Source organism: Bacteroides sp. MSB163, from assembly GCF_036416795.1.
Classification (GTDB): Bacteria; Bacteroidota; Bacteroidia; order Bacteroidales; family Bacteroidaceae; genus Bacteroides; species Bacteroides maternus.
Genome location: NZ_CP143867.1, coordinates 4,888,654 through 4,946,324, shown reverse-complemented (window position 1 = coordinate 4,946,324; position 57,671 = coordinate 4,888,654). Strand labels below are relative to the sequence as shown.

The window sequence follows — 57,671 nt, the reverse complement described above, 5'->3', positions numbered from 1 at the left end:
ACAATTGATGATAAGTTCTTCTTCACCATCAGTAACTTCCAACGTGTGTGCTACGTAAGGAATATCCAGAAAATTTATCCCATTGTTCAGCATGGCGTTGTCTTTTTCGTCTGTCTGAGCGCTGACAGTAGCTACACAAAGCGCACTGAGCAGGAGTGTAATCATTGGTTTCATTGTTCTTTTGTTTTTTAATATAAATAAAAAAGGATGTCGCAAAAGTACGACATCCTTTTCATAAATCCTTAATTTGTACAGATTAAATTTAATATTGATAGATTAAATTTTTGTAATCCGCCTTTTTGTCAAATGGCACGATGGAGAAGCCGTATTCAATGGCATTTTCTACACCCGGACGAATCAGATACGGTTCGTGTGCTATAGCTCCCCAACTGTTATCACCACCTACACCCATCATGCGATAGTCAATGAACATATCTACTTGCTTCACTGGCTGCGGATCGGTGAGATGACGATGATTCGTTTGATTTGTACGTGGAGCACCATTGTCGATGGTTTCGCCGCTATCCAGACTTCCAAGCAGATAGTTGGAAGCATTCAGTTCAAACGTACGGTCGGCAATGAAGAGTAAACCGGCTTTTTGTTTAGTGGTGAGTGCACACCAGTAAATATCCGTACGATGCTCATTTTCTTGCGGACGGATGTACGGTTCGTACAAGTTCTTTATCGGAGTAGTATATTCTCCGATAAACTGGGAAGTGCGACGATCACGATAGTTCTCTTCCGGACCACGGCCGTAGTAAGTAAGATCATTGAATGTTTCCGATAATTGCATATGCAAACCTACACGTGGTATCATCGGGGTTTCTGTTCCTGCGGCTACAAAGCGATTATCTACTTTGATAATGCCATTGGCAAATACCTTATAGGTAATTTCCCACTGCGCATCTACCTGCGGAAAACGATAGGTAACCTTTACAATGGACTTGCCGCCATCTTTAGAAACATTGAACGATTCTGCCTTAGGTGTCTGGTAACTGGCCTCGCGCCATGCTTTCAGGCGAGTAGGAAGCTTTGCTCCGTAATCATTATCGGTAGGTGCACGCCAGAAGAAAGGTTGCGGACCTTGACCGTTATGGATATACTCTTGTTTCTTATAGATATAAGAGGTCAGCAAGCCGCTTTGTTTATCAAATGTAGCTTTGAAATCATCACCGCTGAAAACAACCTGTGAAAAGACTTCATCTACTTTAGCGGGATCCATGCGTACCACTTCTTTCTTAAAGAACGGGTGAACATAAGTTTGTTCACGTGCGATTACCGTACCAACCGGTAAGAAAGGTTCTGCATTACGTATGGTTGCATAGAACTCGATGCGTACATCTCCCGTAGTATTCTTTTCTTTAGGAATACCTTGCAGGAATGCACTGGTAGCTGTCTTGCCCGGAGCAGCATTGATATTGTCCATCTGACCTTTATAAATCTCTTTTCCATGATCGCGAACGACATAATGGAAATCATATTTATTTAGATCAGTAAATGAGAAGTCATTGCGTATCTGCACCGTGCAGGTTTGCGGATCGAACTTAATGAATTTAATGTTCTGATAAACCTTACCCATTTCAATAGTCTGGGGCTTTATACTGCGGTCGGGATAAACTACACCATTGATGCAGAAGTTGCCATCGGAAGGAGTTCCGGTATCGCCGTAGTCACCACCATAATTCCAGTATTTGCGTCCGTCGCTGGTCTTGGCGGCAAAGCCTTGATCTACCCAGTCCCAGATGCAACCACCTTGTAATATCGGATATTTCTCAATCACATCCCAATAGTCCTGGAAGTTGCCAAGACTGTTACCCATAGCATGAGCATATTCACACAGGATAAGCGGACGAGTCATTTCCTTATTCTGGGCATACTTTTCAATAGATTGGGGAGAAGAGTACATCGGACAATAAATATCCGTATTCCATTCTAATCCGGCACGTTCGTACTGGATAGGACGGCTATCGAGCATCTTCAGAGTATTATAAGTAACGTAGAAGTTCAGTCCGTTTCCAGCTTCGTTACCCAATGACCAGATGATTACAGACGGATGATTCTTATCGCGTTCGTACATATTCATGGTACGGTCGAGGTGAGCATTCATGAATAACGGATTGTTACCCAAAGTACCACCTACATTGAGGTTATAACCCATACCGTGGCTTTCAATATTTGCTTCATCAATTACGTACATACCATATTGGTCGCAAAGTTCGTAGAAGCGTTCCTGTTGCGGGTAGTGGCAAGTGCGTACGGTGTTCACATTATACTTTTTCCAGAGTTCGAAATCCTTAATCATAAGATCTTCCGGAACGTAATGCCCCGTGTATTCATTATGCTCGTGTACATTCACACCTTTTATAAGGATAGGCACGCCATTTACAAGCAGTTGCTTATCCTTAATCTCTATCGTACGGAAACCTACCTTGCAACTGGTAGCTTCTATTACTTCGCCATTGGTGCGCTTCAGGCTGATGACGAGTGTATAAAGATTAGGCGTTTCAGCTGTCCAATGCTTTACACCACGGAGGGTTTTCTTTGTGAATTCTACTTCATTCTGATCACCTTCCACACGGGTAGAGGATTGGGTTACTTGCTGATCCTGATCATCGAGTAAACGATAGGAAACTACATAAGGAGACTTAATATCACTTTCGTTCGTAAGCTTCACTTTCAGTTGCAGGATACCATCCTTGTAATAAGGATCCAGCGGAGTCTCTACCTTGAAGTCTGCAATATGGATTTTGGGCGTGGCATAGAGATAGATATCGCGCTCTATACCGCTGATGCGCCAAAAGTCCTGACATTCCAGATAATTGGCATCCGAGAAACGGTGTACTTGAATGGCAATCATATTCTTGCCTTTTTTTACCATGGCGGTAACATTGAAGCGGGCAGGAGTTTTAGCATCCTTGCTCATACCTATAAACTTGCCATTCATGTAATAGAAAGCAGCACCGCGCACACCGTCTGCACTGAGGAAGATTTCTTTTCCATCCCAGTCATTACCTACGACGAAATCGCGGCGATACGTACCTGTCGGATTCCAGTCTTTGGGTACATAAGGCGGATTAGGCTTGTCCCAATAAGGTTCATAACCCTTAGAACAGAACTCGTAAGGCTGGTTGACGTAGATCGGAGTACCAAAGCCCTGCAATTCCCAGTTACCCGGCACATTGATGTCTGACCAACGGTTCACCTCAGTACGCACGTTCATGAAGTCTGTGGGACGGTCGGCAAAGTTTTCCACATAGTTGAACTTCCATTTCCCGTTGAGGGATAGGCGGCTGGCTCCGTTCGTCCGGTCGTTGACGATAGCATCTTCTTCGGTGGCATAAGAAGTGAATGTACTCCGGGGAGCCTCCTTGTTGATACTGGTCAACTTCGGATTGGTCAACTGGTCGTAACGGTCTTCCTGTGCCTGAAGGGCCAAGGGTAGCAATGCGAGACAGGTGATAAAAGTCAGTTTTTTCATTGAGTTACTATATTAATTATTTTTTCTCGAATTTCACTCCGTCACGCAACCACTTCTCCAGTTCTTCTGTCCACTGGCGTTTGTAAGTGAAGTTATCACGGAAGCCCCAGCCATGTCCGCCAATGGGGTAGATGTGCATGGATACGGGAACTTTCTGTTGGTTGAGAGCAAGGAAGTAGCCGATACTATTCATGGGCGGCACCGCGCCATCATCAGCAGAAAGTACGATGAAAGCTTGTGGAGAGCGGGGAGATACACGACGTTCCAGAGAATACGCATCTTCCAGTTCCTTGGTCGGGTTATCACCAAGAAGGTTCTTGCGCGAACCTCCATGAGTAATGCCCGGTACCATCGAGATTACCGGATAAAGTAATATCTGAAAGTCCGGACGCGTTTCATCACTACTGTAAAGTGTAGAGAGAGAAGCAGCCAGGTGTCCTCCTGCCGATGCACCCATAACGCCTACCTGATTCGGATTGATACCCCATTCTTTGGCGTGTTGACGAATAATGCGGATGGCCTGTTCTGCATCTGAGAGGGGCACTTCGCGGTTTCCGTTCGGCATACGATATTTCAGAACAGCATACGTGATTCCCTGTGTGTTGAACCAGGATGCCATGTCATGGCCTTCGTGATTCATTGCCAGGCGGGCATATCCGCCGCCCGGACACATCAAGATAGTCATACCGTTCGGCTTTGCCGGACGATAAACCGTGATGGTGGGATTAATAACATTGGCCACACGGCCGCCGTTCAAATCTTCCTGATCTCCTGTCAGGCCATTCGTATTAGGAGCACCGTTGGGCCACAAGGGTATCTCAACGGGCTTCTGAGCAGATAGCAGAGTTGACATAAACAACGCTGTGATAAATAAAATTGTTCTCATTGTATTTCTATTATTTGGTTTTTATCGAAGCCTTGATAAAGTAAATTATCAGCAATGCATAAGCACCCAATGCCAGTACTTCTGACCACGTATTGTTTACCCAGGCATCATTCACCAGGTTGATACCTCCGAAACGCATTGCTGCACTGACTACGCCCATAAGTGCACCACCGGCAATGAAACCGGATGCCAGCAACGTACCTTTTTCGCCACGTTCTGCATTGAGAGCAGCATTCTTGCTACGGCTGGTTACGTACCAGTTCACAGCACCACCCACAACGAGAGGAATGTTCAGTTGTAATGGAATGAACATACCCAATGCAAATGCCAGTGCGGGAATTTTGAATGCATTCAGTACGATAGCAAGTACTGCACCAATGCCGTAAAGCAACCAGGGAGCACCCACGCCATTCATTAATGGTTCAATAACTGCCGCCATCGCATTAGCTTGTGGAGCAGCCAGTTGTCCGCTGGTAAATCCGTATGTCTTATTCAGGATAATCATTACACCACCTACGGTTGCAGCTGAAACAATCGTTCCGAGGAACTTCCAGGCTTCCTGTTTGGCGGGTGTACTACCCAACCAATAACCGATTTTCAAGTCAGTAATGAACCCACCTGCCATAGATAGTGCCGTACACACAACGCCACCCATTACTAATGCGGCTACCATTCCCTCAGGCCCTTTCAAACCGACAGATACCATCACTACCGATGCCAGAATCAATGTCATCAGCGTCATGCCGGAAACCGGGTTCGTACCTACGATTGCAATAGCATTGGCAGCCACAGTCGTAAACAGGAAAGCGATACCTGCTACCAATAGAATAGCTACCACAGTATGCAGCAAACTGCCTTGCATTACATCAAAGTAGAAGAATAAAAATACCAGCAACAGTGTTATAATAGAACCGATAGCAATAATCTTCATAGAAATATCGCGCTGAGTACGCTTCATGCTGGCTTCTACATTGGATTTTCCACCCATCTCTTTAGCTGCCAGTCCTACGGCACTCTTGATGATGCCCCACGACTTGATGATACCGATGATACCTGCCATAGCGATACCTCCGATACCGATGCTCTTGGCATAATAATTAAAAATTTCTTCGGGAGCCATGCTGCCTACGGTAGTCACAATTGACGGATTCCACTGGTTCAGCACGCTGTCGCCCCAAATCATGGACATTCCCGGAATGATAATCCACCACACAGCCAGTGAACCGGCACAGATGATAGAAGCATATTTCAGACCTACAATATATCCCAAACCGAGTACGGCCGCACCTGTATTCACTTTGAATACCAGTTTTGCTTTATCAGCCAACATCTCACCAAAGCCCCATACACGTGTGGTGAAATTTTCGTTCCACCAGCCGAATGTGGCAACGATGAAGTCATATAAACCTCCAATAATACCTGCCAGCAACAACGGTTTGGCCTGGCTTCCGCCTTTCTCGCCCGATACCAGTACCTGTGTGGTAGCTGTTGCTTCGGGGAAAGGATACTTACCATGCATATCACTTACAAAATATTTACGGAACGGAATGAGGAAGAGAATACCCAACACACCTCCCAACAGAGAACTGATGAATACTTGGGTGAAAGTAACTGTGATTTCTTCCGGATAAGTTTCTTGCAGAATGTATAAGGCGGGCAGGGTAAAGATGGCACCTGCCACGATAACGCCGGAACTGGCGCCGATGGATTGGATAATAACATTTTCACCTAACGCATTCTTACGTTTGGCTGCGCCTGATACGCCCACGGCAATAATTGCAATAGGAATGGCTGCTTCGAACACTTGTCCTACTTTCAATCCCAGATAGGCTGCCGCAGCCGAAAAGAGGATAGCCATAGCGATACCCCATAATACAGACCAAAGGTTAACTTCCGGGTACTTCTTGTCAGGGCTCATCAACGGGTTGTAGACCTCGCCCGGTTTCAGTTCATGGAATGCATTTTCCGGTAGACCGGTCAATTTCTCTTCTTCTTGTTTCATAGTTTCTTAATTGCTTTTATGTTTTATAGTTATTATGTCGTCCATTAATTGATTATTTTATCCAAATCAGCTTCAAAGAAAGCAAAAAAAAAGGAGAATTGAAAAATTCTCCTTTATTCTTATATATAAAGATGCTTATTTCGCATCTTTCGGTGTCATATCTCCTTCTACAAAGAGCCGCATCATTTCCGTTTTGGCATTCGTGCGCAAAGTGATGGACTTTTTGAAGTGTCCCGGATACTTGCCTGTTCCGTTGTAAGTAATCTTAACGGTTCCGGTTTTGCCCGGCAATACGGGTTCCTGGGTATATTCGGGAACTGTACATCCGCAGGAAGCTACGGCTTGATGTATAACCAGCGGAGCATCGCCCACATTGGTGAATGTGAATACACAACTTACTACCGGATCATTTTCAGAAAACGTACCGAAGTTATGTGAGGTCTTATCAAACTTAATATCGGCTTTCCCCTGTGCCGAAACGTAACCAATGCTCAGTACGAGCATAAACATATACAATGTAAGTCTTTTCATGTCTATAAATCTTTTGTATTACACAGTGGGCAAAGGTAAGGCATTTTTGTGAAAATTAATCCAATGATGTGCGAAATAGTATTAAATGCGCCTCAGAAGGTGCTGTGGCGTATGATTAATAATGAAAAATAAGGGAAAGAGAGTGCCGAAATCAGCTCTGTATCATGCAGATATTTCTCTTTTTCCGCGCCTATATTCTCGAAATAATGATAGTTATATTCGGGATGGAGATGGATGCAACGGTGAACTTCTTCGGTACATTGAGAAAGTTTCATGATGACAATGGTAGTCTTTTCCTCCATATATTTCTCTATTTCTTCGGCGGTAATGATACCGGGAATGACGGTCAGGCGTTCCTCCTGGCTGGCAATATGAAGTCCTGCACAGGCACCTGCTGCAATGAAGGCGGGGATGCCGGCGATATGTTGCACCGGGATGTTGTCGGCTTGCAGTTTCTCGAAGATATAATGGATTGAAGAGTAGAAACCGGCATCTCCTTCGGCAACGATGCAAACTTTTTTATTCTCTTTATAAAGCCGACAAGCTTCGTTGTACACTTTATCATAGGCGGCAAAAGCCTGTTCCCGGTTCTTGCTCATGGGCAATACGAAACGGGAGAGGGAGGTGTCTGGAATAGCCAATGCATGCAATATGTCGGCGGCACGTGAGAAGGTGCGTCCGTTTGCCGTGCGAGTTTCAGGACAAAAGATGCTGTCGGCATTTTGCAGGGCTTTCAAGCCTTTCAGGGTGATAAGTTCCGGTTCTCCGGGACCGAGGGAGACGAATATAACGGGGCTAGACATGTTTATTGGAAATTAGCGGTTAGTTTTTAGTGATAAATTCATAATTTGGCTTTGTTATGAAAGAGCAAAAGTCGGGATTTTCTAAATATGAAACAAGAACTGTATTCATATTTTTTAATGGTAGCTTTTTATCATTGATAAATAGATCGGAGGATATATGAATTCAACTACATTATAATAAACCCTAATTCAAGTATTATCGGTCTGTTTTTACTAAACCTGTAACAGTATCTACAAAGATGTAAGGCTGGTGTTTGTTGTCACCGAAAATGAAATAGGGATTTGTTCTTTCAGGTCCGAGCGGATTTCTTAATGTAACACAAACATAAGGGTCTTTATAACCTGCTTGTTCCTTAAGTTGGCTGGCATGTAATAGTGTCATTTCTACTGGCCAGGCTATTACTACATCTTCCAACCAAGGTTCGGGAATGAATATAGGCTTGCCAACCTTATCAAAATCTGTGATTTTGACAATGATAGTAGCTCCATCTTCAGGGCGGGTACATACAACTCTGATCGTATCAATCTCTTCAGGACGTGTTGTTTCACCCTTTGATGCACTTCCGTCAGCTTCATAAAGGACTGCTGTCGGGTATTCTTCCTTGATAACTCTTAACGCGATATTTACGCGACCAATAAAATCTAGTACCATAATCAGATAAGTTTAAATTAATACTATACTTAACTCATTGCTTTTATATTTGATATAGGCAAAAGTAGAAAAAACAAAAGGAATATAATTTCACAAAATGGTATTTTTATTTTTTTTTGATATTTTATTGATTATCAGATTCTTAACTGTTGTGTAAAAGCTTTGTTTTGACGAATTAGTATATTCTTTGACGATTTGATTAAGGTTATCTCTAATTTAGTAAGAAAATGAGGCCTAAATAATAGTTGTGTAATGGAATGATAACCGATATTTTTTGCTTTTTGTTTGTATCCGCTTGTGAAATGATGTATTTTTGTATCTCAATGTATGATAGGGAGCACTAACTTTTAATATATGATAGATTATCAATTAAATACCCGCCTGAACGGGAACCTGGCAATGACATCTTGCTTCCACGAAAACAAGGTGCTGCAACAAGACGCCACTCTGTATAAGTTCATTTGGGTGCGCAGCGGCATCCTCATTGTCGAGATAGACCACATTCCCGTGCGGATGGAACAAGACGAAATCGCATGCCTTACGCCCCTGCATCATATTGAAGTGAAAGCCGTGGAAGGAGAGTACCTCACTTTCCTGTTCAACAGCAACTTCTACTGCATATTCGGTCATGATGACGAAGTATCCTGTAACGGTTTTCTTTTTCATGGTTCTTCCCAAGTGATGAAACTGAAACTTTCGCCGGAACAATCCGCCAATCTGAATGATATCATTCGTATCTTCCGGCAGGAGTCCGCTGTTTGCGATAATCTGCAAGAAGAAATGCTGCGCATCATTCTCAAACGTTTCATCATCACCTGTACTCGCATTGCACGTGAAAAGTGTGGCGTTACGCCGGAACAGGAAAAAGCTTTTGATATCGTCCGCCGCTTCTATATATTGGTTGACCAGAATTTCCGTGAAAAGAAACAAGTACAGGATTATGCCAACCTTTTATTCCGTTCTCCCAAGACTCTTTCCAATCTGTTTTCTTCCTGCGGAGTCCCTTCTCCTTTGCGCATCATTCACGAACGAGTAGAAGCGGAAGCCAAACGTTTACTGCTCTACACTCCCAAAAGCGCCAAGGAAATCAGTGAACTCCTTGGCTTCGAAGATTTGTCCACTTTCAGCCGCTTTTTCAAGAAAATGACAGGCGAAAGTGTGTCGGATTTCCGTAAATCGAACACAACGGGAAATATTGCCAACTGATACGGTGGAATTGCCATTTCACACCCCGACATAAACCCCGATTTTTGCATCAGAAAAACAAAACAATTCATTAATGCAATAATCGTATGGAAACAAAATTAAAATCTATGTTCGTAGCAGCCCTGACACTGGCTGCATCTACTCAAAAGTTAGGTATCAATCTTATCCGTGTGGCGATTCTGGTTATTTTCGTTTGGATCGGCGGGTTGAAGTTCTGGAATTATGAAGCGGAAGGCATCGTACCTTTTGTGGCAAACAGCCCTTTTATGAGCTTCTTCTATACACATGATACTCCCGACTATAAAGAGTATAAGCTGAAAGAAGGAGAATTTGATGCCGCGAAGCATGAGTGGCACAAGGAGAATAATACGTATGGTTTTTCTCACGGATTGGGTATCCTTATTATGAGCATCGGTATCCTTACATTCCTCGGCATCTTTTGGCCGAAAGTAGGCTTGGTAGGGGCGGGGCTTGCAATTATCATGACTCTCGGAACGCTTTCTTTCCTTGTCACCACACCCGAAGTGTGGGTGCCTAATCTGGGCAGTGGAGAGTTCGGTTTCCCTTTATTGACCGGTGCAGGAAGATTAGTTATAAAAGATACAGCCATTTTGGCCGGCGCAATTGTTATATTAGCAGACAGTGCGAAGAGCGTACTGGAACAATTAAAAAAATAGAGATATGAAAAAGTATGATGCTATCATTATCGGCTTCGGAAAGGGAGGAAAGACCTTGGCTGCCGAATTTGCAAAACGCCGGAAAACGGTTGCCATAGTAGAACGTTCAGATCGTATGTACGGAGGCACTTGTATCAACATCGGGTGTATTCCTACAAAGACGTTGGTACATCTGGCTAAGGAAACTCCGGTAAAGGCTACATGGGAAGAGAAGAAGGATTATTATCGTCAGGCCATTGGGCGTAAAGAAGAGGTGACTTCCTTCCTGCGGAGTAAGAACTATCATAATCTGGCTGATAATCCTAATGTGACGGTGTATACAGGTATTGGATCATTTGCCGGTCCTGATGTGGTAGAAGTGCGGACGGAGACGGAAGTAATAGAATTACAGTCTCCTCAGATCTTTATAAATACCGGTGCGGAAACCATCATACCACCTATTGATGGAATAAAAGAGAATCCTTGCGTATACACCAGCACTTCCATCATGGAACTGGAAGAACTTCCCGAACGGCTGGTAATCGTGGGTGGAGGTTATATCGGCCTGGAATTTGCTTCCATGTATGCCTCTTTCGGTTCGAAGGTAACAGTACTCGAAGGGTATCCCGAACTGATTGGTCGCGAAGACAGGGATATTGCCGCTAGCGTACAGACCGTATTGGAAAAGAAAGGTATTGTTTTCCATCTCAACGCGAAAGTACAATCCGTGGATGGTGCAACAGTGATTTATGAGGATGCTGTAACTCATGAAATCCATCACCTGGAAGGAGATGCTATCTTATTGGCAACAGGGCGTCGTCCGAATACTTCGGGGTTGAACCTGGAAGTTGCCGGTGTGAAAGTGAATGAACGGGGAGCCATAATTGTAGATGAGTGGCTGCGTACTACTAATCCGGCCATCCGTGCCATTGGCGACGTAAAAGGCGGGTTACAATTCACCTATATCTCATTGGACGATTACCGCATTATCCGTGAGGATTTGTTTGGTGCAGGAGAACGGCGTACAGACGACCGTGAGCCTGTGAGTTATTCGGTATTTATGGATCCTCCTTTGGCACGTGTGGGGCTGAGTGAGATGGAGGCCCGTAAGAAAGGACTGAACATAAAGGTGAATACATTTCCCGTAGCAGCCATTCCGCGGGCACGTACTTTAGGTGAGACTGACGGATTGTTTAAGGTAGTAGTGGATGCCGATACAAATAAGATTCTGGGCTGTTCCCTGTTCGGACCGGAAACAAGTGAGATCATTAATATCGTATCTATTGTAATGAAAACGGGACAGGAATATACTTTCTTGCGTGATTATATATTTACACATCCCAGCATGAGCGAAGCATTGAATGATCTGATGAGTTTTTAATGAGGAAGTTTTTTTTAATGAAGAATGAGGAATGAAGAATTTGGCTACGCAGTGAGAGCATACCGAAAGGCAATTCTTCATTCTTCATTCCTCATTCTTCATTCTTCATTAAATTGTGCCTGTATTTGCGTATCTCCCCAAAAATGACGAATATTGTGCTCGAATTCTATACCTTTTTATTATCATGAAACGAACTACTGCGATAACTGTCTCCCTTTTAAGTATTTTATGTGTGGCTTGTGGCCCGAAAAACAAACAAAACTCTATTGATTTACAGGCTACCACAGCCTCCGTATCAGCCACAGACTCTATTTATCCGGTTTATGCCCAAGGGTTTGAAGTGAAATATCTCCCCAATCATGTCCGATTGGTAGATTTGCGCGATCCTCAAAATGAAAGCAGTAATACTTTCCATTATGCATTGGTGCCCCGGGGGACGAAACCCGAAGGGATTCCTTCTGATTATACGGTGATCGAAACACCGGTACGCAGTGTCATTTGCATGACTTCTTTACAATTATCCAATTTCATCAAACTGGAAGCCTGCGATAAGGTGGTGGGTATAACCAGTACACGCCACTTGTTCAACAAAGAAATGAATGAGCGCCTGAAGTCGGGTAAGACTGCCAAAATAGGAATTGAAGGTAATTTTGATAATGAAGTGATCATGAGTGTGAATCCGGATGTCATTTTTATCTCCCCTTTCAAGCGTGGCGGATATGATACGATGCGTGAAATCGGAATACCTTTGGTTCCGCACCTGGGATATAAGGAAATGACTCCGCTGGGACAGGCGGAATGGATTAAATTCATCGGCTTGTTTATTGGACAGGAAGAGGAGGCAAATGAAAAATTTGCTGCAATAGAAAAGCATTATAACGATCTGAAACAACTGGCTGCTGATGTAAAGAAGCGTCCGGTAGTATTCAGCGGTGAGATACGTGGAGGAAACTGGTATGCAGTAGGCGGTAAGAGCTTCCTGGCCGAACTGTTCCGTGATGCGGGAGCCGATTATTTCTTGAAAGACGATCCCCGTTCCGGTGGCGTTACACTAGATTTTGAAACAGTATACAGCCAGGCGGAGAGTGCCGATTACTGGCGTATTGTGAATAGTTACGACGGCACATTCTCTTATGACGCTTTGAAATCCCTTGATCCCCGTTATGCCGACTTCCGTGCATTCCGTGACAAAGGCGTTATTTATTGCAATATGCGCGAGCAACCTTTCTACGAAAGTATGCCGATGGAACCGGAAATAGTGCTGGAAGATCTGATCCATGCGTTCCACCCCGATTTATTACCTGATTACCAACCGAAATACTACGCACGTTTGCAATGAAAAGGCCGACACTGCTCCTGATGTTGGTGATACTGGCATCTATATTCCTGTTTTTCTTACTGAACCTGCTGTTAGGCTCTGTCCATATTCCTTTTCGTTCCGTCTGGAACATCTTATGGGGGAATACAGATGAGTCCATTATCTGGCAGAATATCATTTGGAAATCCCGTGTGCCGCAGGCATTGACGGCATTGGTGGCGGGAGCGGGGCTATCGGTGAGTGGTTTGCAGATGCAGACGGTTTTCCGGAATCCGCTGGCAGGACCGTCAGTGTTGGGTATCAGTTCGGGTGCCAGCCTGGGAGTAGCCTGTGTGGTATTGTTATCGGGAGCGATGGGCGGTGTGGCATTGAGTAAGCTCGGATATATGGGAGAAGTGGCGTTGTCCATTGCAGCGATTATCGGAGCACTGTCCGTGATGGCGCTTATCGTATACGTTTCACAGAAAGTAAAGGGAAATGTGACGCTGCTGATTATCGGTGTGATGATCGGTTATGTGGCAAGTGCTATTATCGGCGTATTGAAATATTTCAGTGTGGAGGAAGATATTCGTGCATACGTCATTTGGGGACTGGGTAGTTTTGCCCGTGTGTCGGGGGATCAGATGATACTGTTTGTCTGTATCATGGCGGTCTTGTTGCCACTCTCGTTTTTGCTGATAAAGACAATGAATCTGTTGCTGCTGGGCGATGGGTATGCACGGAACCTGGGGCTGAACATCAAGCGGGCACGCCTGTTGGTGATCTCCTGTTCAGGTGTGCTGGTAGCGATTGTGACGGCATATTGCGGTCCGATTATGTTTATCGGTCTGGCTGTTCCCCATCTTTGCCGGGCTATATTCCATACATCCGACCATCGGATACTGATGCCTGCCACATTGTTGGTAGGGGCTTCGTTAGCGTTGGTGTGTAACCTCATAGCCCGCATGCCGGGATTTGAAGGAGCTTTGCCGGTGAACTCGGTGACAGCTTTGGTAGGTGCTCCGGTGGTGGCATCCGTGCTCTTCAGGAAGCGTAAAGGGGAACTGGAAGAATAATTGAGAATTGAAAATAAAGAGGTCTTGAAACAGGAAACTATACATATTGAGAAACTATCCATTGGCTATCCCGGTAAAGGAGATGTGAAAGTCGTGGCAAGCGATATTTGTGCCGGAATCAATAGCGGGGAGTTGACTTGTCTGCTGGGTGCCAACGGGGTGGGGAAGTCTACATTGTTGCGTACACTTTCTGCATTTCAACTGAAGTTATCCGGTGAAATACGTATACAGGGAAAAGAGATTGGCTCTTATACGGACAAACAGCTTTCAAAAGTGATCAGTGTAGTCCTGACTGAAAAGTGCGACATCCGCAATATGACTTCTGTGGAACTTATCGGTCTGGGACGCAGTCCATATACCGGTTTCTGGGGAACACTCTCCAAAGAAGATAAAGAGGTAGTGGATCATGCTATCAACCTGGTCGGAATATCTCACCTGGCACATCGCATGGTGCATACACTGAGTGATGGTGAACGACAAAAAGTAATGATTGCCAAGGCACTGGCACAGGAAACTCCGGTGATTTTCCTGGATGAGCCCACTGCCTTTCTTGATTTCCCGAGTAAAGTGGAAATGATGCAATTGCTCCATCAGCTGAGCCGGCAGACGGATAAGACTATTTTCCTGTCTACACATGACCTGGAACTTGCCTTGCAGATTGCGGATAAAGTCTGGTTGATGGATAAGATGAACGGAGTGACTATCGGAACTCCCGAAGATCTTTCACTGGATGGAACTCTCAGTAGTTTTTTTGCCCGTAAAGGAATTGTGTTTGATCTGGAGACTGGCTTGTTTCGCGTAAATAATGAATACACTTCCCAAGTCCGACTCGTAGGGCATGGACAAAAATACGCTATGGTGCGGAAAGCTTTGCAAAGAAATGGTATTCTGGCAAACCGAAACGTGGAGTCGGACGTTTATATTGAAACGGGAGATTTGAAAGGGGACGGTACTTTTGTACTGCATCCGGTAAACGGTGAAGCGGTGACTGTGCGAACCATTGATGAACTGCTTGCAGAGATTGTGAAAATTCTATGAGACATTCGACAAAAGATAATTATCTCTATCTGACTACCACCCCGGTGCCCCGTCTGATAGTATCATTGGCTGTACCTACGATTATCAGTATGTTGGTTACGTCATTCTATAATATGGCGGATACGTACTTTGTGGGGAAGATCAATACCCAGTCGACGGCGGCTGTAGGTATCGTGTTCTCGGTCATGTCCATAATTCAGGCGGTGGGCTTTTTCTTCGGACACGGTTCGGGAAACTATATTTCGCGGAAACTCGGTGCGCAGGAGACTGGGAATGCAGAGAAGATGGCGGCTACCGGTTTCTTCTGGGCGTTGTTTATGGGTATATTTCTGGCAGTAGTGGGACTTATCTCCCTTACCCCGTTGTCGCTGGCATTGGGTTCTACACCTACTATCCTGCCTTATACGGAGAAATATCTGGGCATCATATTGCTGGGTGCCCCTTTCATGACGGCCTCGTTAGTACTGAACAATCAGATTCGTTTCCAGGGAAATGCAGCGTATGCGATGGTAGGAATCGTATCGGGTGCGGTGATTAATGTGATACTTGATCCTATTCTGATATTTGTTTTTGATATGGGGATATCGGGTGCTGCGTTGGCTACGGTTATCAGTCAGATATGTAGTTTCTCACTGTTGTTGTATATGGGTAGAAAGGGTGGCAATATCCGTGTCCGTTTCAGGAACTTCACACCTTCACTGGCTTTCATAAAGGAAATTATTGGTGGTGGTACCCCTTCGCTTGCCCGTCAGGGGCTGGCGAGTGTAGCTACTATTTTGCTGAATGTGGCTGCCGGGGCTTATGGAGATGCAGCTATTGCAGGCATGTCTATTGTTACCCGTATCGCAATGTTCATTAATGCTTTCCTGATAGGTTTTGGACAAGGTTTCCAGCCGGTATGCGGTTTTAATTACGGTGCGGGATTGTATGCGCGTGTTCGTCAGGGATTCTGGTTTTGTGTAAAGGTGGGATTCATTTTCTTACTGGTGTGTGCGCTGGCAGGCATGGGATTTGCGGAAGAGATTGTTTCTTTGTTCCGTAAGGGAGACCCGAATGTAATTGCAGTAGGTGTTGCCGCCTTGCGTTGGCAGTTCATTACTTTTCCGTTGGGTTCATGGATTGTGATGAGTAATATGATGTTGCAGACGATTCGTAAGCCGGTAAAGGCTACCATTATTTCTTCTGCCCGCCAAGGATTGTTCTTTATTCCGCTGATTTTTATCCTGCCTCATTATCTGGGTTTACAGGGTGTGGAAATGTGCCAGGCCGTTGCTGATCTTCTGACTTTCATTCTTGCCATGCCGTTGACATGCAGTGTACTGAATGAAATGAAACGAAAGCAGGCGGAGCAGTTGTAAATCAGAACCGGTATCCTACGGTGAAGAACGAAGCGAGATTCTTGGGAGAGAATTTCTCAATGCCGGATGATTGCAATAGATTATCCAGCTGGTCGTTTACTTTGATCATTCCCAATTGAAGCTCTGCTCCGAATATGAATTTGTAATATTCGATGTTGAGCCTGAACATAAGGCCGGCATCAAAGCGTTTGTTTCCCATTTTGTCATCTATCCGGTTACCGAAAGTATCTATACGGAATCTGTAGCTTCTGTTAGGATTGTATTCACTACTGTAATCATATTCCTCCATCTCGCCGGATGTCTTTCCGCCTACGCCATAGGCAATATACGGGCCGGCACTCAAGGAAGCACTGTAATTCTTTCCAAGGTTGAGGCGGGCGGCCATCATGATGGGGAGCTGGATATACAACTCGTTCATATTCACTTTGCCTACGTATTCCACTTCTTCACGGGCACCTATTGATACGAAGTTCAGTGATGGTTGAAACACCCATGTGCGGTTGAGCTCATAGTTCATGCCGACACCTATTTTGTAGGCGATGCGTGTATCACTTTCTACATTTTCTCCATAGAAGTTGGAGGTACCGACTCCGGCTTTTACTTGGAAGGAGATAGGGGATTGGGCATTTACTCCCAATGCTATGATTGCAAAGAAAATAGAGAGAATAGTCTGTTTCATTACTTGAACCTTGTAAGGGGGTGATGTTTATTTGCTCGCAAAGATATAAATTATATGATTACATACAATTCCTGTTGGGGGAATATTATAAGTTACGAGCTACGAGCTACAAGCTACGAGTGGCTGCGCTATATCCGAAAGGCACTTGTAGCATGTAGCTCTGTAGCTAACTAATAGAATTTCCTGATCAACCAATCTACCAGACTAAACGGCAGCATAGGTTTGATGCGGGCAAAGAATACTTGCTCCCATGGACCGACCTTTGTGCGGAAAGCAGGGCGGCGGCTATTTACCAGTTTGCAGATTGCTTTGCCTAACTTTTCCGGTCGGCAACCATTGTTTTCAGACTGCTCTACATTTCGCATGGCTTTTGCAAAACTCTCTTCGTATTGCGGATGGGAGAGAGTGGTTTGGCTCACTTGCCGTTGCGCTGTGAAACCAGTCTGGAAATCTCCCGGTTCGACTACGCAAACTTGTATACCCAGTGGCTTAACTTCTTGATAAAGCGCTTCACTATACCCTTCAATCGCAAACTTTGATGCACTGTAGAAAGCCTGAAAGGGAACGGCAAGGACGCCTGCGATGGAACCGATATTAATGATTCGTCCGTGTCCGGCTTCGCGCATGAAAGGCAGTACTGCTGCACACATACGGACGGCACCCGTGAAATTCGTATTCATCTGGCGCTGTATCTCTTCCTCGGTAGTGAGTTCGATAGCTCCGCTGATGCCCATCCCGGCATTGTTGACAAGTACATCGATGCTGCCTTGCTCTTCTAGAATTGTAGATATGGCGCTGGATACCGATACAGGATCAGTAATATCCAATTGCAACATTTTGAAGCCGGGATTATCGGATAATGCTTTCCGACTGGAGCCATAAACGATATGTCCTTGTGCAGCCAACTGCGTAGCAATGACTCTTCCAAAACCGGAAGAAGCACCAGTGACGAGGATTATTTGAGAGTGTTTCATATTATTCTCCCTTCTTCGCTAATGAGCAGAATCGTCAGTTCTCCATCGGGCAGAAGCGGGTCGCAATGCTGGTGGCACAACTCAAGCAAATGGGTGCAAAATGCCTGCAGATCGTCTGCCGGGAGCAATGTCCACAACTCTCGCGCCAGTGTTATCTTTTTAATAATGGCAGGTACTTCATCTCCACAACCCGCATTGAAGGCCAGATCCAGAAGGAAGTCTTTATTCATCGTCACCTGTTTGCTGTGCGTATCCAGATTGCCTTCTGCCAGCTTCACGGCTTTTCCTATCATGATACCCAAAGTCACCGCTTTGATTTCCAAATCTGCGGCAATCTTTATCGTATCTCCAATGAAGTTTCCGTAATGAATAAATGCCTGTGCAGGCAGTTCGGGATAGTATCCCCGGACATACTTTTCACTCTTTGCACCCGAATTAAGGACGATGCGCGGACTTCCTGTTGCCCGACCTACTTCCATGGATTTGCGGATGGAATCTACAAATGCTTCGGAAGAGAAAGGCTTCACAATGCCCGAAGTTCCGATGATAGAAATACCGCCCTCTATACCCAAACGGGGATTAAAAGTCCGCCGGGCTATCTCTTCGCCACCCGGTACGGAAATAGTGACGGCAAAAGGATTGGGTTGTTTGGAAATGCCAAGTCGTTGAAGGCATGCCTTTACATTGTTTTCAATCATTTTGCGGGGAGTAACGTTGATGGCAGGTCCTCCCACTTCCAGCCCTAAACCCGATAGGGTGACAATGCCTACGCCTTCGCCTCCACAGACAATAACGGTATAATCATCAGCTCTAAGTTCTGCGGGTGTTGGATCGTCAAAGCGGAAAGGTACGGCAACATTGGCCTTGATTTGCATGCCATTGGTTACATCGGGGTCATCACCTGCATCTTTGATGACAGTGGCATCTGCTTCCAGCATCCAGTCATCGTTCACACAGCTGGTATGCGGGTAGAGTTCTTGCTCTTCGACGGGAACATAAATGGTTTCTCCGTTAGGGAGAATAACAGGAAATTCTTCGGGTCGGGGCTGGCGTTGAATGTTGAAAATATCCCAGGTTGCAGCTACAGCGGCCGCGGCTGCACAAGTACCCGTAGTCAGACCACTACGCAAAGGATAAAAATCAGGCAGATGCTTTTCAATCATCCGGCGTAGGCCATGCTCACCGTTCACTATCATAAAACTTCCGGGCATTGGCGGACGGCGGATTGCAAAAATGCGGATACCTTCCTGAAGGGCCGCTTCCACTTTTTCATTGAATCCTCCGGAAAGTCCGCTTTCCTTTATCAATATGGCTTCGGGGTGAAGTCGCTGTAACAGGATGCGTTCGTCTTCGCCTGCATGGTGGTAATGCAGATATTTCTCGGGAAAGCCTTCGAGTTCGGCCAGGCGGCGGGAGCTCTCACGGTTAAGGATACGGAAGTAGCAGCAGGCACTTTCCTGCCAGAGAGGCTTTAGCTTGGCAATGCTTTGTACGCCTGTCAGAGCGAGGAGGGTGAAGATATCTTCTTTCCTGATTTGCCGGATGGCATCTTCAAAATCTTCGCACCAGATGATGTGTTCTTCGTCACGTGGCGGATAAATACGTTCGAATCGGATGACAAGCAGATTCAGGGTATGGGCTACTTTCTCTACGGTCTGGTGCAGTTGTATGGCAAAGGGGTGGGCGGCGTCTACCAGTAATTGAATGTTATGTTCCCGGCAACAGCGCTCCAAGTCCAGTTCGTCCATGGCACCTTGCAGGCGGATACCGTGGTGCATAGTTACTTCCTGCTCGTCTCCTTTGGTAGAGTAGTAGAATGGTTTTCCGGCTTCTTCAAGGGTACGGGCGGCGATGCGTCCTTCGGTGGTTCCACCTAATATTAATATCATTGTCTTTAGTTGTTTGTCGATTATCAGTTATCTGCGGAAGAGATGTTTGAACTCATGGGCGTAGAGGCGGGAAAGGCCTTCGCGGTTGTCGATGGCTTCACCTACGACAATCATGGTGGTGAGCGTCAGGTTGTTCTCTTTCACAATCTTTGCAAGGTCCTTCAACTCTCCGCGATAGATGCGTTCGTCCTTCCAGGTGAGGTGGTAGCAAACGGCAACGGGAGTGGTTTTGGGATATTCCTGTAAGAGTTCTTCCTGCACCTGTTCGGCAATGCCGGCACTGAGGAAGATACACATGGTGCTTTGCGAGCGTGCCAGCAGGTGGAGTTGTTCGCGTTCCGGCATGGGGGTGCGTCCTTCGCCGCGGGTAAGGATGATGCTCTGCACTTTCTCAGGAATGGTAAATTGAGACTTCAGCGCAGCGGCAGCAGCCTGGAAGGAAGAAATGCCCGGGATAATGTGATAACTCATGTGATGTTGGTCGAAATAGTTCATCTGTTCCTGAATGGCGCCGTAGATGCAGGGATCGCCCGTATGCAGGCGAACTATGAATTTGCCTGCATCATAGAATTTCTTCATCAGTGCAAACTGTTCTTCCAAGTCCATAGAAGCCGAACTACGTATCGTAGCACCCGGTTTGGCACAGAATGTAAGTTCACGGGGGACGAGACTGCCGGCGTAGAGGATAAGATCTGCCTTCTCCAGCATTTGCCTTCCACGCACGGAGATAAGGTCAGGATCACCCGGACCTGCGCCGACGATTTCGATATGTCCGTGGTAGCGGAGTACTCCCTTTTCGATGGCTATGGCCATGGTGTAGTTTCCGCCTTTTTGTTTGTCCAGCAGCAGCTCACCACCGTTGGCGGAAAGAAAAGCGGCGGCTTCGGAAACGCTGGGTGTACCCATGTGTTTCTCTACTACCGGACTGGGGTTGGGGACGGAGATTTCTTTCAGTTCTTCCGCACTGTAATAGCGTATCTGATAGGCACGTTCCAGTTCTTTAATGACCGGTTCGTCGCATTTCTCGTTAATGGTAGCGATGTACTTTACGGCACGGGGCATGAAGGTACTGTTAATCATCGTACCAAGGATGTTTTCAACGATGTCATGCACGGGACCTGCCTGATGTGCCAGACCTACGCCGACATGCAATACCTTGGGCACATAAAAGAGCGCAGGGGTGTCATGCGTATTGTGCAGGAAAGGAGTGACGAGTATAACCAGCTGGTAACGGCTGAGGTCTATATCCCGGAATAAGCCGTAATGTATATCCACGTGTGGTGGGCAGGTCTTTTCCAGATATTCCGTTCCCTGATCGCGCACTTCGAGGAAGAGGGCGGTGGGAACTTTCTTCACGAAAAGGCTGATGATGTTATTCATCATGCCGTATTCCGTCTCACCGGGAATGGCGGCCCAGTCAAATTTATCACCCAGGGTGTCCAGTGCCCAGAGTCCGGTGCGGTCGCTTTGTGTGGTGATGACAGGTTCGGCGCCGAGAATGTGGGCGATGTTTTCCGTCATTTCGTTGGCCTTTCCGATGTGTCCCGAGAGGACGGAAACGGCATAGCGGCCGGTGCTGTCTACACAGATCACGGCGGGATCTGTATGTTTATCTTTCACATGCGGGGCGATGGTGCGGACGCAGATGCCCATGGCACCTATGAAAATAAAGGCATCGTAGCGATGGAAAGACAGAGCCATAAATTCTTCGTAAAAAGAAACGTATGTGCAGTCGGGTGCAGGAGTCGTGGTGATTATTTCGGAATCGGGAAATTCGTTACTCAGCGTTCGCGCAATGGGCAGACTGCTTTCGGAAATCAGTATAATGGCTACCTTCATAGGATGGTTCTCGTTATTTTTATTCATAAGGTTACTTTCATTATTTCTATCGGGTTATAATCATTGAGTGTGATATGCAGGGAGGGTTGCAGGGACATTCCTGCGTTTTCTGCCCCTTTGCGGAACAATTCCCCGCTATTGGGGGATACGGAGTTGAAGACGATACAACCGCCGGGCTGCAATACTTCTTTCAGGCGTACCAGTATATCTTTTAATTTTCCGCCGTGCCCGCCGATAAAGACGGCGTCGGGGCGGGAGAGAGGTTCCAGATCGGTTTGCAGGAAATCTCCGATTAAGGCTGTGATTCCCGGTGCACCGAAACGGCGGGAGTTGACGCGCATAAGTTCTTCTCCTTCGGGACGTATCTCGAACGAAACGACCGTAAGATGCGGGAATTGCAGGCGGGCTTCGATGGAGACAGAGCCTGTGCAGAAACCTATGTCCCAAAAGACACGGCGGCGATTCAGTTCTAATGCCTGCAAGGTAAGGAGGCGGATCGGAGCTTTGGTAATCATGCGGGCACGTCCGTCCAGATGAGCAAATTGTTCGTCAGGAAGACCGAAGGAACGGGGCTGTTCAGTTATAGGGAGGAGGGCTTCCTTGCTATGGGTGTCGTAGCTTACCGTATACGGGTGCCGTATATGACCGTCTACGGGTGTCGTATGTGGCCGTCTACGGGTATCGTAGCAGAGCAGCAAGTTATTTGGATGCTCAAATGTCTCTTTTTCAGCTTCTTCAAGACTCATCCGACGAATGCGCTCGCGTTCGGGATTGCCGAGGTGCTCACCGATGTACATCGTGTAATCGGTATATCCATATTCCAACATCCGCGCGGCGATAGTGGCAGGGGTATGCTCCCGATCTGTCAGTACACCTATTTTGTGGGCATGTTCTATGAGTGCTTTGTCCAGTTCCTGCCACGGGCGTCCTGTCAGAGAGACGGTACGCATATCATCGTAAGGCATCACCAGTCTGTGCGCTAATGTTTGCAGGGAATTGAAAGCCGGGTAGAGGCGTATCTTTGCATCGGGCAGTTTTCGTTTTACCGTATTGGCGAAGCCGAAAAACAGGGGATCTCCGGATGCAAATACGACAATAGATGCATCGGAAGCCTTCTGCTCAAAGTCTGCAAAAATGTTTTCGTATTGGGCAAAGACGTTATCCAGTGGAACTGTTATAGAAATCCATTCCGCACCTTCCGGAAGTAACTTCTCTACAATCTCCCGATGCCGCAAGCCGCCGGAGAAAACTTTTCCTTCCCGGATGTGCCGCAGCACTTCGGGCGGGAAGAAAAGTTCTCGGTTGTCGTCCATGCCTATGATGATAAAGTTTCGTTTCATAGTGTTGAATTTATACATCCCGTCCCGGCCTTAACTGTTCCGCATCATTGTAGCACAAGATTGCATTCACCAGCGTTGCAGCCAAATTACTTCCTCCTTTTCGTCCCTCCACTATCAGTTTGGGTATTTCCATGAACGGCTTCACCATGTGCTTGGATTCCTGTACATGTACAAAACCCACAGGCGCGGCAATAATACCGCTTGGTGCAGCCTTTCCTTTACGTACCAGATCACAAAGTTCCATCAAAGCCGTCGGCGCATTACCGAATACGAACAAGGCATCCGGATGTTCCTCCACCGCCAGACGTATACCGGCTTGTGTACGGGTGATCCCTTTTTCCGCTGCCATTGTCGCTACCCGTTCATCGGAAAGATAACATTTCACTTCTACCCCCAGCCGTTGTAAAGCTCCTTTGCGGATACCACTGGCAGCCATCGTCACATCCGTAACAATCGTTTTCAACCGACCGTCCGCTATTTTCTGATAAAGTTTTTCCACAGCACCTTTATCCGTATACAGCAGCTTTTCCATTTCAAAATCAGCCGTGGTATGGATGGCGTGCAGCAAAGCCCATTTATGATCCAGAGGAATATTCTTATTCTTTAGTTCCGACTCAATGGTCCGGAAACTTTGTATCATAATGTCCTGACCCTTTTTCAATTGACAATTGACAGTTGACGATTGACAATTGGCTGCGCTATCATGCCGCAAGGAATTGTGAATTGTCAATTGTGAATTGTCAATTGCATAGTATCCCCGGGGAGTAATGAACTTGCCGTTCCACGCATAAGACTGCGAGTTACCGATCAGGATGACCGTAAACATATCCACTTCTTCGGGATTGAAATCAGCGAGTGTCGTCAGATGCACTTCCTGTTCTTCCCGTCCGGCCTGGCGTACATAACCTACCGGAGTTTCCGGAGCGCGTCCTTCTGCGAGAAACAGCTCTTTCAGTCGATAGAGTTGCCAATACCGCCCTTCGCTTTTCGGATTATATACAGCCGTTACGAAATCAGCCATGGCTGCCGCACGGATGCGACGCTCGATCCGTTCCCACGGTGTCATCAGGTCGGAAAGGGAAATCACACAGAAATCATGTCCCACAGGAGCACCCAACAGTGAAGCCGCTTTCTGAAAAGCACTGATGCCCGGCAAGGCAATAACTTCGACGTTGCTGTTCCGTTCCCGCTTCATCTCGTAAATCAGCGGAGTCATTCCATAAATCCCCGCATCGCCGGAACTGATGACGCAAACCGTTTTTCCCTGTTCCGCCAATTCAAATGCCTGTTCCGCACGAGTGCGTTCCCGCTTCATACCCGTATCTATACATTCTGTTTCAGGGTGGAGATAAGGCTGGATAAAACGGAAATAATATTTATATCCCACTACTACATCCGCTTCACGAACCGCCTCCAGAACCGCAGGCGTAATGTCTTGTTCACTGCCTGGTCCGATGCCGGCAACTATTATTTGGGGCTGTTTCATATCGCTTTTATTTCTATCATGCAAAGATACATTCTATTCTCTAAACTTTGGGTATAAAAGGGTGTAAAAAGGGCTACATCCTTTGCTTGGAATGGTGTAGCCATCCACGCGGATATGGCTGCAATCATTATTCAGTGCGATGTCTGCCGCTTGTGCGGGCAGGGGATTGATGATGAGGATGCGGGTGAGTGCCCACCAATAATTGTAGGTTACAAAGTAAACGATGACTACTGCGATTATGCAGCCAAAGATTATTCCTGTTCTTTTCTTGTTCATAGTAAGCTGACATTTTGTTCCGGCTGATGAAACGTCTTGTTGTACTAAATCCCGCATACATATAGCTAAACTTTAGCTAAAACGTATGCGGGATTTAGTACAACAAATGAGGTAATTATTACTCGTCTTTTCCGGCAGCGTATGCTGTCTTTTTATCCATAATATCCAGCATTCGGTACTTCAGTGAGAAACGGATATGATCAATGAAAATTTCTTGTATTTCAGGTATTTGTCCCATACCCTCTATACGCACATTTACTGCGTATCCTTCTTTTTCGAGTGCTTCTTTCCATTCTCCGGCAATATCATTTTTAGCATGATAACCGGCTACAAACATGAATGGAACCAGAGTTACTTGCTTCGTCTTTCCGGCTTTCAACTGTGCCAGCATCGTTTCATATGAAGGATATCCTTCGATGGTGCCTACATGGAAATTCGCCAGTCCTTTGGCTTTCAGCATATAGTCCATCTGGCTATAGATTGCCGTGCTGGGGGTATAAGTTCCGTGACCTACAAGAACAAAATGTTCCGTACTCTTTTTATTGGAAGATTTCTTTCCTTGTGCAGCCGCGTCAAATCGGTTTTCCAATATGTCTACCACCTTTTCGGCATCTTCTGTAGAGTAGAGCAGGGGAGTGCCAATACGGATTTCCTTGAAGAAAGGTCGTACACTTTCCATATCGCGACGAAGTGACTCCATGTCTACACCGTCAATGATGTTCGAGCTTTGCACAATAACATGTGTATAACCTTCACTACGTAGACAGAGCATAGCATCCAGCGGAGTTAGTTTCTCGATGCCACGTGCTTTAAGACGACGGATAATGATACGGGAAGTAAAAGCTTCACGCATTTCCAGATCAGGGAATGCTTCGTGGGCTTTCACATTGATAGCGTCAATAGTCAGGGCACGGGTATCATCGTGTGTAGTACCGAAATGTACCATCAGCAAGGCGGCTTTATCGCCTGGTTTCATACTTGCCAGCATATTGCTTGCGACGAAGTTTTCCCCCTCATGCGCAGGGCAGAGGAGGGAAACTGTTAATAGTATAATCAGGGAAAGTAATCTCATAAAATGATATTGTGGGATTATTTTTTGAAACGTAATAAAAGACTTACATAGAATGTGCGTCCCGGTGTGAGAGAGGCCAGATGGGATGCATCCGGACGGTGGTCACTGTAATCGAAAATGTTGTTGATTCCTATACCTGGTTCTATGGTGAAGTATTTTAAATCGTCAAAAGTGTGTCTTGTGCTGATGTTCCATAAACCAAATCCGGGAGCGGATTCATCAATCCATTCATCACTTTCTAAAGTTTCATGAATGCGTTTGCTTTGTACGCGACCGTTTAGATTGACATTCAGTCGATAGTTCTTCCAGGCATGCGCATAGTTTGCATTCACATTACCCGAGTGACGAACACTACGCTCTATTTTGTGCCAGCCGGTTTCACTGTCTTTTGTTCTGGCGTCGGCAAAGGTATAGTTACCGCCTAAAGAGAAACCATAGCCCAGATTAGCATTCAGATTTATTTCAAATCCTTTGACTAATGCTTTATCATTGTTGACGTAGTTCTGGATATTACCCAGCTTGGCATTGCCACCGTGCAACTCGTTTGCGATTTCCTGGAAAGCAGCTTGTTCAGCCTCTGAAAATTCGGATAGTTTAACGGTACGCGCTACAATCATATCGCGTAACTCGTTGATATATCCGGTTACTCCCACTGTTAACCATTTCTTATTGAACTCTAAATTGATGGAGCCATAGTTGCTTTTCTCCGCATCTAGATTCTTGTTTCCGGCACTTAATGTTCCTGCTCTGCTTCCTCTTTGAGAATAAGAGTGTTTGTATAGCTCATCAAGTCCGGGGGCACGGAATCCTGCCGAATATTGTCCGCGGATGGTAAAATCGCCTAAACGATACATTACGGCAAGTTTGGGTGTAACGTTACTCTTGGCTGTTTCGTGATATACATAGCGCAATCCCGCTTGTATCTGTAAGTTCTTGAATAAAGTGATTTCTTCTTGTGCATAAGCAGCCCAAGTGTATGCACGCTCATCAACGTTGAATGAAGGTCTATCCAGAGTTTCCTGTATATATTCCACTCCGAATATGGTACGGGTATTTTCCGTAAAGCGGAATAATGACTTCAGGTTTCCGCTATAATAATGCTGCCGTTTCTGACGCACTTCGTCTCCCGTTTTGTAATCTCCATTATCACTGGTGTATAGATAATTGGTATCGTAATTATCGTTTTTAAGGTCGAACTGGATATAAGAACGTTTGTTGAAATTGTATTTAGCTCCTGCTCCTAAACTGTATGCATCGTAGGTCAGATTATACTTCAGATATTCGGGCTGGCGTTTAACTGTACGGTCATAATAACTGCCTTCAACATACATTGACAGTTTGTCATTCGGTGTGAATTGAAACATTTGTGTATAGTTGTCCGTATAGAAAGCGTTGGCGTCATGCTGATCTCTTGCATCGCCATTTGCATCTACACGTGTGAGGGTCCAACCATCGGCCTGACGACGTTGATAAGAAGTATAAGAAGCAAACTTCTCTGTTTTGATGTCTACGTTGGCAGTCTGGGTGAACTGCCCACGCTCTTCTACCTTTGTATTACTGGTAACTGTTATGTCATTTATCGGTTGGTTTGTAATGACATTGATTACACCACCAATAGCATCACTACCATAAAGAGCGGAACCGGCACCCTTTAGGACTTCAATACGTTTTACGTTACTCATGTCAATCCGGTTCAGGTCGATATTGTTACTGCTGTCTCCCGTTAGCTTTTTGCCATTAATAAGTATAAGTACATACTTGTTCGACAGTCCGTTTAGCATAAGGTAGTCTCCCATTGAGTTGGTAGAGAAAGACAGCGATGGAACCAAAGCAGTCATCGCCTCACGGAAATCTGTAATTCCAGCCTTTTTAATGTCGTTCGCTGTTACTACTTCTACTGGTGTTGGGGTGTCTTTTAGTCTGTGATGCGTACCTGTACCTGTTACTACAACAGGATTAAGTTCTACACTCAGATCTTGACTCTGTTTTGTCTCTTGTGCAGATGCACTCATTGCTACACATCCTCCCATGAGGATGAACAGCCAATTCTGTTTCTTCATTGATTGATAAATAAGAATTAATACTTGCCCTCTTGACCCCGAGACGGCGTTAATAATGTGATTACTCAGGCAGGTTTCCTGACTCAACCTTTACGGAAAGTAACCTTCCCATCCTTGGTTTCCCATTTGTTGGACAGTGGTTTCTAGAAGTTCCTCAATGAATACTTCCCGTTTTTTTGTTTCGTGTTATCTGAAACAAAATTAAGGCTTTACAGTAGCGGGCACTGTTCCGGTTTCTCACCGGATTCCCTTTTATGTGGAGTGTTGAACACACTTCACATCACCTAAGCAGGGGCAAAGATAAACATATCTTTAGATAAGAAAAAGTATTTTAGACTTTTATGTTTAGGAAAGTGTTTGTTCGAATGGCACTTCTTAATGATTGAGAAGCAGATGTACTTTAAAAAAACATTTGCGGCTACGAGAGCTGGCGCTTAAGTAAGTATGAAACCTCACTTATATAAGCGCCAGCTCTCGCAACCGCAAATGTTGGATTGCTTGTATGAAGGGTGATATTTAGAACGACCGTCCTTTGAATACGCTTGATTCAGACAGTGGGATGAGTTTACCATCCAGTGATAATCTGTTTGAGTTGAAATTCGGGTTGATTGTTGCAGATACATTGTTAGATCCATGAGCTAATCTGATAGAAACTTGTGCAGATATTCCGATACCTATTACATTAAAGCTGCAACTCACGTTTCCTTTTTTATCTGTAGTTGTTTTAATGTCACCAACTCTACCGTCCACAGTTACACCGCCAATGCCGTTAGGACCAGCAAAGGCACCGTTGAAAGCAACTTGTACGGATGCTTTTTCACCGTTTAAAAGTATAAAGTTTGTATTTGACGTAACGAAAACATTCCGCCCTCTCTTAAATGTCACACAGTCTACTTCCATAACAAATTTTCTATCCTTTATAGCTTGTACGGCATCAGCGTATGCTCGTTCTTGTACTATTTTCTCCCGAGCTTTTTCTGCGTCACGTTGTGCTTTGCGTTCAGCACGACGGCTTTCACTTTTACTTTCCTGTGCATAGATTGTTGTGGATGCACCTACGAAAACTAACATTAATAATACGATAATCTTTTTCATAACTTATTCTAGCTTTTTGTTAGAGTAAACAATCAGGGAATGAAAAAGATGCATGTAATCTATATTATTATTATGTGCATTAATATTTATTATATGTTATGCATTGTCATTCATCGACTATGGAACATATTACTGCATTTCCGGTTACATTCACTGCGGTGCACAGCATGTCCATCATTCTATTATTAAGTTTCGTCCTTTAGGGTATTTTACTTTATAACGTAAAGCTAAATCACGTTGTTCGCCGGGTTGTAAGGTGATTTGCCAAGTGATGATACCTTTCGCTTCATCCAGGGTGCCACCGCTGATTTCTTCTGCTGTTACGGTAATATTATTGTTGCGTGATACGGGGAGTTGGTCATAAAGCGTGAGGGTGACAGGTTCAGGACGCGTATTGCGGATAGAGAGTTTCCATGCAATGGATTGCGTCTGATTGGAACCCATAAACTTGCGTGAGGTATATTCGTTCTCTTTCGTACGTTGTATCATGATACGTTTATCACGACCTAAAGAGAAGGATAGTGTGTCGTTCTGTTGGGTGATATTCATAATGGACTTGCCAATGAAAGTATTTTCAAAGTAAACATTTGCTTCGCCTTCAAGTAAGTTCAGCTTTTCCCAATCGGTTACCTGAGCAATCAGGAAGGCATCTTTGTCTATCTTCGGAGTGCTCTGATAAGCATAGGAAGCGGGTAATTCGTAATGTCCGATTTCGGCAACTACAGGCTTGTTGTCAGAAGGAATGGTGTAGGGGACTTTTATTTCAAATTCGTAACCCATCTGTCCCTGGCTTTGTTCAACGTCAAGGGCCATGCTGGCTTCTTCTTCGTATTGAATATCTTTTTTATGGTTTACCTTAAGACCGGAGACAGCGCCTGCCATTAGAGGTTTCCTTTCAGTGCCGTAACCTACTACTACAACTTCATCCAATGCCTGTGTATCCTCCTGAAGGGTAACATTCATAATGTTTCCTTGTATATCTCTGGTCTGAGTCTGATAGCCAATATATGAAAATTGAAGTTTATTTTGCCCATTGGGAATAGTTATGGAATACTTACCGTTTATGTCGGTTATGACTCCTATCGTAGTTCCCGGAATGGTAACGGTGGCACCTATTACGGGCGTACGTTCATTATCAAGAACGACTCCTGAAACAGTGTTTCCATTGAGATTCAAATTGTAGCGTGGTGCTGCAAGTCCGTAATCCAACCAGTAAGTAGACAGAGTGGGGGCTACGCTTCCGGTGGAAGGATTAGAGGAGGAAAGGGATAATTCAACGTTTTTCCACTCTTCCTTGGTATTCTGAAAGATGTTGGCTTTGTAGATGATGGAGATAGGTTCGGCCAGGCTACCGGAGCGAACATCATAAGAGGGGAACCAACCGGCATTTTTTACATAATAGTTCAGAGTGAATGTAACTTTGCAAGCTGCGGGTGCATTTACATTGACTGTAATTTCACTCATAGGGGTTAGGGATTTACCGCTTAGTTGTGCCAGTTCAGAGTTCAATTGTCCCTGTTTGATGGCAAGTTCGGCTATCTGTTCATTGATAACCAGTTCTTTTGTTTTCAGAGTTTTCAACTGTCCGGAGTAATATTGATTCACTTCTTTGATAGTAGCCAGAGAAGTAGCGGTATTTTTATTGCTGACGGAGCAATTTGTTTTCAGCATTTCATATTCGGCATTGATGAGTCCAAGCTCGGCGTTTTGTTCTTTCTGCAGTTTCTCTATTTTTTTAAGCTCCTTTTGCAGGCTTTGTTGTTTTTCGCTGACGGCGAGGCTGTCTATATAGTTGTATTGCCGGTTGACTGCCGTAACGGTGAGTTTTCCCTTTGCGCTGACTTGCATACTTTGTGCATCCATATAGGGGGATAATCCGGTAAAGATGAGCGTTGAATTTCCTGCCGGAATATCTACTTGCTTGGTACGCGTCACTTGGGCGCCGTCAATGAACAGCATTACCTTTTCGGCAGTAGTTTTCACCTTGTTTTGTCCCGTAAGGGTGGTGGCTGCACAAAGGCAGAAACATGCCCATAGTCCTAATCTCAGTCGTTTCATAGTTAGTCTTTTTAATGTTATGTCACAAATATATGGATATTTCATTAACAATTGCTTTTATATATTGTCTTTTTTGCTTGCATTTTTACTGAAAAGGTTGTTCTTTTGTGCAATGTGTTTGTTTACTCAATCTATCTGGGCTTTATGAAAATCAATCAATGGATATTTTACTGTTTGTTTCTGGGACTCATCAGTTGTCAATCAAAAGAACAGACTTTTACCGTGTATTGCACCGGACTGGACGCTTACGAAGGAGATACGGTTTATCTGTGGCGATATGGCGCCGACCGTATGGCGGGTGACCGTGATTACGGGAAAGATCCTCTGGATTTCGCTATTATCAGAAACGGGGAAGTTTCATTTTCCGGAAAAGAAGATACGTTGCATATCTATGGAATGGAGCATTCCGGCAGTATGAATTTCTTTTATCCCGAAAGAGGGGAGTTGACGTTGGCAAACGTAGTTCCATCGGCAATGCCTGTACCGGACAAAAGTACCAATCCCCATTCACAAAACGTACGTCTTTGGAAGCTTTGGCATGAAGATCTTTTTCCGCTGAAAGCTACGCGGCAATTTGTATTCGACAATGCCCGGAACGCAATAGGATGGATGGTGTTTGATCGTTGGGCGGCGATCTATCCGGATGAACTGGAGACATTGTATCAGAAAACTCCTTCACAAATGCGCGACAGTACATCTGTGTTGATAGGACTGAAACGGATGCTGGATGCTACTCGTAGCTTGAAGCCGGGAGATCGTTTTATTGACTTCAAACAAGTGGAGTATGCAGAGAAAGACAGTTTGCTCTTTTCGGACATTGCAGGGCAGGGACATCCTGTATGTTTACTCTTCTTTCTGAAGCCCGATGAAAAAGATGCCGTTCGTGCAGAAATCAAAAATCTGCGAGAACAATATCCCGATATATGTATAATTATTCCCGCTTATAGATATCAAGATCCGGAATTCAAAGAGTTCATTCATGAATTGGAAACCGAATATCAGGCGACCATCCTGGATGATAGTCGCCGTTTTGAGAAAAGTGCCCCTTGGAAGTATCGTATTTACGGTTCCTTCAATTACGAATACTTATTTGATGCCCAAGGGCGGTTGATGAAGATGACTCCTATTTTATAAAGACGCATAATAGGCTTCCGCCTTTGCAAGTGTCTCTGGTTTGCCCACATCAAACCAGTTTTCGCTGTCTATAGGAAATCCCTGAATGCGTGCTTTCGGACAGATATCCACATAAAACGGGATAATGGAGAATTTCCCTCTCCAGCGTTCACCTTCTATATAGCGGAAAATAGAGGGAGAAAGAACATGGACGCAACCAAAGGCTTGCAACTGATAATGATCGCTGGGATAATCGAGTTCTTTGGGGAGTACTTCGCCTGTAGAAAGATTCGTCCAACCACAAAGGCGATTATCTTGATCCATCAATAGGTAACGGGATGTTTTCCGGTGATTAGTGAGCAGAGTGGCATCTGACTCACTTTCCAGATGATGGTGGTAGAAAGCATTGAGATCCAGATCCGTCAGGATATCAGCATTATGTATAAGGAAAGGCTCGTTGCTCTCCAGCAGAGGACGAGCTTTTTTGATACCACCACCGGTATCCAGCAGTTCGTCCCGTTCGTCACTGATATGAATATCTACACCGAAGTTCTGGTTTGCACGGAGGAAGTCTATAATCTGACTTCCAAAATGATGGATGTTTATGGTAATATCATGGAAACCAGCATCTTTTAGCTTTAAGATGACACGCTCCAGCATCGTTTTTCCTGCTACGGGGACAAGTGCCTTGGGCATATTGTCTGTCAGTGGGCGCAGGCGGGTGCCGAGGCCTGCGGCGAATATCATTGCTTTCATTGTTTTAAATTCTTGAGCTATTGATAAATTGAGTTAAGATTTTAAATGTAAATTTCATAAGCGGATTGAAAAAGAAGGAGATTTATGCCCCAACTCCGTACTATCTCTGCATAATCTCCGTACCATCTCCGTATCAACTCCGTACTATCTTCGTATAAAGGCTGTTCGTATAGGTACGGAGCGGTTACGGAGTTGGTACGGACCGGATACGGAGCGGGTTATTAGGAGATAGCCTTTAGTTTTTCGCCTTAAATGTCTGTTCAATGTTCTGTTCCCGATGCATCAGATTTACCTGTACTCCAAATTTCCGGTTCAGATGTTCTGCAAGGTGTTGTGCTGAATAAACCGAACGGTGTTGTCCGCCTGTGCATCCGAAACAAATGGAAAGGTTCGTAAATCCACGTTCCATATATCGTTTCACGGAAGCGTCTACCAAACCGTATACATGTTCGAGGAACGTGGTTATTTCTCCATCGTCTTCCAGAAAGCGGATAACAGGTTCATCCAGTCCGGTGAAGGGTTTATAACGGTCGTACTTACCAGGGTTGTTTACGGCACGACAGTCGAATACAAAGCCACCACCGTTGCCACTTGAATCCTCAGGGATGCCTTTTTTATATGCAAAACTGGTGACCTTTACTACAAGACGGCGCTTCTGGAGATCGTCAGTAAATTGTTTCAGCTCAGTAAGTTCTTTCAGTACATGACAGAGATATGGATATTCGGGATAGGGTTCCTGCAATAGCTGTCGAAGGTTTTCAATAGCGAAGGGGACGCTTTGGATGAAATGCGGCTTCTTCTCGAAATAACCACGGAAGCCATAAGCACCCAACACTTGCATGGTACGGAACAGTACGAAATGACGTAATTGAGCATAGAAATATTTCTCGTCCACAGGTTGGTATTTGCACAGGGAGTCCAGATATTCCTTTAAAAGCTCTTTGCGCAGACTCTCGGGATAATTGGCTTTAGCTTGCCACAGGAAGGAAGCCACGTCATAATAAACAGGTCCCTTGCGTCCGCCCTGGAAGTCGATGAGCCATGGTTCACCTTCTTTAATCATAACATTCCGGCTCTGGAAATCACGATACATGAATGTAGCCGAACTACTGCGCATCAACACGTCTGCCATTTTCTGGAAATCATCTTCCAGGCGGTCTTCCTGAAATTCCATTCCGGTAGCTTTCAGAAAACAGTATTTGAAGTAATTCAAGTCCCATAAGATACTGCGGCTGTTGAATTCCGACTGTGGGTAGCAATATGAGAAATCCATTCCGTCTGCACCGGAGAACTGTACGGCTGGCAACAGGCGCATTGTCTTACGCAGAAGCTGCTTTTCTTCTTCATCAAAGACACTGGTCTTGCGCCCTTTTTCGATGGCATTGAACAGGAGAGTGTCTCCCAGGTCTTCCTGCAGATAAAATGCATCGTTATCACTCTTTGCTACGACTTGTGGCACGGGCAGTCCTTTCTTGCGGAAGTGGTCTGCCATATAGAGGAAAGCCTGATTCTCTTCGAGGGAAGTCCCGCTGACACCGATAAGGGTAGGGGGGCCTGTAAGGCGGAAGTAACGGCGGTTGGAGCCGGATGAAGGAAGTTCTTCAATAGCTTCCGGTTCGTGTCCGGTATACGTACAATATAATTTCTTGAGTTCTTCAGTAATCATAGTAATTTACTTTTATTTGGGCAGCTAAGGTAAGAGTTTTAGGGAATATATACTACCTTTGCGGGAAATAAATCTGTGCGGTATGATAAGAAATATTCCCCAATTTCTGATAGCGGCGCCTACTTCGGGCACTGGAAAAACCACTGTCAGCCGATTGCTGATGACGTTATTGACGCAGAAAAAACTACGTGTACAGCCCTATAAGTGCGGACCGGATTATATCGACACGAAGTATCATGAAAAAGCTTGCGGAATTCCGTCTTACAATCTGGACCTTTTTATGGCTTCCGGGCATCATGTACGTAAGGTATACAATCATCACACAGTAGATGCGGATGTCTGTATTGTAGAAGGCATGATGGGGATGTTTGACGGATATGACCGTAATAAAGGCTCGTCGGCTGAGATAGCAAAGGTACTTCGTCTGCCTGTGGTGCTGGTGGTAAGTGCTAAGGCGGCGGCTTACTCATTGGCGGCAATGATAAAAGGGTATATGGATTTTGATCCGCAAGTGGAGGTGGCAGGTGTCATTTTCAACCAAGTGGGCGGTGACCGGCATGAAGAGATGCTGCGTGAAATCTGCGAAGATCTGAATATTCTTTGTTTCGGGTGTTTGCGGAAGTATGATGTGCTGAAAGAAGAAAGTCGTCATTTGGGGCTGGACTTTAGCCGGAAAGAGAAAGGAAGTATCACCCAAACAATGATGAAAGAACTGGAACATCAACTGGATATTGAGTTATTGCTGGAGGTGACAAGACGAAGTGTGAATGTTCCTGATAAACCGGAGAGAAGAAAGAGACCACTTGCCAATATGAATATATGGATTGCCCGCAATGAGGAGAGTTTTTCATTTATTTATGCAGAGCATCTGGAGTGGTTGAATGGCTTGGGGAAAGTTACTTATTTTGATCCGGAGGATAATAGCGTTGTACTACCGGATGATGTGGAGGTGCTCTACCTGCCCGGAGGTTATCCGGAGAACCGTGTCAGGCAACTGAGTGCGGCAACGAATGTGATGAACTCCATCAAAGACTATATAGAGCGAGGTGGATATACACTGGCAGAGTGTGGGGGGATGATGTATCTTACATCTGTTTTGATAACAGGTACTGATACCCGTATGGAGTACAATATGGCGGATGTACTGCCCGTCAAGGTGTCCGCATTTAAGGGTGATATGCGACTGTCACTGGGATATAGGAGCTTTGAATTGAGAGGTATGAGGATACGTGGGCATGAGTTCCATTACTCGCAAGTCGTTGAAGCGGATGAGGAACTGACTTCGGCAGCGCAGGTATATAATGCCAAGGGACAGCCGGTGAATACACCGGTCTATCACTATAAGAATCTGATTGCAAGTTATACGCATTTATATTGGGGCGAAACAGGATTCATGGGACTGTTTGAATCGGCCCCGGGAGATCCGGTTTTATTCTGAAATTTTAGTGTCATGAGAAAGATTTATACCAGAACGGGAGATAAGGGAATGACAGGCATCCATGGTGGAGAACGTGTTCCGAAGGATGATATCCGTATAGAAGCTAACGGTTGTATTGATGAATTGAACACTGTAATAGGCATTGTCAGGTCGTTGCTGCCGGTAGATGATGTTTGGCAGGAATTGTTACATGATATACAACGTGAGTTAATGGTAGTGATGAGCCACGTTGCTACTCCTTCCGCATTGCGGGATGCAGATCCTGAGCGCCCGGGGAGTGGTAATCCGAACCCACTGCATGCGGCAGAAATGACTGTGCAGTGCGAACAGGCTATGGACGTCATGATGCTCCGGTTGGAAGATAATGGCTATTTCCTCTTGCCGGGGGGGACGCAGATTTCAGCGCAATTGCAATTTGCCCGTGCCGTGGCACGTCGTGCCGAACGACGGCTTTGGACTCTGAATCGGGAAGACTCTGTACCGGAAGATATCCTGCGCTTTATCAATCGTCTTTCTGACCTTTTTTTTGTCATGGCACGCATGGAGATGCAGCGACAAGGATGGGATGAAGAACGATGGCAAGCGTTTGCTTATAAGAGAAAGAGAAAACAGACTTAATGCCTGAAATAGAATACCTTCTTTTTGAAGACCCACAGACTCAACAGGAAATATACTATAACTTGTATCCACAGCGTTATCATTTCCGGACGAATATCCGCTAGGGTTCCTCCCATTGAATTCAATTTGACGAAGGCCAACACGGCAGGGGCTGCTGGAACTACATAGTGTGCTGCCTGCCAGTACCATGGCATCAGTTCAAGCGGGTAGGAAACTCCGGACAGGAAAATATATCCTACGGAGAAGAAGGCAATCATCAGCAGGGGAGCTTCAGAGTCGGTGAAGTAGCGTGATGCCGCCAACCCAAAGAAACTTGTACCTAGCAGAAAAGGAATCATCATTGTAATAATATTCCTGCCATTTCCTATATTGGGAATACTGAAAAAGTGGGGAAGCAAGCCTAACAGGAATAAGGCAAAGATGAAGTAAAGCATAACGTAAACGAAAGTTCTTCCGGAAACATTATATAATGCTTGTCGCCAGGCGGAACTATCAGAATTCTCCTCCTTCCGAGAGGTTGTTCTCCCCCGACTAACGGGGGAGTTAAGAGGGGGTAAGTACCCGTAGGGGGAGGTGGTAGGTAAACGCTTTCGTTCCGCCTCTTCTCCTGTCACCATTCCTATCACCATCAGCAGTGTCTGAAAAATAATGATAATCATAACAGCGGGGATGAGGTATGAACCGTATCCTTCGGTATAATTATATAAGGCTGTACCCGATACGTTTACAGGTGCCGATGAGGCTACTGCCAGCAGTCCCTGAGGAGGCAGGAATACAGCGCCTTCTGCACGGTGCGCATCGTTTACGGCAAGCATCACACGGGAAGAGGCTTCTTGCAGATTCTTAAAATTCAAGAAAGCATCCGTGGAGGCATAAACGGTAAAGACTGATTGTTCACCGCGACCGACGCGGGCGTCAAAGTCGGCGGGGAGGTAGAGAATACCATCTACTTTACTCTGTTTCAGCCATTCTTTTGCTTCAAGATAGTTTGGAGTCAGTGCATAGACCGATGCTTGTGGAGTGGCATTGAGCAGACGGATATATTCGCGGCTGAGGGCGGAATGGGAATTGTCGACGATGGCAACCGGTGTTTTCCGCACAAGGTTGGGAGCATACATCAAGTTATATAAAAGTCCGTAAGCGAAGATGCCTCCCATTAGTACTAATAGTATAGCCGCATTGGTGCTGATGGAGCGCCATTCGCGGAAAATGACAGTTGCTATTGAGTTGTGAGAAGTATTGTGTATGCGGGGAAGCGGTGTTTCATTCTCACAAATACTAAGTTCTTCCTTATCCTTCAGAATCCAATGTTTCAATCTGGGTAGTATCAGTAGCGCCACCAACGGAAAAAGCCAAAGTATGGCTGCCGATTGCCAGTAATACCCGAATCCCGAATCAAAATAGAGCATGGATTGTGCTATTTCCGTGAAATGACGGACAGGAAACAGGTAGGATGCCGCATGTACAGGAGGGTACATACTCGTCACCGGGAAAGTGACTCCGGAGAGAGTGGCACCAAGTGAACCGACCATGGATACAATACTGATGATATAAGCTATCCGTGGAAAAATAGAGAAGATGAACACGGCAAGTGCCTGTGTGGCAATAATAAAGAGTATTGTCATAAGGTTCATCATCAGCAGACTTCCATGGAAGGGGATGTGCAGTACACCATATAGAATATAGTTAGCCAAAATACCGATTACGGAGAAGATGAAAGTATAAGGCAGTAACTTCCCGACAACTGCTGTGAGGATATTTCCCCGCGCTGTTGTCAGCCACTCCTGTGCCGTATGGAATTTCAATTCACTACCTATGATATAAACCGTTATCAATAGAACAAGTATCTGGAACAAGACATAGAAGAAAGGCTGGCTCAGATAAATGGAGTAATCGAGGTCAGGGTTATAAAGAGGGTGCATACTAGATTGCATGGGTAGGAGAAATGTGATGATTTGCTCCTGGCTGACTCCCAAAGAGACGGCTTCCATAGCAATGGGAGAGAGGGCGACAGGTGCCAGTGCCGTTTCAAAAGCTGCCATCAGTTCACTACCTACGGAAAGAAGGGCATAATGATAATAATAAGAGAGTGTGGCATCCATTCCTGTCGTAGCCCGTTGGGTAAAGCCCGTGGGGATGGACAAGTAACCATAGATTTCTTTCCGTTGCACGGCTTGTCGGGCGGCTGTTTCATCGGTGAAGTGCCGGGTTACTTTGAAGGTTGGTACAGCGGAGATGTTTCGTACTATTTGCCGGGATGTGGCGGTGTTATCCTGGTCGACAATGCCGATGGGGATATTCTCCATTTGTCCGCTGCCGAAAATGGTTGCCATGAAGAACAGGCAGAACAGGGGCAGCACGAGACATACCCCGAAATAAAGTCGGCGGGAAGTCATGCGACGAAGTTCGCGGCAGAGTACGTTATATAATGGATATTTCATCATTTACAAAGTTATTTCAATGATTACACATATTAATCATCTATGGTCAATAGCACTGACATTCCCGGACGCAATCCTTCTACTTTTTGGGTAGGACGGGCGTGTATCTCAAATGTCTGCATGTCATAGCTTCCTGTCTGTTTGGTTGATTTCCAGGTGGCAAAACTACCCAACGGACTGATATAATAAATACGGAATTCCACATCTTTTTTGCCGATAGCCGGAACTTCCGCACGGAATGTACCGTCCATTTTGAATTGGGGCATCAAATCTTCGCGTATATTGAGTACAACATGTGCGTCGTTCATAACGACAAGATTCATAATAGGGGTACCCGGTGCCACAAGCTCTCCGCGTTTAGGAAATATGGTTGCAATCTGTCCGTCTTCCGGCGCTGTCAGGCGTGAATCGACAAGGAGGGCGGAAACTTCATCCACCGTGCTTCGCGCTGCATCTACCATGCTTCGTGCCGATGCACGGTCCTCGCTTTGCGCACCGTCTACTGCCATCTGATATTGTTCGTAGGCGGCACGTTCGGCGGCTTGTGCGGCACGGTACATGGCTTCTACTTCGTCCTTTCGTTGCGAGGTGACAACACTGTCTTTGTACAGTGTCAGGATGCGTTGGTAGGTTGTTTGCGCCAAGGTCAGGTCACTCTTGGTTTTATTCCAGAGTTGCCCGGCGGTGGCAATGATTTGTCGGCGGGTACCGGCATCGATTTTCTTATTCTGTTCCTGGGCAACTTGTTCCAAGGCATTTACTTGTCGGTATTTGGCTTCTATCGTCGGACTATTGATGACGACGAGTGTATCACCTGCCTTCACCCAGTCTCCTTCACGGACAAGAAATGAGTCTATACGTCCGGGAAGTTTACCGCTGATACGGATTTCGGTTGTTTCTATCTGTCCTTGGAGTACAAGGGGCTGATGACTCATGAGCAACATACCCAAGAGAGAGACTAATATAGTGATTGCCAATATGATGACAAATGCGATACTGATGCTTTTTTTTGATAGTTCCATAATTGTTATATATTTTAATTTAATGAAGAACTAAGAATGAAGAATTACCTTGCGGCATGCTTGCATAGCGCAGCCAAATTCTTCATTCTTAGTTCTTCATTTCGCTATAGTTTCTGAATTGTTCCGGTGTACCACAAAGTGCCAACAGGTTCATTAGTGTTACATCATATTCATAATAAGCCGCCAAGCGGGCTACCTTAACGGTGGCAAGCATGGTTTCGGCATCTATTACCTCGGTACTGGTTGCCATGCCTTCAGCAAAGGATTTCTTACGAATTCGTACAAGCTCTTCACTCAGGGCAATGGTTGAGTTGAGTGCCTGCACATTATCCTGTGCCTTTTGCAATCCTGTGTACAGCTTGTCTATGCCTACTGAGAGGTCATCTTGCGCCTTATCTTTTCCCAAAGCAAGAGTTTGCTCGGTAATTTTCGACTGGCGGATACGTTTCTCCCTTGCCAGTCCGTCGAAAAGGTTCCAGGTGAAACCTACTCCGACAATCGTGCGTGGCACGAGGTTGCTCTGTATCCCATGGGCGTAAAGCGTCTGTTTGCCGAACAGGGCGATGTCAGGCAAATAGCCGCTTTGGTCTATCCGTAATTGTTGTTTGGCAATGCTTTGTTGTAGTGACAACTGGTTCAGGATATAGTTACCCGAACGCATCGTTTGCTGAAACTCCTCTTTTGCCGGGAGTGTGGAATTGATAAAGAGAGGAGACGTAGGCTCAATCTTGCAGGTATCCTCCAGATTGAGCAAGGTACGTAAAGCACTTTCCACGACTATAACTTCTTTCTGTGCGGCTTCCAGTGCCCGCCAGGCTTCGTCCATATTCACTTGTGCAAAGAGGCGTCCGGCCTTGTCGATCATTCCGGCTGCTTCAAGTTTGAGGGCATTTTCATAATGCTGTTTCAAACCGTTATAAGTGTCCTGGCGGACTGCTGCAACTTCCCTGGCGAGGCTGAGACCGTAATAGCTTTCTGCCAATAGGGTTCGTTGTGTGGCATCTGTCTGTGCACGGTTTTCCCGGGCAAGGTCAATCAACCGATTTCCGATTTTGCCTGCCCGTATACGCTTTCCGCCGGAAAAGACCACCCATTCGGCAGTTAAGCCTACAGTAGTCAAATTGCGGGGAGCAAGAGGAAAAGCCAGAGTGTAGCTACCTATCTGATCCAGTATTCCGCTAATGAATTTATCGTCCGGTATGATGTCGTGTACAAAATCCTTTGCCGGATCTGTGAATTGGGATAGGGGTTGTTTCACTTCTATCTTTTCGGACATGTGGACATACGTACCGGCTCCCTGTAGGCTCGGATACCACAAAGCATTCAGTTTATCCCGCTCTGTGCGGGCTGTTTCAATACCTTTGTCCGCAATCTTCAGGCTTTGATTGCCTTTTTGCAGCATTTGCAGGGCGTCGTCGTAGCTGAGGGAGAGTTTCGTTTGCGCCTTCACAGATAGGCTCGCTCCCAACAGAACGATCAATAAAATATGTTTCATACGTCAAGTTGTTGGTTTAGGTTCGTTTATCTCAAACACTCGTTCGTTTCTATTGTTCAATGGTGGCATGAAAATGATAGCTTCTTTTTGTTCGGATAATTACCAAGACCGTTGAATACCTATTAAAGAGATCGTTTAATACCTATTACCAATACCTCAGCAGAACTTTTTCATGCAAGCATGAAAGTTCTGCACTCGATTTGCATTATCTTTGCCCTCTCTAAAAAAACATTTTCTTATGGAGAAACTTCATCCTATTATGTTTGCCGGTACCGGTAGTGATGTAGGCAAAAGCATTATTGCCGCGGCTTTCTGCCGTATTTTTCGTCAGGATGGCTATCATCCGGCACCATTTAAGGCACAGAATATGGCACTTAATTCCTATGCTACACCTGAAGGGCTGGAAATAGGTCGTGCCCAGGCTGTTCAGGCCGAAGCGGCAGGAGTCTCCTGCCATACAGATATGAATCCGTTGTTGTTGAAACCCTCTTCTGATCATACCTCGCAAGTGGTACTTAACGGACGTCCCATCGGTAACCGTAGTGCCTATGAGTATTTCCGTGTTGAAGGCCGTGAAGAGTTGCGTCACGAGGTCTGTTCAGCTTTCGACCGTCTTGCCACCCGTTATAACCCCATTGTGATGGAAGGTGCCGGAAGTATTTCCGAGATAAATCTTCGGGATACGGATCTGGTAAACCTGCCCATGGCCTTGCATGCCGGAGCAGATGTGATCCTCGTAGGAGACATTGACCGGGGAGGAGTTTTTGCCAGTGTCTATGGTTCGTTAATGTTGCTGCGCCCTTACGAAAGGGAACGGATCAAGGGCATACTAATCAATAAATTTCGTGGGGATATCCGCCTGTTCGAATCCGGAGTAAAGATGCTTGAAGAACTTTGTGGCATTCCCGTGGTAGGCGTTGTTCCTTATTATAAAGATATTTATATCGAAGAAGAAGATTCGCTGGCCCTTGCCACGAAATCCGTGCAGACAGAGCAGGGTAAAGTAAACATAGCGGTTGTATTGCTGCGCCATCTCAGTAACTTTACCGACTTTAATGTGCTGGAACGCGATCCCCGGGTGCACCTTTTTTACACGAATAACGTAGATGAATTGGCGAAAGCCGATATCATCCTGTTACCCGGCAGTAAGAGCACCCTTGCCGATTTGCACGAATTACGTCGTAATGGTGTGGCACAAGCCGTGATACGTGCCCATCGTGAAGGAGCCACCGTTATGGGCATTTGTGGCGGCTATCAGATTATGGGACAAGAAGTGTGTGATCCTGACCATGTGGAAGGAGAAATAGAACGTTTACCCGGTTTAGGACTTCTGCCTGTCAGTACACATATGACGGGAGAGAAAGTCACCCGACAAGTCCGGTTTCAATTGACAATTGACAATTCACAAATGACAATTAATAGTACCCCCAGCGCAGCCAATTGTCAATTGTCAACTGTCAATTGTCAATTGCTTAAGGGTTACGAAATTCACATGGGTACCACCGTTCCTGTTCATGGAGCACCTGTTTCCCCTCTGAATCTTCTGGAAGATGGCGGTACGGACGGTTATTTCCTGGATCGTACCTGCCTGGGAACCTATATCCACGGTATTCTTGACAATCCCTCATTCATCGACTTCCTTCTGGAACCTTTTGCCGGCAAGATTGCCGACGCGGGAAAATCTTTCGATTATCATCAATTCAAAGAAGAACAATACAATAAACTGGCCGACCATGTGCGTAGTCATGTTGATCTGCCACTTATTTATAAAATACTGACAACTCATGATTGAAGGACACGGAGATGATTCCTATAAATTCGAGCGGCCTATAACGGCCAACTTTAGTTCCAATGTGTATAATCGTGTAGATTTATCCGGACTTCAGGCTCATTTGTGTAGCTGTATCAGCGGTATTTCTTCTTATCCGGAACCGGAACCTTATACTCTGGAAGGTCGTCTGGCAGAGAAGTATCACCTTACTGCTACCTCTGTTTGTGTGACGAATGGTGCTACAGAAGCTATTTATCTTATAGCACAAACTTTTCGTGGTACTAATACCGCCATTCTTCAACCTACATTCAGCGAGTATGCTGACGCTTGCCGCATGCATGGTCATCGGGTGACGTCACTCTATAAGCTTCCGATGGCAGAGGCCAATTATCTTTTACCGCCTGATATCCGTATGCTATGGCTTTGTAATCCTAACAATCCTACCGGTACGGTCATAGAGAAAGCTTATCTGAAAGAATTGATTACCTGTAATCCGCAGGTTTGTTTTGTCATCGACCAGTCTTACGAGTTCTTTACTGTACAGCCTTTGTTTTCGCCGGATGAAGCAGTTAACTTTCCGAATGTTCTGCTGCTTCATTCCATGACGAAACGCTATGCTGTTCCGGGTTTACGACTGGGATATATAACTGCTGACGAAGGTTTGCTCAGTCGTTTGCGTACTCATCGTATGCCTTGGTCTGTCAATCAGTTAGCTATTGAGGCCGGAATCTATCTGCTGGCTTACGACGTTCCTAATCCCTTGAATATTTCTGCTTATTTACAGGAGACGGCTCGTTTACGTCATGCTTTGGAGAACTTGGGCGGTCTTGAGGTATGGGAGACGGAAACTCACTTTATGTTGGTCCGTCTTCGCATCGGCAAGGCTTCCGCTCTCAAGAATTACCTTGCCAATGAATACGGCATACTAATTCGCGATGCTTCCAATTTTGAAGGTCTGGATGAACATTTCTTTCGTATTGCTGCCCAGACAGCTGAGGAAAATGACCGGCTCGTACAGGCTATAGAACAATGGTTTGCGACTTATTGATAATACATATCGGAAAAGAAATGAGTTAAATGATTTTAGACTATGTATTCAATCTCTTAGACGCAGATGACACGGATGACACGGATGACACGGATTTAAAGGCTGCGCTGTCACATCAATAAATAAAAAAATCCGCGTTATCCGTGTCATCCGCGTCTAAAAAATGAATAATCAACTTATTCATAACCATATAGAAAAGACCCCAATTACATGTCATCACAATGGAAAATATTCTTCTTATCTTAAACACCGTATTTGTCCTCAGCCTGCCCTTGCTTGCTGCCTGGTTGCTTGACCGCTGGCTGGGAGATCCTGCTTGGTTGCCTCATCCTGTAGTTGCATTCGGAAAGATGATTTCATTCTGCGAACATCTGTTGAATAAAGGTTCAAAACGAGGACTAAAAGGTGCTTTCGTAGCTATTGTTCTTGTTCTTGCCATTTATTTTGCGGCATACTATCTATTTCACTGGATAGCGTCATTTTCTCCGGGACTACTTCTGGCGCTACAGATACTTACCATCTTTTTCTGTCTGGCGGGTACCACACTTATCCGTGAAGTTCGTATGGTATTCGAAGCTGTAGATCGTTCGTTGGAAGAAGGCAGGAAGCGAGTAGCTCGTATAGTCGGTCGTGATACTTCCGGACTTTCTGCACAGGAAGTACGTACGGCAGCACTTGAAACGCTTGCAGAGAATCTGAGTGATGGAGTAATCGCTCCCTTATTTTGGTATATGTTATTAGGTATCCCCGGTATGCTTGCTTATAAGATGGTGAATACTCTGGATTCCATGATTGGCTATCGTAATGAGCGTTACCGTGCTTTCGGCTGTTTTGCCGCCCGCCTGGATGATGTCGCCAATTACATTCCTGCCCGTTTTACAGCTTTTCTCATGACACTTGCTTTTCTTCCCCGAGGCCGGTTTTGGACTCTGTTGAGATTCGTCGGAATATATGGCAGTCAACATGCCAGCCCTAATTCCGGTTATCCCGAGGCTGCTCTTGCCGGTATTCTGGATTGCCGTTTCGGAGGTCCGCACAATTATTTCGGTGAAGAAGTCTGGAAGCCTTACATCGGTAACAATAATCGTCCTTTAACTACGGAAGACATGAAAATAGCGGTTCGTATCAATCGCCGTGCCGAAGGAATAATGATAGTAATTCTGATAATAACTACTACTTTGATTTCTTTTTTCATTTAGTCATTCACAATTTTTGGCTTTTTGGGAAATATTGAATATATTTGCTAGCGTATGCGGTGAATGGCAACACAAACACCACACAGCACGAAACAAACAAACTTCATGAGAAATTTACTTAAACATCTCATTCTCCATATAGTATGCTTTGGATGCATTTTCCCATTATCAGCTGGGGAGGATAGTCTGACGTCTCCCGAGCGTATCACCATACAAAATGAAGTGATCGATGCTTTTCATAACAGCATGGGCTTCGACTACCTGACAAAAGAAGAAAGTGCGGCCATTGATCTGGATAGTATTCTTAATTATTTGGAATCCACCAAACAATACGAAACCTATTTTGAATTAGAGCGCATACTCGTAAAATCATATCTTTTCCGGGGAGAAATTCGTATGGCTATTGCTTGGAGTGAGCAAATGTACTCTAAAGCAAGTGCGCTTTCTCATACGATAGGGACTGCTCTTGCACTGAATGCTATCGGTGAGGTCTACTCCTATACAGGACGTAACAAGGAAGCAGGTGATGCCCATGTGCAGGCGTTGGAAATGCTCGATCAGATGGATGGAGGAGAAGTACACGTCCGTATATTATTGGTGGAATTGATAGAATACAACCTTCGTATCCATAACTTTGTTCAGGCTGCACATTTCATGAACCGTCTGAATTCTTTCTCTTCAGATAAACTTTCCGGTCAGGAACAAGCTGTCCGTCATATCTTTAATGCTTATTGCCAACTGTTTAATGGCTCCGTGAAGATAGCCCGCCAACACCTGGATAAAGTAGAACCCTTAAAAGACAAACTGGTTCCGGGAATTATGCAGCATCTTCTGGTTGCCGATGCCATGTATTGGGAACGGATTGGCGAGTATGAGAAATCCCTGACCGCCTATGAAGCTTTTCTTCATACGGACTATGCGGAAATAAACTGTAGTTTATATAAGGAAGTATTGCAAGACAGAGCGGATTTGCTTCTGAAAATGGGACGTAAAGAAGAAGCATATAAGCAATATGGTGCGGTCTATTCATACATTAAGTCGGCTTTTGAGAAAAACTACCCGAAGGAGATAGACCAATTGACCACCCGTTTTCAAGCGGATCAGTTAACCTATCAGAATGAACGTGACCGCTTGTTTTCCTATCGACTTTATTTGGGAGGTATTGTTGTCTGCACACTTTTCCTGCTGCTTTTCCTGTATCTTAGCTGGAGGAAGATATTCCGTCTGAAAGAGTCAAAACGTTCACAGGAAATAATGATACAGAAGGCGGAGCGCGCCATACAGAAAAAGAACATGTTCCTTTCCAATATGAGTCATGAAGTACGTACACCGCTCAATGCCATTGTCGGTTTTTCTGCCGTCCTGGCTTCGGAAGATGACTCTTTTGATGAGGATTCACGTAAAGAATTCTGTGAGATTATTAAAGTCAACTCCTTTCAACTTTTGAAACTGATTAATGATATTCTTGATTTTTCCGATTTCGAGAATGATAATATAACATTTAATATCCGGCCGTATGATGCTGTGAAACTCTGTAAGGAAGCTTCGGAAACAGTAAATGCTTCTCGTAAACTTGAGGTGGAATTACGTTTCGATACGGAACTTCCGGAGTTGATGATAGAAACAGACGATGCCCGTCTTCGTCAGGTTCTGATTAACTTGTTGGTAAATGCTACCAAGTTTACTAAAGAAGGTTCTATTGTATTGAGGTTAGAGTTATCCGACCGCAATACTGCATTTTTTTCTGTAACTGATACCGGTTGCGGTATTCCACTTGAGAAACAAGGCTTGATTTTTGAACGTTTTGAGAAACTGAACGACTTTGCACAGGGAAGTGGTCTGGGACTTTCCATATGCCAGTTGATTGTGACCTACATGAGAGGACGGATATGGGTAGACAGTAACTATACACAAGGTGCACGTTTCTGCTTTACGCATCCGTTAAAGTATAAACCTAAAGCGGAGGGGGCTGTATGATGAAGCATATACTAATTATATGGTTTTGTTTGCTGAGTATGTATCCTTATGTGTTATATGCAGAAGATGCCAATGCACAGCAATATCAGGACAGTATTCTGAAAATAGCGCAGTCCATGCCGGGCACGCTTCCTAAACTTACTTACCTGCGTGATATGGCTTACAGACATCAGTACGCTCCTTATAACAAAACTTTCTCAACCGCTTTATATCAGGAAGCGTGTATCCAGAAAAATATAATTTATGAGAATCTGGGTGCTTATTATCTGGCATCTTGCTATGACAAATTACATGATGCGGACAGTTTGGCATATTGGGTGGATAAACTGGAAAAATATGCTCCTGAAGTAGGTACATATGATTATTACCTGGAGCAGAAAGCTGCGATCAGCCGTGCCCTGGCTTCTAAAAGGCAGATAGAAAAGGCTGTATATGTGGCAAAAGAAACATTGGCAGAATCCTTGGAACACAATAGTAATAATGGTGAGATAGCATCATACAATAGTTTAGGATGTGCATACGGAGTATCCAGCAGAGTGGATGAAGCATTGAACATCTTTTTAAAAGCTTATCAACGTTTTACTCCCCGGACTAAGACCAGTTTGCGTGTGGATATTCTTTCGCGTATTGCTCAAGTATATGGTAATACGGGAAGAGATAGCTTGAGGCGACCTTATGTTCAACAAATGGATGAGGCCTTACAGGAAGTCATAACCCGTGAACCTGAGACACGGAAAAATTGGAGTAATTTTGAGATTGACTGCCAGATAAAATATGTTCTCTTGTATATGAATAAGGGAACTTATCATATTGCTCTGGAACATATAAATAAAGCAAAGGCATTATTGGAAGATCATGTAGATCCGGTTTTCTGGTTGAATGTCCAGCTTGTACAATTGCAATATTATGCCCGTACACAGGAGTATGACAAAAGTATTGCCCTGATAGATGAAGTGACACCGGTAGTATTGAATCATTATGTATCCACTTTTGCTACGCTTATTAATTATAAGGCGTCCACCCAGGTTGACAAAGGTGATATTGACGGGGCTATTGAGACAAAACGTTACCTCATACGGACTCAGGACTCATTGGACAATGCTTTTTCTGCAAATCAGTTGCGACAAATGAAGGAAATCTATCATATTGACGACCTTCTTCTGGAGAAGCAAAAAATAAAGGATACCAACTATAAGCGCGGCTTCCTGTTTCTTATCACATTACTGGTACTGATACTTATTTTTTATCTTTATACACGTTATATATCGCGGAAAATCGCTGCGGCTGAAAAAGTGACGGTAAATGCGGCCATGCAGGCAGAAGCGGATAACACCACTAAAGACCGTTTGCAATCTGAAATCAGTCATGACATACGTACTCCGTTGAATGTGGTGGTAGGTTTTGCCGAACTGTTGACGGAATCGAAAGAACTCACTGCAGAAGCAAAAGTAGAATATGGCAAGATGATTCAGGAGAATGCGGAAAACCTATTGACGTATGTTAATAGTATTCTGGAACTTTCCCGTCTTGAATCCGGTAAGACACAATATGTGCAGGAAGAATGTGAATTGGTAGAATTATGCCGGAAAGAGATTACCATTGCTGAACAGAGTGGCAACGGACGTGTAACTGTTCGTTTGAAAACGGATGTGGAAAATAGGATGATAAGTACGGATAAAAACAAGTTCTCTTCATTATTGTCCAGTCTGCTGGTACCGTCAGAGAATGATGAAAATACATATAATATTGTTATTCGCATTAGGTACGATAAAGAGAAGAACATGTTATTCTTCAGAGTGACCGGTACCCCTTTGGCTAAGGCCCGCTTTGAAAACAAAACTGCACTGATTCGTCATGAGATCAATGCACATTTTGTTCATGCTTTCAATGGCACTTATAAAGTGCAGGAAGGTGCGGCAGAAGGGCCATTGGTTCTGTTTAGTATACAAGCTCAAGCTGCTAATCAAATTTCAACTGAATGATTCCTCCATAGGCAGTCAAAGCACTGAATGCCTCTTCCTGTTTTATAGCTCCTGCATAAAGTTGGGCGCAAATCAATACGCCTCCATGTGCAAATATGGCTACTTTTTCATAATTCTTTTCTCTCAGTTCATCCAGAAAACTGGCGACACGTTGATACTGTATGGCAAATGATTCACCGTTTGTGGCAGGTACGTTTATGTAGTCGGCATACCATTCTTTCAGCCTTGGATCACTTATTTCATCAAAATTCTTCATCTCCCAATTTCCGAAGTTCATTTCCATAATTCGGTCGTCACGTTCGGCATCAGGATATCCGCAATAGGTAGCAAGACGTACACAACGGGATAGCGGACTGGTATATACATAATCGAAATCTCTCCCTTTCGGACGGTAAGATTTTAAATTTCCGGATGTGACGGCAGCTTCTTGTTCGAAACTGTTTCGCAAAGGAACATCTGTTTGTCCGTAGCACACTCCGGGAGGGACATCTACTGAGGTATGTCTGATAAAAATAACTTCCATATAATTATTATTTTAAATAAACATTAATAAAATCCGGGTTACCGTATTTGATATGTGCATACAGCAAGATTACTGCACCCAAATAGAATGAAAGTTCACAAAGCAGGAATGTAGCTCCGCAGCAATCTCCTGTATAACCTTGAAGACGACGTTTCATTAACCAATACAATAGACTGAATGTCAGAATCGGGCAGATCATGACCGGCCAGAAATCTATCGGCAAAAATAATATAATAGGTAAAAATCCACAGATGAATCCTGTCAATAACTCTTGCCAGGTCATACGGTCATACACAACTTTCGCCTTGCTTTCTTCTTCTTTTCGTGCATAAGGTAAATAATTGATGATTTGTGAAGCACAGAATTTAGACCAGCAGTCGCCACAAATTACGAGAACACAAATCAGTTTCAAAGGTAGATTTTCCAAAAGTAAGAATAATAGCAAGAAATAGACTATTAATCCTATAACGCCATAACTTCCTATCTGGGAATCTTTCATAATGGCAAGTGTCCGTCCTTTAGTGGTTCCTCCACCAAAGCCATCAAAAAAATCAGCCAGTCCGTCTTCGTGCAGACAGCCTGTGATAAGCAATCGGGAGAGGATGGCAAGTACCCATGCGATGGAAATGGGAAGTATCTGAGCTGCTATCCACAGTATGCCGACCATAATACCACCCGTCAGCCATCCAGCTAATGGCCAGTATGGAACGATACGTTTGAAGTATTTAGCCGGAACTTCTTTGATTCTCCAAAATGGAAGCCGGGTGAAGAAGATGAATGCTGCGAGGACTTTCATACGTTTAAAAATACTTTGTTATAGAAGCATGTGCGAAGTTATCCATTTCATTAATCATGCGTATGGCGGACTGCACAATGGGATATGCACAGATGGCACCTGTTCCTTCACCCAAACGCAGACCTAAATTTAAAAGCGGTCTGGCTTCCATGTGATCGAGTAGCAGTTTATGACCTGTTTCATCTCCACAATGTCCGAAAATAGCATAATGCAGTACTTCCGGATATAATTTGCTGGCAGCCAGAATACAGTTTGTCATAATGAATCCATCTACCATAATAACTATTCCAAGTTCGGCTGCCTGAAGCATAGCACCTACTGCCATCACCATTTCCAGACCTCCAAAATAGCGGATGATATCATGGGGAGAATGGTCTCCCCTGTAGTTATCTAATGACTGTTTTAATACTTCATATTTATGACGGATACCGACATTATCCAGTCCGCTTCCCGCACCTACACATTGCTCCAGAGGAATGTTTGTAAAGCAAGTCATCCACAGAGATGAGGAAGATGTATTTCCAATACCCATTTCCCCAAAACTGAGTATATTGCTACCTTCTTTATGGCAATTGCGTACAACTTCTGCACCGCGCTCCAAGCATAGTTCCATTTCCTCTTCTGTCATAGCAGCTTCATGCAGATAATTTCGGGTACTTTTCCGCACTTTCATGTTAATGACACCTGTATCATAAGGTAAATCATAATCTACACCGGCATCTACTATCTTCAGGGTAAATCCATGCTGTCGGCAAAGGAAATTCACTCCGGCACCTCCATGTAAGAAATTACTGATCTGTTGCCAGGTAACTTCTTTAGGCGAAAGGCTGACACCTTCGTCTACAATGCCATGATCAGCGGCAAAGATAATATTCTGTGGATGTTGCAGGGTGGGAGACAGAGTTTGTTGTATCCAGCCTATTTGCAGAGCCAGTTCTTCGAGAGTCCCTAATGAGCCTTTGGGTTTAGTTAGATTATTGATTTTATCAATCAATGCTGGACGGATATTCTCGTCCGGACGTATTATCTTAAATGTTTTCATATGTATATTTATAATTTTGGATCTTACTATTTTATTATCTTACCATTCTGTCATTTTTCCTTCTCTCTATTTCACTTTCACCGGAATCCCTGATACCATCAACCATACTTCATCAGCGTGTTTGGCGATGTACTGGTTCATCCAACCTTGCATATCTGTGAACTTACGCTGAACTTCGTTTTCTGAAGTAGCCCCCATACCTATTTCATTAGTAACAAAGATGAAGGTGGCATCTTGTACTGTAAAACGGTCGAATTCTTCTTTGGCGGCTGTCAGGGCGCTATCAGTATCTGTATTTACATCAAAGAAGAAGTTTGTACACCATAAGGTAACACAGTCTATCAGTACAGTCCGTCCGCTCAAATGATGGCGGCTTAGTTCTTTTTCTTCTTCTATGTTTGTCCATTCCGGTCCGCGTCTTTGTTGATGGCGAATTACACGTTGTCGGAATTCTTCATCCCAAATACGTGCGGTAGCAAGGTAAACAGGAGTAGGAGAGAGACTTAGCGCCAGTTTTTCTGCATGGCTACTTTTACCGGAGCGTGCACCTCCGGTAATGAGTATGATTCGTTTCATATTTTTTTCACTTTAGTGGCTGTAAAAGTACATTTTTATTTTTGAATATAAAAAAACTTCTTTTACCTTTGCACCGTCTTTTTAAGAAAGCAATGCGGCAGTAGCTCAGTTGGTAGAGCATCAGCTTCCCAAGCTGAGGGTCGCGAGTTCGAGCCTCGTTTGCCGCTCTTTTGAAAGTTAAGCAGTTACGGTAAGTAGCTGCTTTTTTTATTATCGTTTATATAATTCGATTTGCCCCTGTTTGTGATTAATAGTATCTTTGCAGAAAACATTTTGTTATGACCTACGAACAAGCCCTTTCTTTTGTTGAACGCATTAAAGACATTGTCATTGGTGCACCACTTGACGGTAGAGTGATTCAATCTTTAGCCATTGGACCTACCGATTGGGAACAAATGAGTGATTTCTTAAATCTTCGTATTCAAAAGGGAGAAGAAACCGCTCTCATTGAATTCTCCCATTTTGATAAGAGCCTTTCAGTTTATGGTATATCTGTTACTCATGTGGAAGGTAGTGTTCCGAACTGGGAAATGATTGTTCTTGATGACTGGGAGATGATTATTAGTAATTGAGGTTTTTTGATGTTGATTCAAGCAAGTTGTTTTTATTATAAATATTGGGAGAAAATACACAAATTTTCGTACTTTTGCCGACTATTTAATAGATACATCCGAAAAACTTTAAAAAACAAAATAAAATGGCAGTAGAATTAAAAGACCTGACCAAACGCAGCGAGAATTATTCGCAGTGGTATAATGAACTGGTGGTAAAGGCCGACCTGGCAGAACAGTCAGCTGTGCGTGGCTGTATGGTGATTAAACCTTACGGATACGCTATTTGGGAGAAAATACAGCGTCAACTCGACGATATGTTTAAGGAAACAGGGCATGTGAATGCTTATTTCCCATTGTTGATTCCGAAATCTTTCCTCAGCCGTGAGGCAGAACATGTGGAAGGTTTTGCAAAGGAATGTGCAGTCGTTACTCATCATCGCCTGAAAAATGCTCCTGACGGTAGCGGAGTTATTGTGGATCCGGAAGCTAAGTTGGAAGAAGAACTGATCATCCGCCCTACTTCAGAAACCATCATTTGGAATACTTATAAGAATTGGATTAATTCTTATCGTGACCTGCCTATCTTGTGTAACCAATGGGCTAACGTAATGCGTTGGGAAATGCGTACCCGCCTTTTCCTGCGTACAGCTGAATTTTTGTGGCAGGAAGGGCATACTGCACATGCTACCCGTGAGGAAGCTGAAGAAGAAGCAGTACGTATGCTGAATGTATATGCCGAGTTTGCCGAAAAGTACATGGCGGTTCCCGTAGTGAAAGGTGTAAAATCGGCTAATGAACGTTTTGCCGGTGCACTGGATACTTATACCATTGAAGCTATGATGCAGGATGGGAAAGCCTTGCAAAGTGGTACGTCTCACTTCCTTGGGCAGAATTTCGCCAAGGCATTTGACGTGCAATTCGTGAATAAGGAAAACAAAATGGAATATGTTTGGGCTACTTCATGGGGGGTATCTACTCGCCTGATGGGTGCACTGATCATGACTCACTCTGATGACAACGGACTTGTACTGCCTCCGCATCTGGCTCCAATACAGGTGGTTATCGTGCCTATCTATAAGAACGCAGAGATGCTGCAGAAGATTAACGAGAAAGTAGCAGGCATTGTTGCTAAACTGAAGTCTATGGGTATTTCTGTTAAGTATGACAATGCTGATAACAAACGTCCGGGCTTCAAATTTGCTGATTATGAACTGAAAGGTGTGCCGGTACGTCTTGTTATGGGTGGTCGTGATTTGGAGAACAATACAATGGAAGTTATGCGTCGCGATACATTGGAGAAAGAAACTCTTTCTTGCGACGGCATCGAAGAATATGTAAAGAACCTGTTGGAAGAAATCCAGACTAATGTCTATCAGAAAGCCCTTAACTACCGTAACTCTCATATCACGAAAGTGGATAGTTATGATGAATTCAAGGAGAAGATTGAAGAAGGTGGATTTATTCTTGCTCACTGGGATGGTACTGTCGAAACAGAGGAGAAGATTAAAGAAGAAACAAAAGCAACTATCCGTTGTATTCCTTTCGAAACATTCTTGGATGATGACAAAGAACCGGGTATCTGTATGGTGACAGGCAAACCTTCCGCTTGTCGTGCTTTATTTGCTCGTTCTTATTAAAATATAGGATATTTTAAGATCTAAAGTAAAGGGCTGCACTTCGCACAAAGAAGATGCAGCCCTTGCCATTTTTACATCATTGTCATATCCTATACATGTTTCCGTAACACTGAATCTCCATCTTTGCATCGTAATAAAAAAGAAAGGAGTTAGATATGAAACTGAATAGAAATGATTATGCTATTGAGGCAACTACCGATGGCGGCTATTACGCCTATTTGAAAAGTAATATCATGTGCAGTGCGTACGGTGAAACACCTGATGAAGCCTGCGAGAACCTTGGTAACATTGTTGATGACTTCGTCACAGATATGTACATGGTTGAAGAGTTTGTATAACATGTGTTCGATTCCATAAATTCTCTTGAGGTCATGTCTGCGTGAGCAGACATGACTTTGTGGTTATAGAGAAGGTTAGAAGAGTTGTGTCTTCAGTCCGAACGATAAGCTGAGATAATCTTTGGGCTTCAGATACTTGTTGGTGAATGCACTTACTACATACAGATCACAGGTACTTATTTCATAATAAAAAGTAACGGCTCTTGCTCCCAGACGCCAACGTGGGGGAATATTATAAGTCAGACGTTGTCCCAGAAATACATGAATGCGTACCTTGGATGAGAAGCCGTAATAGCCTTTTGGATAACGTTCGGGCTCATGTGTCCAAAATTCACTGCCGAATACTGTATTGAAATACATGCCGCATGCAAGTGGTTCGACAGCAAATTCTTTTCCAAGAGCTATACTCCATGGCATATAGTTCTGTTTCAGGGTCATGGTGATTTTAGTACGTTTGGAGTCGTATTTAGGCAGAATACCGAAAAAGATATCCGTTTCCCACTGATTCCGTTTTCCATAATCCCATCCTGTACCCAAAGACAGCAATCCCATGTTACCGGCAAATTGCAGCTTTGTATGTGTTGGTATCAGGCTTTCCCAATGTTTACGATAGCGATGGACACGCTTATCATAACGGCTGGAACGTTTACTATTGATATTGGCACTGTCTATTTTTACTTTTTCTTTCTCCAGCCACACGGTATCATATTTTGTAATGATAACAGTATCTCTGAATACCCGGCGCGGCTCTATAGTTATTGTACTGGCTTCTTGTGCATGGCCGGCCGATGAACATACAAGAAGGAAGCACGTCAGTGCTTTAATAATAGACCACTTCACGCTCATATCCATCAGGGGTTACAGTAAATATATAATAGTTGCGGTGTTTCATGCAGTCGCTCATGTAGTACATCACGCCATCCTCAAAAAGATCCTCTTCGAATAAACGATGTTCATGGGCAGCTGTACAGAACAACAATCTGGGAAATTGCTTAATGGAATATTGAAAAGCTTGAGCTACATTATTGTTGAATTCAAAACAGAACGGGCGTATATGCATAGAGAAGATAGTACGGTCGTACTCGTCGCGGCGATCATCTAACTGGGCATTAATGAATTCAAAATCAGGGATGGGGCGGGAGTAGTCGAATTCGATAGCATTGGTGTTTAGACAGATAAACTTGATGCGACCGGCTATGAAAGAAAAATTGGGGTCACCGAATACGATACGAAAAGTCTCTTCGCCTGTACCAAGGCAGTCATGATTACCGATCAGACCGACATAGGGAATTTTCAGCTTATTCATGATATCACGTTGCCACAGGAACTCGTCTGTGACACCGAAGTCGCTGTAATCTCCACCATGGATGACAAAATCTATATCATCCCGTTTATTAAGGTGATTGACAAAGTCCAGAGTTTCATCATACCAACGTTGGGAGTCACCCATAGTGACAAAACGAATAGTTGCCTTATCCTTGCAATTGGCCTCTATCTTTTCTATATTACGATTATTTATATCTGTCTGACCACTGATGCGGACATCATAAGGATGGTAATCTATCATATCGCAACCGCCCATAAACAGGCCGATAAGCGGAATGAACAGGAGTTTAGATAGTTTCATGTGTATAATATTAATATTATATAATCTCTTCGGTTGAAAACTGATTGCAAAGATAGAGTTTTCTTTTAGATAAATGATTGTCTTATTTTCCTTTTTTCTGTTCCTTCGTGCTGTACTAATTTCCAGAGTTGTCCATTTTTTAGACGGAGGTGTCTAATTATTAGACACTATTTGTATACGTTTAAAAAGATAAATTGTTGATAATGAATGAATCTTAAGTTTTGGCATGCTTTCTGCATTTATATAAACAGAATATTATATAAGACTTTAATAATAAACATCATGATTGAAATTAATGACATCAGCAAAGTATTCCGTACAACGGAAGTAGAAACAGTAGCATTGAACCATGTGAATCTTGAGGTGAAAGAAGGAGAATTTGTAGCCGTCATGGGACCGTCAGGTTGTGGTAAATCAACTCTGTTGAATATCTTGGGATTGCTGGATAATCCGACGGAAGGTTCATATAAACTTCTGGGACAGGAAGTCGGAGACCTGAAAGAAAAAGAACGTACCCGTGTACGGAAAGGTAAACTCGGTTTCGTATTCCAAAGCTTTAACCTGATAGACGAACTGAATGTATATGAAAATGTAGAGTTGCCTTTGACGTATCTCGGCATTAAGGCTTCTGAACGTCGCCGGATGGTGGAAGATATATTGAAACGAATGAATATCAGCCATCGTGCCAAGCATTTCCCGCAACAATTGTCTGGTGGTCAGCAGCAACGTGTAGCTATTGCCCGTGCTGTGGTAACTAATCCTAAATTAATACTTGCCGATGAGCCGACCGGTAATCTGGATTCTAAGAATGGTGCGGAAGTCATGAATCTGTTGACGGAATTGAATCGGGAGGGAACGACGATTATTATGGTAACACACTCTCAGCATGATGCTTCGTTTGCACATCGTACGATACATTTGTT

General features: G+C 44.5%; 48 protein-coding genes, 1 tRNA gene and 1 riboswitch (2 of these 50 only partly in view). Of the genes, 20 read left to right on the top strand and 29 right to left on the bottom strand.

Annotated features, from left to right (window positions below):
* The 7 genes from VYM24_RS19165 to VYM24_RS19135 form a co-directional block, all read right to left on the bottom strand.
* Positions 1-174, bottom strand: partial view of an N-acetylmuramoyl-L-alanine amidase-like domain-containing protein gene (locus tag VYM24_RS19165; RefSeq protein ID WP_291551524.1) — the 5' end (the start) only. The gene continues 612 nt to the left of window position 1, outside the view; the window shows 174 of its 786 coding nt (coding positions 1-174); its start codon is at positions 172-174; its stop codon lies off the left edge, out of view.
* A gap of 88 nt (positions 175-262) precedes the next feature.
* Positions 263-3,478 carry a glycoside hydrolase family 2 TIM barrel-domain containing protein gene (locus VYM24_RS19160; RefSeq protein WP_299092805.1) on the bottom strand — a complete coding sequence of 1,072 codons (3,216 nt, stop codon included), beginning with the start codon at positions 3,476-3,478 and terminating at the stop codon, positions 263-265.
* Positions 3,479-3,494: 16 nt separating this feature from the next.
* Positions 3,495-4,364, bottom strand: coding sequence for an alpha/beta hydrolase (locus tag VYM24_RS19155; protein WP_291551531.1), 870 nt, complete (start codon positions 4,362-4,364; stop codon positions 3,495-3,497).
* A 10-nt stretch (positions 4,365-4,374) separates the two neighbouring features.
* The gene (locus tag VYM24_RS19150; RefSeq protein ID WP_330940667.1) at positions 4,375-6,366 is read right to left on the bottom strand and encodes an OPT family oligopeptide transporter; all 1,992 of its coding nucleotides are present in this window, start codon (positions 6,364-6,366) and stop codon (positions 4,375-4,377) included.
* 135 nt (positions 6,367-6,501) lie between these two features.
* Positions 6,502-6,897 carry a DUF1573 domain-containing protein gene (locus VYM24_RS19145; RefSeq protein ID WP_007213899.1) on the bottom strand — a complete coding sequence of 132 codons (396 nt, stop codon included), beginning with the start codon at positions 6,895-6,897 and terminating at the stop codon, positions 6,502-6,504.
* 92 nt (positions 6,898-6,989) lie between these two features.
* Positions 6,990-7,700 (bottom strand): precorrin-2 C(20)-methyltransferase, encoded by a 711-nt coding sequence (gene cobI / locus VYM24_RS19140; protein ID WP_330940666.1) that lies wholly within the window; start codon positions 7,698-7,700, stop codon positions 6,990-6,992.
* A 196-nt stretch (positions 7,701-7,896) separates the two neighbouring features.
* On the bottom strand, positions 7,897-8,352 hold the full coding sequence (locus tag VYM24_RS19135; protein ID WP_299092799.1) for a hypothetical protein: 456 nt from the start codon (positions 8,350-8,352) through the stop codon (positions 7,897-7,899).
* Positions 8,353-8,709: 357 nt separating this feature from the next.
* Here VYM24_RS19135 and VYM24_RS19130 point away from each other — a divergent pair, with 357 nt between their 5' ends.
* The 7 genes from VYM24_RS19130 (at position 8,710) to VYM24_RS19100 (ending at position 16,364) form a co-directional block, all read left to right on the top strand.
* A complete protein-coding gene (locus VYM24_RS19130; protein WP_291551605.1) occupies positions 8,710-9,558 on the top strand; it encodes an AraC family transcriptional regulator in 849 nt (282 codons plus the stop codon).
* 86 nt (positions 9,559-9,644) lie between these two features.
* A complete protein-coding gene (locus VYM24_RS19125; protein ID WP_291551543.1) occupies positions 9,645-10,235 on the top strand; it encodes a DUF417 family protein in 591 nt (196 codons plus the stop codon).
* Between the two features lie 4 nt (positions 10,236-10,239).
* On the top strand, positions 10,240-11,595 hold the full coding sequence (locus tag VYM24_RS19120; protein WP_299092797.1) for an FAD-dependent oxidoreductase: 1,356 nt from the start codon (positions 10,240-10,242) through the stop codon (positions 11,593-11,595).
* A gap of 184 nt (positions 11,596-11,779) precedes the next feature.
* Complete coding sequence (locus VYM24_RS19115; RefSeq protein ID WP_330940665.1) at positions 11,780-12,934, top strand: ABC transporter substrate-binding protein; 1,155 nt, start codon at positions 11,780-11,782, stop codon at positions 12,932-12,934.
* Positions 12,931-13,968 carry an iron ABC transporter permease gene (locus VYM24_RS19110; RefSeq protein ID WP_007213911.1) on the top strand — a complete coding sequence of 346 codons (1,038 nt, stop codon included), beginning with the start codon at positions 12,931-12,933 and terminating at the stop codon, positions 13,966-13,968. Before VYM24_RS19115 ends, VYM24_RS19110 begins: the two co-directional genes overlap by 4 nt.
* Before the next feature lie 24 nt (positions 13,969-13,992).
* Positions 13,993-15,006 carry an ABC transporter ATP-binding protein gene (locus tag VYM24_RS19105; RefSeq protein WP_291551554.1) on the top strand — a complete coding sequence of 338 codons (1,014 nt, stop codon included), beginning with the start codon at positions 13,993-13,995 and terminating at the stop codon, positions 15,004-15,006.
* Positions 15,003-16,364, top strand: a complete 1,362-nt coding sequence (locus VYM24_RS19100; RefSeq protein WP_330940664.1) for an MATE family efflux transporter — start codon at positions 15,003-15,005, stop codon at positions 16,362-16,364. Before VYM24_RS19105 ends, VYM24_RS19100 begins: the two co-directional genes overlap by 4 nt.
* A gap of 1 nt (position 16,365) precedes the next feature.
* Here VYM24_RS19100 and VYM24_RS19095 read toward each other — a convergent pair whose 3' ends face one another.
* The 11 genes from VYM24_RS19095 to VYM24_RS19045 all read right to left on the bottom strand — a co-directional run bounded on the left by VYM24_RS19095 (position 16,366) and on the right by VYM24_RS19045 (position 31,132).
* Positions 16,366-17,043, bottom strand: coding sequence for a porin family protein (locus VYM24_RS19095; protein ID WP_299092789.1), 678 nt, complete (start codon positions 17,041-17,043; stop codon positions 16,366-16,368).
* 170 nt (positions 17,044-17,213) lie between these two features.
* Positions 17,214-18,017 (bottom strand): 3-ketodihydrosphingosine reductase, encoded by an 804-nt coding sequence (gene kdsR / locus VYM24_RS19090; RefSeq protein WP_291551563.1) that lies wholly within the window; start codon positions 18,015-18,017, stop codon positions 17,214-17,216.
* Positions 18,014-19,906, bottom strand: a complete 1,893-nt coding sequence (cbiD, locus tag VYM24_RS19085) for a cobalt-precorrin-5B (C(1))-methyltransferase CbiD (protein WP_291551566.1) — start codon at positions 19,904-19,906, stop codon at positions 18,014-18,016. The genes kdsR and cbiD overlap by 4 nt, the downstream gene beginning before the upstream one ends.
* A gap of 27 nt (positions 19,907-19,933) precedes the next feature.
* Complete coding sequence (gene cobM / locus VYM24_RS19080; RefSeq protein ID WP_291551608.1) at positions 19,934-21,745, bottom strand: precorrin-4 C(11)-methyltransferase; 1,812 nt, start codon at positions 21,743-21,745, stop codon at positions 19,934-19,936.
* A 23-nt stretch (positions 21,746-21,768) separates the two neighbouring features.
* Positions 21,769-23,085, bottom strand: a complete 1,317-nt coding sequence (cbiE, locus tag VYM24_RS19075) for a precorrin-6y C5,15-methyltransferase (decarboxylating) subunit CbiE (RefSeq protein WP_291551568.1) — start codon at positions 23,083-23,085, stop codon at positions 21,769-21,771.
* 10 nt (positions 23,086-23,095) lie between these two features.
* On the bottom strand, positions 23,096-24,571 hold the full coding sequence (gene cobJ, locus VYM24_RS19070) for a precorrin-3B C(17)-methyltransferase (protein WP_330940663.1): 1,476 nt from the start codon (positions 24,569-24,571) through the stop codon (positions 23,096-23,098).
* 33 nt (positions 24,572-24,604) lie between these two features.
* The gene (locus tag VYM24_RS19065; RefSeq protein ID WP_330940662.1) at positions 24,605-24,847 is read right to left on the bottom strand and encodes a hypothetical protein; all 243 of its coding nucleotides are present in this window, start codon (positions 24,845-24,847) and stop codon (positions 24,605-24,607) included.
* 118 nt (positions 24,848-24,965) lie between these two features.
* Positions 24,966-25,919 carry a sirohydrochlorin cobaltochelatase gene (locus VYM24_RS19060; RefSeq protein WP_330940661.1) on the bottom strand — a complete coding sequence of 318 codons (954 nt, stop codon included), beginning with the start codon at positions 25,917-25,919 and terminating at the stop codon, positions 24,966-24,968.
* A 17-nt stretch (positions 25,920-25,936) separates the two neighbouring features.
* Entirely contained in the window at positions 25,937-27,979 is a 2,043-nt protein-coding gene (locus VYM24_RS19055) for a TonB-dependent receptor plug domain-containing protein (protein ID WP_330940660.1), read from the bottom strand.
* Between the two features lie 51 nt (positions 27,980-28,030).
* Positions 28,031-28,282, bottom strand: a riboswitch (cobalamin riboswitch).
* Positions 28,283-28,495: 213 nt separating this feature from the next.
* Positions 28,496-29,074, bottom strand: a complete 579-nt coding sequence (locus VYM24_RS19050; RefSeq protein WP_330940659.1) for a DUF4251 domain-containing protein — start codon at positions 29,072-29,074, stop codon at positions 28,496-28,498.
* 174 nt (positions 29,075-29,248) lie between these two features.
* A complete protein-coding gene (locus VYM24_RS19045) occupies positions 29,249-31,132 on the bottom strand; it encodes a DUF4139 domain-containing protein (protein WP_330940658.1) in 1,884 nt (627 codons plus the stop codon).
* A 144-nt stretch (positions 31,133-31,276) separates the two neighbouring features.
* Between VYM24_RS19045 and VYM24_RS19040 the strand changes: the two genes are divergently transcribed.
* Positions 31,277-32,266 carry a hypothetical protein gene (locus VYM24_RS19040; RefSeq protein WP_330940657.1) on the top strand — a complete coding sequence of 330 codons (990 nt, stop codon included), beginning with the start codon at positions 31,277-31,279 and terminating at the stop codon, positions 32,264-32,266.
* Here the strand turns inward: VYM24_RS19040 and VYM24_RS19035 are convergent.
* Together VYM24_RS19035 and VYM24_RS19030 are read right to left on the bottom strand one after the other, a co-directional pair.
* Complete coding sequence (locus VYM24_RS19035; protein WP_330940656.1) at positions 32,261-33,001, bottom strand: nucleotidyltransferase family protein; 741 nt, start codon at positions 32,999-33,001, stop codon at positions 32,261-32,263. The two genes, VYM24_RS19040 and VYM24_RS19035, sit on opposite strands and share 6 nt — an antisense overlap.
* 235 nt (positions 33,002-33,236) lie before the next feature.
* On the bottom strand, positions 33,237-34,667 hold the full coding sequence (locus tag VYM24_RS19030; RefSeq protein WP_330940655.1) for a RapZ C-terminal domain-containing protein: 1,431 nt from the start codon (positions 34,665-34,667) through the stop codon (positions 33,237-33,239).
* A gap of 82 nt (positions 34,668-34,749) precedes the next feature.
* Between VYM24_RS19030 and VYM24_RS19025 the strand changes: the two genes are divergently transcribed.
* Positions 34,750-36,105, top strand: coding sequence for a cobyrinic acid a,c-diamide synthase CobB (locus VYM24_RS19025; protein ID WP_330940654.1), 1,356 nt, complete (start codon positions 34,750-34,752; stop codon positions 36,103-36,105).
* Positions 36,106-36,117: 12 nt separating this feature from the next.
* Positions 36,118-36,723 (top strand): cob(I)yrinic acid a,c-diamide adenosyltransferase, encoded by a 606-nt coding sequence (locus VYM24_RS19020; protein WP_330940653.1) that lies wholly within the window; start codon positions 36,118-36,120, stop codon positions 36,721-36,723.
* Here VYM24_RS19020 and VYM24_RS19015 read toward each other — a convergent pair.
* The 3 genes from VYM24_RS19015 to VYM24_RS19005 all read right to left on the bottom strand — a co-directional run bounded on the left by VYM24_RS19015 (position 36,720) and on the right by VYM24_RS19005 (position 41,681).
* Positions 36,720-39,164: an ABC transporter permease gene (locus tag VYM24_RS19015; protein WP_330942277.1), complete on the bottom strand. Its 2,445-nt coding sequence runs from the start codon at positions 39,162-39,164 to the stop codon at positions 36,720-36,722. The two genes, VYM24_RS19020 and VYM24_RS19015, sit on opposite strands and share 4 nt — an antisense overlap.
* Before the next feature lie 32 nt (positions 39,165-39,196).
* Positions 39,197-40,186, bottom strand: a complete 990-nt coding sequence (locus VYM24_RS19010; protein ID WP_330940652.1) for an HlyD family secretion protein — start codon at positions 40,184-40,186, stop codon at positions 39,197-39,199.
* Between the two features lie 88 nt (positions 40,187-40,274).
* The gene (locus VYM24_RS19005; protein ID WP_330940651.1) at positions 40,275-41,681 is read right to left on the bottom strand and encodes a TolC family protein; all 1,407 of its coding nucleotides are present in this window, start codon (positions 41,679-41,681) and stop codon (positions 40,275-40,277) included.
* A 238-nt stretch (positions 41,682-41,919) separates the two neighbouring features.
* Here VYM24_RS19005 and VYM24_RS19000 point away from each other — a divergent pair, with 238 nt between their 5' ends.
* The 5 genes from VYM24_RS19000 to VYM24_RS18980 all read left to right on the top strand — a co-directional run bounded on the left by VYM24_RS19000 (position 41,920) and on the right by VYM24_RS18980 (position 49,655).
* Positions 41,920-43,473, top strand: a complete 1,554-nt coding sequence (locus VYM24_RS19000; protein WP_330940650.1) for a cobyric acid synthase — start codon at positions 41,920-41,922, stop codon at positions 43,471-43,473.
* Entirely contained in the window at positions 43,466-44,500 is a 1,035-nt protein-coding gene (locus VYM24_RS18995; protein ID WP_330940649.1) for a threonine-phosphate decarboxylase, read from the top strand. The genes VYM24_RS19000 and VYM24_RS18995 overlap by 8 nt, the downstream gene beginning before the upstream one ends.
* 221 nt (positions 44,501-44,721) lie before the next feature.
* On the top strand, positions 44,722-45,699 hold the full coding sequence (cbiB, locus tag VYM24_RS18990) for an adenosylcobinamide-phosphate synthase CbiB (RefSeq protein ID WP_330940648.1): 978 nt from the start codon (positions 44,722-44,724) through the stop codon (positions 45,697-45,699).
* 102 nt (positions 45,700-45,801) lie between these two features.
* Positions 45,802-47,673 carry a tetratricopeptide repeat-containing sensor histidine kinase gene (locus VYM24_RS18985; RefSeq protein ID WP_330940647.1) on the top strand — a complete coding sequence of 624 codons (1,872 nt, stop codon included), beginning with the start codon at positions 45,802-45,804 and terminating at the stop codon, positions 47,671-47,673.
* A complete protein-coding gene (locus tag VYM24_RS18980; protein ID WP_330942276.1) occupies positions 47,673-49,655 on the top strand; it encodes a sensor histidine kinase in 1,983 nt (660 codons plus the stop codon). Before VYM24_RS18985 ends, VYM24_RS18980 begins: the two co-directional genes overlap by 1 nt.
* On the opposite strand, the gene cobC is transcribed toward VYM24_RS18980, so the two are convergent.
* From cobC to cobU, 4 genes are all read right to left on the bottom strand, one after another.
* A complete protein-coding gene (gene cobC / locus VYM24_RS18975; RefSeq protein WP_299092752.1) occupies positions 49,633-50,178 on the bottom strand; it encodes an alpha-ribazole phosphatase in 546 nt (181 codons plus the stop codon). The two genes, VYM24_RS18980 and cobC, sit on opposite strands and share 23 nt — an antisense overlap.
* Positions 50,179-50,185: 7 nt before the next feature.
* A complete protein-coding gene (locus VYM24_RS18970; RefSeq protein WP_330940646.1) occupies positions 50,186-50,974 on the bottom strand; it encodes an adenosylcobinamide-GDP ribazoletransferase in 789 nt (262 codons plus the stop codon).
* Between the two features lie 4 nt (positions 50,975-50,978).
* A complete protein-coding gene (cobT, locus tag VYM24_RS18965) occupies positions 50,979-52,016 on the bottom strand; it encodes a nicotinate-nucleotide--dimethylbenzimidazole phosphoribosyltransferase (RefSeq protein ID WP_330940645.1) in 1,038 nt (345 codons plus the stop codon).
* 66 nt (positions 52,017-52,082) lie between these two features.
* Positions 52,083-52,592, bottom strand: a complete 510-nt coding sequence (gene cobU / locus VYM24_RS18960; protein ID WP_330940644.1) for a bifunctional adenosylcobinamide kinase/adenosylcobinamide-phosphate guanylyltransferase — start codon at positions 52,590-52,592, stop codon at positions 52,083-52,085.
* 94 nt (positions 52,593-52,686) lie between these two features.
* Between cobU and VYM24_RS18955 the strand changes: the two genes are divergently transcribed.
* From VYM24_RS18955 to VYM24_RS18940, 4 genes are all read left to right on the top strand, one after another.
* Positions 52,687-52,759, top strand: a tRNA-Gly gene (locus VYM24_RS18955).
* A gap of 111 nt (positions 52,760-52,870) precedes the next feature.
* Positions 52,871-53,164 carry a hypothetical protein gene (locus VYM24_RS18950; RefSeq protein WP_299092744.1) on the top strand — a complete coding sequence of 98 codons (294 nt, stop codon included), beginning with the start codon at positions 52,871-52,873 and terminating at the stop codon, positions 53,162-53,164.
* Between the two features lie 125 nt (positions 53,165-53,289).
* Positions 53,290-54,783 carry a proline--tRNA ligase gene (gene proS / locus VYM24_RS18945; RefSeq protein ID WP_299092742.1) on the top strand — a complete coding sequence of 498 codons (1,494 nt, stop codon included), beginning with the start codon at positions 53,290-53,292 and terminating at the stop codon, positions 54,781-54,783.
* 155 nt (positions 54,784-54,938) lie between these two features.
* Positions 54,939-55,121, top strand: a complete 183-nt coding sequence (locus VYM24_RS18940) for a hypothetical protein (RefSeq protein ID WP_022209299.1) — start codon at positions 54,939-54,941, stop codon at positions 55,119-55,121.
* A gap of 75 nt (positions 55,122-55,196) precedes the next feature.
* On the opposite strand, the gene VYM24_RS18935 is transcribed toward VYM24_RS18940, so the two are convergent.
* Positions 55,197-55,967: a hypothetical protein gene (locus VYM24_RS18935; RefSeq protein ID WP_299092738.1), complete on the bottom strand. Its 771-nt coding sequence runs from the start codon at positions 55,965-55,967 to the stop codon at positions 55,197-55,199.
* Complete coding sequence (locus VYM24_RS18930; RefSeq protein ID WP_299092736.1) at positions 55,942-56,748, bottom strand: metallophosphoesterase family protein; 807 nt, start codon at positions 56,746-56,748, stop codon at positions 55,942-55,944. Before VYM24_RS18930 ends, VYM24_RS18935 begins: the two co-directional genes overlap by 26 nt.
* 282 nt (positions 56,749-57,030) lie before the next feature.
* Between VYM24_RS18930 and VYM24_RS18925 the strand changes: the two genes are divergently transcribed.
* Positions 57,031-57,671, top strand: the 5' portion of a protein-coding gene (locus VYM24_RS18925; RefSeq protein ID WP_299092734.1) for an ABC transporter ATP-binding protein. It continues 43 nt past the right edge of the window; the window shows 641 of its 684 coding nt (coding positions 1-641); the start codon lies at positions 57,031-57,033; its stop codon lies beyond the right edge, outside the window.

Bases quoted from the DNA above. Each gene is read 5' to 3' on its own strand.
- cbiE (WP_291551568.1), bottom strand. From the start codon at position 23,085: ATGAAACGAAACTTTATCATCATAGGCATGGACGACAACCGAGAACTT.
- VYM24_RS19035 (WP_330940656.1), bottom strand. From the start codon at position 33,001: ATGAAAGCAATGATATTCGCCGCAGGCCTCGGCACCCGCCTGCGCCCA.
- VYM24_RS19125 (WP_291551543.1), top strand. From the start codon at position 9,645: ATGGAAACAAAATTAAAATCTATGTTCGTAGCAGCCCTGACACTGGCT.
- kdsR (WP_291551563.1), bottom strand. From the start codon at position 18,017: ATGAAACACTCTCAAATAATCCTCGTCACTGGTGCTTCTTCCGGTTTT.
- VYM24_RS18930 (WP_299092736.1), bottom strand. From the start codon at position 56,748: ATGAAACTATCTAAACTCCTGTTCATTCCGCTTATCGGCCTGTTTATG.
- cobU (WP_330940644.1), bottom strand. From the start codon at position 52,592: ATGAAACGAATCATACTCATTACCGGAGGTGCACGCTCCGGTAAAAGT.
- cobT (WP_330940645.1), bottom strand. From the start codon at position 52,016: ATGAAAACATTTAAGATAATACGTCCGGACGAGAATATCCGTCCAGCA.
- VYM24_RS19040 (WP_330940657.1), top strand. From the start codon at position 31,277: ATGAAAATCAATCAATGGATATTTTACTGTTTGTTTCTGGGACTCATC.
- VYM24_RS19015 (WP_330942277.1), bottom strand. From the start codon at position 39,164: ATGAAATATCCATTATATAACGTACTCTGCCGCGAACTTCGTCGCATG.
- cbiB (WP_330940648.1), top strand. From the start codon at position 44,722: ATGGAAAATATTCTTCTTATCTTAAACACCGTATTTGTCCTCAGCCTG.
- VYM24_RS19095 (WP_299092789.1), bottom strand. From the start codon at position 17,043: ATGAAACAGACTATTCTCTCTATTTTCTTTGCAATCATAGCATTGGGA.
- VYM24_RS19050 (WP_330940659.1), bottom strand. From the start codon at position 29,074: ATGAAAAAGATTATCGTATTATTAATGTTAGTTTTCGTAGGTGCATCC.
- VYM24_RS18935 (WP_299092738.1), bottom strand. From the start codon at position 55,967: ATGAGCGTGAAGTGGTCTATTATTAAAGCACTGACGTGCTTCCTTCTT.
- VYM24_RS19150 (WP_330940667.1), bottom strand. From the start codon at position 6,366: ATGAAACAAGAAGAAGAGAAATTGACCGGTCTACCGGAAAATGCATTC.
- proS (WP_299092742.1), top strand. From the start codon at position 53,290: ATGGCAGTAGAATTAAAAGACCTGACCAAACGCAGCGAGAATTATTCG.
- VYM24_RS19065 (WP_330940662.1), bottom strand. From the start codon at position 24,847: ATGAACAAGAAAAGAACAGGAATAATCTTTGGCTGCATAATCGCAGTA.
- VYM24_RS19100 (WP_330940664.1), top strand. From the start codon at position 15,003: ATGAGACATTCGACAAAAGATAATTATCTCTATCTGACTACCACCCCG.
- VYM24_RS18985 (WP_330940647.1), top strand. From the start codon at position 45,802: ATGAGAAATTTACTTAAACATCTCATTCTCCATATAGTATGCTTTGGA.
- VYM24_RS19030 (WP_330940655.1), bottom strand. From the start codon at position 34,667: ATGATTACTGAAGAACTCAAGAAATTATATTGTACGTATACCGGACAC.
- VYM24_RS18980 (WP_330942276.1), top strand. From the start codon at position 47,673: ATGAAGCATATACTAATTATATGGTTTTGTTTGCTGAGTATGTATCCT.
- VYM24_RS19010 (WP_330940652.1), bottom strand. From the start codon at position 40,186: ATGGAACTATCAAAAAAAAGCATCAGTATCGCATTTGTCATCATATTG.
- VYM24_RS19020 (WP_330940653.1), top strand. From the start codon at position 36,118: ATGAGAAAGATTTATACCAGAACGGGAGATAAGGGAATGACAGGCATC.
- cobC (WP_299092752.1), bottom strand. From the start codon at position 50,178: ATGGAAGTTATTTTTATCAGACATACCTCAGTAGATGTCCCTCCCGGA.
- VYM24_RS18995 (WP_330940649.1), top strand. From the start codon at position 43,466: ATGATTGAAGGACACGGAGATGATTCCTATAAATTCGAGCGGCCTATA.
- cobI (WP_330940666.1), bottom strand. From the start codon at position 7,700: ATGTCTAGCCCCGTTATATTCGTCTCCCTCGGTCCCGGAGAACCGGAA.
- cbiD (WP_291551566.1), bottom strand. From the start codon at position 19,906: ATGATATTAATATTAGGTGGAACCACCGAAGGACGCATCGCCGCCCGT.
- VYM24_RS18970 (WP_330940646.1), bottom strand. From the start codon at position 50,974: ATGAAAGTCCTCGCAGCATTCATCTTCTTCACCCGGCTTCCATTTTGG.
- VYM24_RS19045 (WP_330940658.1), bottom strand. From the start codon at position 31,132: ATGAAACGACTGAGATTAGGACTATGGGCATGTTTCTGCCTTTGTGCA.
- VYM24_RS19120 (WP_299092797.1), top strand. From the start codon at position 10,240: ATGAAAAAGTATGATGCTATCATTATCGGCTTCGGAAAGGGAGGAAAG.
- VYM24_RS19160 (WP_299092805.1), bottom strand. From the start codon at position 3,478: ATGAAAAAACTGACTTTTATCACCTGTCTCGCATTGCTACCCTTGGCC.
- VYM24_RS19005 (WP_330940651.1), bottom strand. From the start codon at position 41,681: ATGAAACATATTTTATTGATCGTTCTGTTGGGAGCGAGCCTATCTGTG.
- VYM24_RS19145 (WP_007213899.1), bottom strand. From the start codon at position 6,897: ATGAAAAGACTTACATTGTATATGTTTATGCTCGTACTGAGCATTGGT.
- VYM24_RS19025 (WP_330940654.1), top strand. From the start codon at position 34,750: ATGATAAGAAATATTCCCCAATTTCTGATAGCGGCGCCTACTTCGGGC.
- VYM24_RS19115 (WP_330940665.1), top strand. From the start codon at position 11,780: ATGAAACGAACTACTGCGATAACTGTCTCCCTTTTAAGTATTTTATGT.
- VYM24_RS19060 (WP_330940661.1), bottom strand. From the start codon at position 25,919: ATGAGATTACTTTCCCTGATTATACTATTAACAGTTTCCCTCCTCTGC.
- VYM24_RS19055 (WP_330940660.1), bottom strand. From the start codon at position 27,979: ATGAAGAAACAGAATTGGCTGTTCATCCTCATGGGAGGATGTGTAGCA.
- VYM24_RS18940 (WP_022209299.1), top strand. From the start codon at position 54,939: ATGAAACTGAATAGAAATGATTATGCTATTGAGGCAACTACCGATGGC.
- VYM24_RS18950 (WP_299092744.1), top strand. From the start codon at position 52,871: ATGACCTACGAACAAGCCCTTTCTTTTGTTGAACGCATTAAAGACATT.
- VYM24_RS19155 (WP_291551531.1), bottom strand. From the start codon at position 4,364: ATGAGAACAATTTTATTTATCACAGCGTTGTTTATGTCAACTCTGCTA.
- cobJ (WP_330940663.1), bottom strand. From the start codon at position 24,571: ATGAAACAGCCCCAAATAATAGTTGCCGGCATCGGACCAGGCAGTGAA.
- cobM (WP_291551608.1), bottom strand. From the start codon at position 21,745: ATGAAGGTAGCCATTATACTGATTTCCGAAAGCAGTCTGCCCATTGCG.
- VYM24_RS19110 (WP_007213911.1), top strand. From the start codon at position 12,931: ATGAAAAGGCCGACACTGCTCCTGATGTTGGTGATACTGGCATCTATA.
- VYM24_RS19000 (WP_330940650.1), top strand. From the start codon at position 41,920: ATGGAGAAACTTCATCCTATTATGTTTGCCGGTACCGGTAGTGATGTA.
- VYM24_RS19135 (WP_299092799.1), bottom strand. From the start codon at position 8,352: ATGGTACTAGATTTTATTGGTCGCGTAAATATCGCGTTAAGAGTTATC.